The 57,671-nt window shown below is 64.5% G+C and carries 47 protein-coding genes and 1 pseudogene (1 of these 48 running past the window's edge); 41 read left to right on the forward strand and 7 right to left on the reverse strand.

Features of this window, described 5'->3' with window-relative positions:
• The first annotated feature begins 85 nt into the window (after positions 1–85).
• From ruvA to ABD283_RS07150, 6 genes are all read left to right on the forward strand, one after another.
• Complete coding sequence (gene ruvA, locus ABD283_RS07125) at positions 86–730, forward strand: Holliday junction branch migration protein RuvA (RefSeq protein ID WP_344224287.1); 645 nt, start codon at positions 86–88, stop codon at positions 728–730.
• Positions 730–1,854, forward strand: a complete 1,125-nt coding sequence (gene ruvB, locus ABD283_RS07130; protein ID WP_344224288.1) for a Holliday junction branch migration DNA helicase RuvB — start codon at positions 730–732, stop codon at positions 1,852–1,854. Before ruvA ends, ruvB begins: the two co-directional genes overlap by 1 nt.
• A gap of 125 nt (positions 1,855–1,979) precedes the next feature.
• The gene (locus tag ABD283_RS07135; RefSeq protein ID WP_344224289.1) at positions 1,980–2,543 is read left to right on the forward strand and encodes a preprotein translocase subunit YajC; all 564 of its coding nucleotides are present in this window, start codon (positions 1,980–1,982) and stop codon (positions 2,541–2,543) included.
• A gap of 107 nt (positions 2,544–2,650) precedes the next feature.
• Positions 2,651–4,495, forward strand: coding sequence for a protein translocase subunit SecD (secD, locus tag ABD283_RS07140; protein ID WP_344224290.1), 1,845 nt, complete (start codon positions 2,651–2,653; stop codon positions 4,493–4,495).
• Entirely contained in the window at positions 4,492–5,538 is a 1,047-nt protein-coding gene (secF, locus tag ABD283_RS07145; RefSeq protein ID WP_344224291.1) for a protein translocase subunit SecF, read from the forward strand. Before secD ends, secF begins: the two co-directional genes overlap by 4 nt.
• Before the next feature lie 133 nt (positions 5,539–5,671).
• A complete protein-coding gene (locus ABD283_RS07150; protein ID WP_344224292.1) occupies positions 5,672–8,083 on the forward strand; it encodes a RelA/SpoT family protein in 2,412 nt (803 codons plus the stop codon).
• Here ABD283_RS07150 and ABD283_RS07155 read toward each other — a convergent pair.
• Together ABD283_RS07155 and ABD283_RS07160 are read right to left on the reverse strand one after the other, a co-directional pair.
• Positions 8,062–8,637: a hypothetical protein gene (locus ABD283_RS07155; RefSeq protein ID WP_344224293.1), complete on the reverse strand. Its 576-nt coding sequence runs from the start codon at positions 8,635–8,637 to the stop codon at positions 8,062–8,064. The genes ABD283_RS07150 and ABD283_RS07155 overlap by 22 nt on opposite strands.
• A 183-nt stretch (positions 8,638–8,820) precedes the next feature.
• Complete coding sequence (locus ABD283_RS07160) at positions 8,821–10,356, reverse strand: DUF349 domain-containing protein (RefSeq protein ID WP_344224294.1); 1,536 nt, start codon at positions 10,354–10,356, stop codon at positions 8,821–8,823.
• Between the two features lie 218 nt (positions 10,357–10,574).
• Here ABD283_RS07160 and hisS point away from each other — a divergent pair, with 218 nt between their 5' ends.
• From hisS to ABD283_RS07190, 6 genes are all read left to right on the forward strand, one after another.
• On the forward strand, positions 10,575–11,930 hold the full coding sequence (hisS, locus tag ABD283_RS07165; RefSeq protein WP_344224295.1) for a histidine--tRNA ligase: 1,356 nt from the start codon (positions 10,575–10,577) through the stop codon (positions 11,928–11,930).
• 111 nt (positions 11,931–12,041) lie between these two features.
• Positions 12,042–13,883 carry an aspartate--tRNA ligase gene (gene aspS / locus ABD283_RS07170; protein ID WP_344224296.1) on the forward strand — a complete coding sequence of 614 codons (1,842 nt, stop codon included), beginning with the start codon at positions 12,042–12,044 and terminating at the stop codon, positions 13,881–13,883.
• A gap of 35 nt (positions 13,884–13,918) precedes the next feature.
• Complete coding sequence (locus ABD283_RS07175) at positions 13,919–15,136, forward strand: MFS transporter (protein WP_344224297.1); 1,218 nt, start codon at positions 13,919–13,921, stop codon at positions 15,134–15,136.
• A gap of 46 nt (positions 15,137–15,182) precedes the next feature.
• Complete coding sequence (locus ABD283_RS07180; RefSeq protein ID WP_344224299.1) at positions 15,183–16,064, forward strand: class II glutamine amidotransferase; 882 nt, start codon at positions 15,183–15,185, stop codon at positions 16,062–16,064.
• Positions 16,065–16,161: 97 nt separating this feature from the next.
• Positions 16,162–16,614: a D-aminoacyl-tRNA deacylase gene (gene dtd, locus ABD283_RS07185; RefSeq protein ID WP_344224301.1), complete on the forward strand. Its 453-nt coding sequence runs from the start codon at positions 16,162–16,164 to the stop codon at positions 16,612–16,614.
• 216 nt (positions 16,615–16,830) lie between these two features.
• Positions 16,831–18,327, forward strand: a complete 1,497-nt coding sequence (locus tag ABD283_RS07190) for a replication-associated recombination protein A (RefSeq protein WP_344224303.1) — start codon at positions 16,831–16,833, stop codon at positions 18,325–18,327.
• Here ABD283_RS07190 and ABD283_RS07195 read toward each other — a convergent pair.
• Positions 18,324–19,307 (reverse strand): sugar-binding transcriptional regulator, encoded by a 984-nt coding sequence (locus tag ABD283_RS07195; RefSeq protein WP_344224304.1) that lies wholly within the window; start codon positions 19,305–19,307, stop codon positions 18,324–18,326. The two genes, ABD283_RS07190 and ABD283_RS07195, sit on opposite strands and share 4 nt — an antisense overlap.
• Before the next feature lie 177 nt (positions 19,308–19,484).
• Between ABD283_RS07195 and ABD283_RS07200 the strand changes: the two genes are divergently transcribed.
• The 28 genes and pseudogenes from ABD283_RS07200 (at position 19,485) to ABD283_RS07335 (ending at position 50,930) form a co-directional block, all read left to right on the forward strand.
• A complete protein-coding gene (locus tag ABD283_RS07200; RefSeq protein WP_344224305.1) occupies positions 19,485–21,215 on the forward strand; it encodes a glycerol-3-phosphate dehydrogenase/oxidase in 1,731 nt (576 codons plus the stop codon).
• 82 nt (positions 21,216–21,297) lie between these two features.
• Positions 21,298–22,086, forward strand: a complete 789-nt coding sequence (locus tag ABD283_RS07205; RefSeq protein WP_344224306.1) for an MIP/aquaporin family protein — start codon at positions 21,298–21,300, stop codon at positions 22,084–22,086.
• A 51-nt stretch (positions 22,087–22,137) separates the two neighbouring features.
• Positions 22,138–23,700, forward strand: a complete 1,563-nt coding sequence (glpK, locus tag ABD283_RS07210) for a glycerol kinase GlpK (protein ID WP_344224307.1) — start codon at positions 22,138–22,140, stop codon at positions 23,698–23,700.
• A 221-nt stretch (positions 23,701–23,921) separates the two neighbouring features.
• Positions 23,922–24,557, forward strand: a complete 636-nt coding sequence (gene rpsD / locus ABD283_RS07215) for a 30S ribosomal protein S4 (protein WP_344224308.1) — start codon at positions 23,922–23,924, stop codon at positions 24,555–24,557.
• Between the two features lie 198 nt (positions 24,558–24,755).
• Positions 24,756–25,112, forward strand: a pseudogene (locus tag ABD283_RS07220) (DUF948 domain-containing protein); the annotation flags it as partial.
• A 235-nt stretch (positions 25,113–25,347) separates the two neighbouring features.
• Positions 25,348–25,740 (forward strand): hypothetical protein, encoded by a 393-nt coding sequence (locus ABD283_RS07225; RefSeq protein WP_344224309.1) that lies wholly within the window; start codon positions 25,348–25,350, stop codon positions 25,738–25,740.
• A complete protein-coding gene (gene alaS / locus ABD283_RS07230) occupies positions 25,740–28,427 on the forward strand; it encodes an alanine--tRNA ligase (RefSeq protein ID WP_344224310.1) in 2,688 nt (895 codons plus the stop codon). Before ABD283_RS07225 ends, alaS begins: the two co-directional genes overlap by 1 nt.
• A 26-nt stretch (positions 28,428–28,453) precedes the next feature.
• Positions 28,454–28,915 (forward strand): Holliday junction resolvase RuvX, encoded by a 462-nt coding sequence (gene ruvX / locus ABD283_RS07235; protein WP_344224311.1) that lies wholly within the window; start codon positions 28,454–28,456, stop codon positions 28,913–28,915.
• 81 nt (positions 28,916–28,996) lie between these two features.
• The gene (gene mltG, locus ABD283_RS07240; RefSeq protein ID WP_344224312.1) at positions 28,997–30,223 is read left to right on the forward strand and encodes an endolytic transglycosylase MltG; all 1,227 of its coding nucleotides are present in this window, start codon (positions 28,997–28,999) and stop codon (positions 30,221–30,223) included.
• A 17-nt stretch (positions 30,224–30,240) separates the two neighbouring features.
• The gene (locus ABD283_RS07245; protein ID WP_344224313.1) at positions 30,241–31,143 is read left to right on the forward strand and encodes a shikimate dehydrogenase family protein; all 903 of its coding nucleotides are present in this window, start codon (positions 30,241–30,243) and stop codon (positions 31,141–31,143) included.
• A gap of 63 nt (positions 31,144–31,206) precedes the next feature.
• Complete coding sequence (aroC, locus tag ABD283_RS07250) at positions 31,207–32,460, forward strand: chorismate synthase (protein WP_344224314.1); 1,254 nt, start codon at positions 31,207–31,209, stop codon at positions 32,458–32,460.
• The gene (locus ABD283_RS07255) at positions 32,457–32,999 is read left to right on the forward strand and encodes a shikimate kinase (RefSeq protein WP_344224315.1); all 543 of its coding nucleotides are present in this window, start codon (positions 32,457–32,459) and stop codon (positions 32,997–32,999) included. The genes aroC and ABD283_RS07255 overlap by 4 nt, the downstream gene beginning before the upstream one ends.
• Complete coding sequence (gene aroB / locus ABD283_RS07260; protein ID WP_344224316.1) at positions 32,996–34,087, forward strand: 3-dehydroquinate synthase; 1,092 nt, start codon at positions 32,996–32,998, stop codon at positions 34,085–34,087. Before ABD283_RS07255 ends, aroB begins: the two co-directional genes overlap by 4 nt.
• A 98-nt stretch (positions 34,088–34,185) precedes the next feature.
• Positions 34,186–34,749, forward strand: a complete 564-nt coding sequence (gene efp, locus ABD283_RS07265; RefSeq protein ID WP_344224317.1) for an elongation factor P — start codon at positions 34,186–34,188, stop codon at positions 34,747–34,749.
• The gene (gene nusB, locus ABD283_RS07270) at positions 34,746–35,159 is read left to right on the forward strand and encodes a transcription antitermination factor NusB (protein ID WP_095798019.1); all 414 of its coding nucleotides are present in this window, start codon (positions 34,746–34,748) and stop codon (positions 35,157–35,159) included. The genes efp and nusB overlap by 4 nt, the downstream gene beginning before the upstream one ends.
• Positions 35,160–35,275: 116 nt before the next feature.
• Complete coding sequence (gene pyrR / locus ABD283_RS07275) at positions 35,276–35,923, forward strand: bifunctional pyr operon transcriptional regulator/uracil phosphoribosyltransferase PyrR (protein WP_344224318.1); 648 nt, start codon at positions 35,276–35,278, stop codon at positions 35,921–35,923.
• On the forward strand, positions 35,920–36,903 hold the full coding sequence (locus ABD283_RS07280; RefSeq protein WP_344224319.1) for an aspartate carbamoyltransferase catalytic subunit: 984 nt from the start codon (positions 35,920–35,922) through the stop codon (positions 36,901–36,903). Before pyrR ends, ABD283_RS07280 begins: the two co-directional genes overlap by 4 nt.
• 10 nt (positions 36,904–36,913) lie before the next feature.
• Entirely contained in the window at positions 36,914–38,224 is a 1,311-nt protein-coding gene (locus ABD283_RS07285) for a dihydroorotase (protein ID WP_344224320.1), read from the forward strand.
• A 33-nt stretch (positions 38,225–38,257) separates the two neighbouring features.
• Complete coding sequence (locus ABD283_RS07290; RefSeq protein WP_344224321.1) at positions 38,258–38,755, forward strand: PH-like domain-containing protein; 498 nt, start codon at positions 38,258–38,260, stop codon at positions 38,753–38,755.
• Between the two features lie 58 nt (positions 38,756–38,813).
• A complete protein-coding gene (gene carA / locus ABD283_RS07295; protein ID WP_344224322.1) occupies positions 38,814–40,001 on the forward strand; it encodes a glutamine-hydrolyzing carbamoyl-phosphate synthase small subunit in 1,188 nt (395 codons plus the stop codon).
• The gene (gene carB, locus ABD283_RS07300) at positions 40,001–43,321 is read left to right on the forward strand and encodes a carbamoyl-phosphate synthase large subunit (protein WP_344224323.1); all 3,321 of its coding nucleotides are present in this window, start codon (positions 40,001–40,003) and stop codon (positions 43,319–43,321) included. Before carA ends, carB begins: the two co-directional genes overlap by 1 nt.
• A 112-nt stretch (positions 43,322–43,433) precedes the next feature.
• Positions 43,434–44,342 carry an orotidine-5'-phosphate decarboxylase gene (gene pyrF / locus ABD283_RS07305; RefSeq protein ID WP_425552810.1) on the forward strand — a complete coding sequence of 303 codons (909 nt, stop codon included), beginning with the start codon at positions 43,434–43,436 and terminating at the stop codon, positions 44,340–44,342.
• Positions 44,343–44,513: 171 nt separating this feature from the next.
• Positions 44,514–44,828, forward strand: a complete 315-nt coding sequence (gene mihF / locus ABD283_RS07310) for an integration host factor, actinobacterial type (RefSeq protein WP_344224324.1) — start codon at positions 44,514–44,516, stop codon at positions 44,826–44,828.
• A 143-nt stretch (positions 44,829–44,971) separates the two neighbouring features.
• Positions 44,972–45,547 (forward strand): guanylate kinase, encoded by a 576-nt coding sequence (gene gmk, locus ABD283_RS07315; RefSeq protein ID WP_344224325.1) that lies wholly within the window; start codon positions 44,972–44,974, stop codon positions 45,545–45,547.
• 81 nt (positions 45,548–45,628) lie between these two features.
• Complete coding sequence (gene rpoZ, locus ABD283_RS07320; protein ID WP_344224326.1) at positions 45,629–46,072, forward strand: DNA-directed RNA polymerase subunit omega; 444 nt, start codon at positions 45,629–45,631, stop codon at positions 46,070–46,072.
• A gap of 50 nt (positions 46,073–46,122) precedes the next feature.
• A complete protein-coding gene (coaBC, locus tag ABD283_RS07325; protein ID WP_344224521.1) occupies positions 46,123–47,349 on the forward strand; it encodes a bifunctional phosphopantothenoylcysteine decarboxylase/phosphopantothenate--cysteine ligase CoaBC in 1,227 nt (408 codons plus the stop codon).
• A 21-nt stretch (positions 47,350–47,370) separates the two neighbouring features.
• A complete protein-coding gene (gene metK / locus ABD283_RS07330) occupies positions 47,371–48,576 on the forward strand; it encodes a methionine adenosyltransferase (protein ID WP_344224327.1) in 1,206 nt (401 codons plus the stop codon).
• On the forward strand, positions 48,573–50,930 hold the full coding sequence (locus ABD283_RS07335) for a primosomal protein N' family DNA-binding protein (protein WP_344224328.1): 2,358 nt from the start codon (positions 48,573–48,575) through the stop codon (positions 50,928–50,930). The genes metK and ABD283_RS07335 overlap by 4 nt, the downstream gene beginning before the upstream one ends.
• Here the strand turns inward: ABD283_RS07335 and ABD283_RS07340 are convergent.
• From ABD283_RS07340 to ABD283_RS07355, 4 genes are all read right to left on the reverse strand, one after another.
• Positions 50,914–51,378 (reverse strand): OsmC family protein, encoded by a 465-nt coding sequence (locus ABD283_RS07340; protein WP_344224329.1) that lies wholly within the window; start codon positions 51,376–51,378, stop codon positions 50,914–50,916. The genes ABD283_RS07335 and ABD283_RS07340 overlap by 17 nt on opposite strands.
• A gap of 79 nt (positions 51,379–51,457) precedes the next feature.
• Positions 51,458–52,765, reverse strand: coding sequence for a M1 family metallopeptidase (locus ABD283_RS07345; protein WP_344224330.1), 1,308 nt, complete (start codon positions 52,763–52,765; stop codon positions 51,458–51,460).
• A gap of 31 nt (positions 52,766–52,796) precedes the next feature.
• Positions 52,797–53,897, reverse strand: coding sequence for a glycosyltransferase family 4 protein (locus ABD283_RS07350; RefSeq protein WP_344224331.1), 1,101 nt, complete (start codon positions 53,895–53,897; stop codon positions 52,797–52,799).
• Entirely contained in the window at positions 53,894–54,970 is a 1,077-nt protein-coding gene (locus ABD283_RS07355; protein ID WP_344224332.1) for an alpha/beta fold hydrolase, read from the reverse strand. Before ABD283_RS07355 ends, ABD283_RS07350 begins: the two co-directional genes overlap by 4 nt.
• A 160-nt stretch (positions 54,971–55,130) precedes the next feature.
• Between ABD283_RS07355 and leuS the strand changes: the two genes are divergently transcribed.
• Positions 55,131–57,671, forward strand: the 5' portion of a protein-coding gene (gene leuS, locus ABD283_RS07360) for a leucine--tRNA ligase (protein ID WP_344224333.1). The gene runs 3 nt beyond the window's last position; 2,541 of the gene's 2,544 nt are visible here — the first part of the coding sequence; it begins with the start codon at positions 55,131–55,133; the stop codon falls past the right edge of the window.

A 57,671-nucleotide genomic window follows, 5' to 3' on the forward strand; every position in this document is an offset into this window, starting at 1 on the left:
GGAGTTGTTAGAGTGATGCCGTGCTGCAGTTCGTATACATGTTCGAATCGATGGCGGGAACATCCCGCATGACGGGAGCCGCCCAGTGATTGCTTCGGTGACCGGTGAGGTGCGCTTCGTGGGCGCCACACAGGCGGTTGTGGAAGTCTCGGGCTTCGGTATCGAGGTCCAAGCCAGCCCGCATACCTTGGCGGGGCTGCGCACGGGCGCCACGGTGCACCTGCACACCGCCTACATTGCCCGCAAGGACGAAGCGCCGTTGTTATTCGGTTTCGCCGGAGCGGATGAGAAGGAAGTCTTCACGGTCATGCTCGGGGTCTCCGGAGTGGGGCCGCGTACTGCGTTGGCCGCGGTGTCCGTGCTCGGACCGGACGAGACCCGCCGAGCCATTGCCACCGGAGATGACAAGGCCTTCACCGCGGTCCCGGGAATCGGACCCAAATCAGCACGCCGGATCGTCTTGGAACTGGCCGACAAGCTCGTCCTGCCGGAGCCAAAGGAAAGCCCAGCAGCTCAACCGCAGGTGCAGGTGTGGCGCGAACAAGTCATGGACGCCCTCGTGGGACTGGGCTGGAGCGAGAAGGACGCCACCCGCGGTATTGACGATGCCCTGGAGACCCAGCCTGAGTTGGCGGATTCCGGGAACGTCGCGGAAATCCTGCGAGCGGTGTTGTCTTGGTTGGGCACTGCCAAGGGCACGAGCCACGCACGTAGCCGAGGGCGGTCCTGATGGCCTACGAAGAGCGCGGTGCCGTGCAAGGGGAACAACGATTGGTCGGCGCGGAAGGCGATCTGGACGATCAGCAACTCGAAGCGAGCTTGCGGCCAGGCACCCTTGACGATTTCGTGGGGCAGAAGCGCGTGCGCGCGCAACTGTCCCTCGTGCTGGAAGCGTCCAAACTGCGCGGGCGCACCGCGGACCACGTGTTGCTGTCAGGACCCCCGGGGTTGGGTAAGACCACACTGGCGATGATCATTGCCCAGGAACTGGATGTTCCCCTGCGGATTTCATCCGGCCCGGCCATTCAGCACGCCGGAGATCTGGCGGCCATCCTGTCCTCGCTGACCCACGGTGAAGTGCTGTTCCTTGATGAGATCCACCGCATGTCCCGGCCCGCGGAGGAAATGCTCTACATGGCCATGGAGGATTTCCGCGTTGACATTGTGGTGGGCAAGGGTGCCGGCGCCACGTCCATACCGCTGGACCTCCCTCCGTTCACCCTGGTGGGTGCCACTACGCGTGCGGGTTTGCTGCCCGGTCCGCTGCGCGATCGTTTCGGTTTCACCGGTCACTTGGAGTTCTATTCGGTTCCCGAACTCGAACTCGTACTGCGCAGGTCGGCCGGTCTGTTGGATTTGAACATGACCTCCGAGGGCTTCTACGAGGTCGCTTCTCGTTCCCGCGGCACCCCTCGAATCGCCAACCGACTGCTTCGGCGGGTCCGTGACTGGGCGCTGGTGCACGGTGTGGATCGCATCGATGCTCGTACCGCCGGCGCCGCACTGGACATGTACGAGGTCGACGTCAGGGGGCTGGACCGGTTGGACCGCAACGTTCTTTCTGCTCTGGTCACCAAGTTCAACGGGGGACCGGTGGGACTCTCAACGCTGGCCATCGCCGTGGGTGAGGAGACCGAGACGGTTGAGACCGTGGCGGAACCGTTCCTCGTGCGCGAGGGTCTCCTGGGCCGAACTCCGCGCGGACGGATTGCCATGGCGGCGGCGTGGGAACACCTGGGACTCAACGTTCCCGATCACGCGGCCTTCAAGGATCCCGCCTTGCGGACCGCGTTGGCCACGGAGCCTCCGGAGCAAGAACGGGCCGGGCAGGAAGGTCAGCCCGGCGCCTTCTGATCGGTTCCGCAGGCTCCCTCTGTCGTGGTTCAGCGCGCGACCAGCTGAATCCCCTAGACTTGACCGGATCCCTGTGGTGACTGTCGCGACTTCACGCGGTAGCTTCGACCACACAGAAGCCAACATTGTCTACAGAACGGAATTCCGTGATTCTCTCCGAGCAACTTCTTGCCCAGGCCCAGCAGTCAGGCGGGGGCGGCACCGCCTGGTTCCTTCCCGTCATGCTCGTGGTGATGGTGTTGCTGCTGTGGCTGCCCATGCGCCGCCAGAAGAAGGCTCAGGCCCAGATCAAGGCCAAGCAGGCGACCATGGAACCCGGCACGCGTGTGATGACCAGCTTCGGTCTGTACGGCACGGTCCTGTCCATTGACCGCGATGAGAACAAGGCCGTTCTGGAAGTCTCCCCGGGTACCTCCGTGACCGTACACACCCAGACCGTCACCACGATCCTCGACGATCCCGCCACCGAGAATGCCGCCATTGCGCAGAACGGCGCTGTCGACGGCGAAGGCTCCACCGCAGCGGGCGGCGCACAGGAGTCCTACGGTGATCGCGAGCACGACCTGCCCGGAGACAACGTCCCCGGCGATACTGCAGCGGGTAACACCACCTCGGGTAAGGACGTCCCGGGCGATGACGCACCGCGTGGCACGTGGCGCGACAACCGCCGCGATAACGACATCAACTGAAGAAGTACGTGAGACACGGGCCGAGAGCATCGGCCCGTTTCTCATGACCGGATCCCGGCGCGGCCTGCTCAGCAGCCGCACCGACCGTGCGTTGTTGAAGGACAGACATGGCATCAGACAAAGACACCTCGGGCCGTTCGGGCACCGACGAGTCGAAGAAATCCAGCTCCAAGGCCGCCTCACGCGGGCCACGCTCGGTGCGTTCGGGATCTCAAGCGGCCGTGAGCACGGCCAAACGCGGTCTTGTGGCCCTGGCGGTGCTGACCATCGCCCTGGCGGGCATCTTGATCTACGGTGTCACCACTGACCGGACCGGCTGGGATCCCAAGTTGGCCCTGGATCTGGAAGGTGGCACGCAAATGGTGCTGTCTCCGGAGCTGCAGGAGGCTCAGGACGGTCAGGAGATCTCACAGGAGCAACTTGACCAGGCCGTTGAGATCATCCGTCAGCGCGTGGACGGCACGGGTGTCTCGGAAGCAGAGATCAGCACGCAGTCGGGCTCGAACATCGTGGTCTCCATGCCGGGTGTTCCCTCCTCGGAGACTCGGGACCTGATTCAGACCTCCGCACAGATGGCGTTCCGCCCGGTGATCACCACTTCGGAAGGTGCTCCCACCCCGAAGGACCAGCGCACACCGATCGAGGACATCCCGGAACCGGATGCCGAACCCACCGATTCCTCGGACCCCAACTGGGTCACCCCCGAATTGGTCAAGGAGTTCGAAGCCCTGGATTGCTCGGCGCAGCGCCCCCAGGAGGAGCGCAAGGCTCAGGACCCTGAGAAGGCCGTAGTGGCCTGCGACCCGGCGAACAACGCCAAGTACATTCTGGGCCCGTTGGAGATCCCCGGCACCGATATCGACGATGCCTCCTACGGCACGGCGACCAACCAGCAGGGCATGTCCACGGGTCAGTACGCCGTGAACCTGCAGTTCAACTCCGAGGGAACCCAGACTTTCAAGGAACTCTCGGAACGGCTCTACCAGATCGGCCAGTCCCAGCAGGGTGACCCCCGGTCACAGTTCGCGATCCTGCTCGACGGCACGGTGATTTCCGCGCCGTCGATGAACGCGGTCATCAACGATGGCAGCGCCCAGATCACCGGTTCCTTCACGGAAGAGGACGCACAATTCCTCTCCGAGCAGCTCAAGTACGGTGCGCTCCCGGTGAGCTTCAGCATCGAATCCGAACAGCAGATTTCTGCGACACTCGGCAATAATCAGCTGCGCATGGGCATCATCGCGGGCCTGGTGGGTCTGGTACTGGTGTGCGTCTATTCGATGTTCCAGTACCGCTGGCTCGGCCTGGTGACCATTTCGTCACTCTTGGTTGCGGGTCTGATCACCTACTTCGCGATCACCCTGTTGGGCTGGAGCGCCAACTACCGGCTGTCCTTGGCCGGCGTGGCCGGTTTGATCGTGGCCATCGGCCAGACGGCGGACTCGTTCATCGTCTACTTCGAACGCATCAGGGATGAGATCCGCGCGGGCAGAAGTATCCCGGCCGCGGTGGATCACGGTTGGAAACGAGCGCGTCAAACGGTGCTTGCCGCCAAGGCCGTGAACCTGCTTGCGGCGGTCGTGCTCTACTTCGTGGCCGTGGGCAACGTGCGAGGATTCGCGTTCACCCTGGGCCTCACCGCGATAGCCGACTTGCTCGTGGTGTTCTTGTTCACCCACCCGATCATGGTCCTGCTGACCCGCACCAAGTACTTCGGCGAGGGCGCCAAGAACTCCGGTCTCGATCCGGAAGCCCTCGACGCCGTGCCCTTCTACCGTGGCGCTGGGCGGGTGCGTAGCCCCGAGGACAGCGACGGACTGACTATTGCCGAGCGACGTCGTCGTCAAAAGGCGGCCGAAACCCAGGGCGACGGCGCCGCGGCCGGGCCCGCCGAATCCGGCGGATCCAGCGCAGTGGACCAGACCGAACAGACCGAGGGGAGCACCCGATGAGCAACCGACTCGCAAGCTTCGGTAACGACCTCCACAGTGGTCGTAAGTCATACCCGTTCGTGCAGAAGCGCCGGCTGTGGCTCTCCCTGACCTTGGCCCTCGTAGTGATATCCATGTTGATCCCGGTGGTCAAGGGCGGATTCAACCTGGGCATCGACTTCACCGGTGGGTCTGAGTTCACGGTCTCCGGGATCGAGAATACGGACGTCCAGACCGGTGAGGAGGCCGTGGCGGAATCTTCGGACGCCAGCGGCGTGACCGTGACTAATATCGCGCCCGGCACCGTGCGCGTGCAGACTGAACAGCTCAACGACGATCAGACACTGGCCGTCAAGGACGCCCTGCAGGACGCCTACGGCGCTTCCGATGACCAGGTCACGTCCAACTTCGTGGGCCCCACGTGGGGTCAGGGCGTGACCCAACAGGCCCTGTGGGGTCTGCTGGTCTTCGTGTTGCTGGCCACGGTGCTCATGGCCCTGTACTTCAGAACATGGAAGATGTCCGTGTCCGCGGTGGCGGCCATGATGGCAACCATCCTGATTACCGCGGGCGTCTACTCGCTGGTCGATTTCGAGGTCACACCGTCCGCAGTGATCGGATTCCTGACCGTGCTGTCCTACTCGCTCTACGACTCGGTGGTGGTCTTCGACAAGGTGCGTGAAAACACCAAGGGACTGCTGAGCGGAACCGCCCCGGAGGAGAGAGCCAAACGGACGTTCTCGGAACAAATCAACTTGGCGGTCAACCAGACCCTGGTTCGTTCGATCAACACGTCGGTGGTCGGCATTTTGCCCGTGGGCGCCATCTTGTTCATCGGTGCCTACCTCCTGGGCGCGGGTACCCTGAAGGACTTGTCCCTGTCGTTGTTCGTGGGCATCATCGTGGGCACCGCGGCGACCATGTTCGTGGCCGCCCCGATGTACTCGTGGCTGCGCGGGCTCGAACCCGCCGTGCGCGATCAGGAGCGCAAGGTCCTGGACTCGCGTCAGACGGAAGGTGCGCCCGTGACGGCAGACCCGGTTCAGGCCGGTCCGCGCGAATAACAGGCCAAACCTCCGTTACACTCGCCCCCGTACCGTAAGGTGCGGGGGCGTGCTATTAGACTTGATGACTTAGCGCACCGGGCGCAGTAATCATGTCCCGGCCAGCGGTGATCCGTGAGGAGGCTGTGGAACCATGACGACAGAGTCGGATGCTCAGAGCGCAAAGAATTCCGTGCCTCAGAACCCGAATGACAGCCCGGCGGGATCCGCCAGCTCCAGGATCGAATCAGCGGGTACACACTTCGTGTTGCCTGCTTCCCGTCCGGTGTTCGGGCGCGCGGTTTTCCCGGGCCGCAGTGAACGAACACGCTCCACATTGTCCGCGTTGACGGGGGAGTCAGTTCCCGGTTCGCCCGTTCTGGTGCCGTTGTTGCGCACCGTGAGTGTTACGCATCCTGATGAGGACCTATCCGTCCTGGAGCGCGCCTTTGCGGTGGCCGATTCGTATCACGAGGGGCAGAAGCGCAAGTCGGGGGACCCGTACATCACCCACCCGGTAGCGGTCACCACGATCCTCGCCGAACTCGGTATGACCGGTGCCACGCTGGTGGCGGGACTACTACACGACACCGTGGAGGACACCAGCTATTCGCTGGAACAGCTCACGGAGGACTTCGGCGAAGAGGTCGCCGCACTCGTGGACGGCGTGACCAAACTGGACAAGATCCAGTACGGCGAAAACGCCCAGGCGGAGACCGTGCGCAAGATGATCGTGGCCATGGCCAAGGACATTCGCGTGCTGGTCATCAAGTTGGCCGACCGGTTGCACAATGCGCGCACGTGGCGGTTCGTGTCCTCGTCCTCATCGTCCAAGAAGGCCCGCGAGACCCTGGAAATCTTTGCCCCGCTCGCGCACCGATTGGGTATGAACACCATCAAGTGGGAACTCGAGGATCTCTCGTTCTCCGCGTTGTACCCCAAGGTCTACGACGAGATCGTGCGCATGGTGGGCGAACGCACACCGGAACGTGAACGCAACCTGGCCGAGATTCGCGGGTTGATCGCGGAGGAACTGGACAAGTCCGGCATCGATGCAACGATCACCGGCCGCCCCAAGCACTACTACTCGATTTACCAGAAGATGATCGTGCGGGGTAAGGATTTCGATGAGATCCATGACCTGCAGGCGGCACGCGTGCTCGTGAACTCGGTGCGCGAATGCTATGCGGCACTCGGTGTCCTGCACGCGAAGTGGAGCCCCCTGCCGGGCCGCTTCAAGGACTACATCGCCATGCCCAAATTCAACATGTACCAGTCACTGCACACCACGGTGATCGGTCCCAACGGGCGCCCGGTGGAGATCCAGATCCGCACGCACGAAATGCACCATCGTGCCGAATACGGTGTGGCCGCGCACTGGAAGTACAAGAACCAGGTCAATCAGGCCAACTCTGCTACGCCCAAGGCCAAGGAGGGCGAGCTGAACTGGCTCAGCTCGCTGGTTTCGTGGCAGGAGGAAGCCAAGGATTCCTCGGACTTCCTGGACTCGTTGCGGTATCAGATCAACACCGCCGAGGTGTACGTGTTTACGCCCAAAGGCGAGGTCATGGCCCTGCCCACGGGGTCCACACCGGTGGACTTCGCCTATTCCGTGCACACCGAGGTGGGTAATCACACCATCGGAGCGCGGGTCAACGGTAAATTGGTGCCGCTGTCCTCCAAACTCCAGCACGGTGACCGCGTAGAGATTCTGACGTCCAAGTCCGAATCGGCCTCACCCTCGCAGGACTGGCTCAAGTTCGTGGGATCCCCGCGGGCGCGCACCAAGATCCGACAGTGGTATTCCAAGGAACGCCGCGAAGAGGCGATCGAACGCGGCAAGGAGCTTCTCACCAAGGCGCTCCGCAAGCATCACCTACCCCTGCAACGTACGGTGACCCACGAGTCGCTCGTGTCGGTTGCGCAGGACTTCAATCGTTCGGACGTTGCGGCGCTGTACGAGGCGCTCGGTAATGACGCGATCAATGCTCAGCAGGTCGTGGAGAAGCTCATCGAGCACCATGGCGGGGCTGAGGGGACCGAAGAGGACTTCGCCGAGACCACCAAGGTCACCGCCCCGGCTCGAGCCACGGTGTCCGATTCGGGCGTGGTGGTCCAGGGCATGTCGGACGTGTACGTCAAACTGGCGCGCTGCTGCACACCGGTTCCCCCGGACGAGATCGTGGGGTTCGTGACGCGCGGTGCCGGTATCTCCGTGCACCGCAAGGACTGCAACAACATGAAGCCCCTCTTGTCCTCCGAGGACCCCCGGGTCAAGGAAGTCAGCTGGGCTCCCACGCAGTCCTCCCTGTTCCTGGTGGAGATCCAGGTCGAGGCCCTTGATCGCCATTCGTTGTTGCTCGACGTCACCCGCGTGCTGTCGGAGAACCACGTGAACATCCTGTCCGCGCAGGTGCACACCTCCCGGTCCCGCTTGGCCATTTCCCGCTTTGCCTTCGAGATGGGTGACACCCGCTACCTGGATCACGTGCTCAATCAGGTGCGCGGAATTGATGGCGTGTACGACGTGTACCGCACCTCGGGTCACCGCCCGGTGGCTTCGTAGTCGCGTTCGACCGCTCGCCCGACCTTCCGCACCCTGGCCACGGCCTGCCGGCGTCCGGGTTTCTTTCCCACGGCATCCAAGGCGGCCAGGACCAACTCTGGTGGGCAGTGCAGGTGGGGTGAGGCCATGAGCCAGTGCAGTGCCCTGGTGCCATCCGCCCCGGGTACATGCAGGGCAACGTCCACGGCTGTACGCAGGGGGCTGGTCACCGCGAGGTCTTCGTGAATCACGCGATCAAAGGTGTTGAAGGCGGTCTGGTGCAGACTGAAGCCACGGGGGAGTGTGGTGGTTGTCCGGGCCTCCTTGGCCACGAGGATCGGTAGTGGGTCCGGCACCTTGGCGCAATCGTAGAACCAGGCGGCCCCCAGTCTGCCCAGTACACCGCGCCGTTGCAGATGCGGTGGAATGACAGAGCGAAGTACATGCAGTTTGGTGGGCCGCGTCAGTGCCGTGCCCACGGGAACGTGCGCGTCGAGCAGAATTCTGTTCAGGATCCCGTCCGAGACCATGGCCGCCAGCTCGGCTCCGCCGAACGGCTCTCCGGGCAGCAACACCGAGACACGTCCCGACCCCCAGGGGGACGGGACAGGATGGGCAACTTCAGTGGATCGCGGCGGTGTCATGACCCCATCTGAACCGATGACCCCGGGTTATGAAAACGGGGATGGTTCCAGTTGTGGACAACTGGAACCATCCCCGTTCACTGTGCAGTTCGAATCAGCTCGAACCGCTCCGTATCAGTTCAGTTCGGACGCTGATGCCTGCAACGTGGCCAGCCACTGCTCGCTCGTGGCGAGGTCCTTCTCCAGGTTGGCTGCCTTCTTCTCGTTACCTGAGGCACGTGCGGCCTCGATTGCGGCTTTCTGGTCCGCGATCTTGTTCTCGAGTTGGGTCAGCATGGAGTTGGAGCGGGCCTTGGTTTCGGGGTCGCTGCGGCGCCACTGGTCGTCCTCGGCCTTCTTGACGGCATCCTCGACCGAGCGCAGTTCGTTCTCCACGCGACGCATGTGGGCGCGCGGGACCTTACCTGCTTCCTCCCAGCGTGTCTGGATGGTTGCCAGTTCCTTCTTCGCCCGGTCCAGGTTCTTGACCGGGAGGATCTTCTTGGCTTCGGCCAGCAGCTGCTCCTTGACCACCAGGTTCGCTTCGAATTCCTGATCGATCTGCTCGTTGGCGGCCTTGCGTGCGTCGAAGAACACGTCCTGGGCCGCGCGGAAACGAGACCACAGAGCGTCGTCGTCCTTGCGGGAGGCACGCGGTGAGGCCTTCCAACGGTCCATGAGGTCGCGGTACTTGGAGGCGGTGGGTCCCCAATCGGTGGAGTTCGACAGCGACTCGGCCTCGGCAATCAGCGCTTCCTTGGCGCGTTTCGCCTTGGCGTTGGTCTCATCGAGTTTGGAGAAGAACGCCTTGCGGTGCCGGTCGAACGTGGTACGAGCCTTACGGAAGCGCTTCCACAGGGACTCCTCATCGGACTTGGACAGGCGCACGCCGGAGCGTTGATGTGCTTTCCACTGGTCGAAGAGCTCGCCCATCCGCTCGGACGAGTGCTTCCACTGGGTTTTCTCGGGATCCTGTCCCGCAACCTTTTCGGCGGCCTCCACAATCGCGGTGCGCTGAGCCAGATGCTCGGCCTTGGCCTTCTGCTGCTCTTCCTTCTCACGGGTCTCGGCTTGTCCGATCGCGGTGTCCAGGGCATCAAGGCGCGCGGAAAGGCCGGCCAGGTCACCAACCATGCCACGGGCCGCCACCTGCTCACGCACGTGTGCCACGGTCTTACGCATGTCGGTGGTCGGGGCCTTGGCCGCAAGACGCTGCTCGAGAAGGTCCACCTGGGCTTCGGCGTCGTCGAACTTTCGGGCGAAGTACGCAATGGCCTCGTCCTGAGTGGCGTTCGGGAACTGGCCGCACTCGTGCTCTTCACCGTCCACGGTCACGTACACGGTGCCGTTCTCGTCCGCGCGGCCGTGCTGCTTGGCACGCGCCACCGAGTCCGGGGTCGCCAGAGCGGGCTTGGCTGCCTCCTGGGCGGGAGCGGACGTGGCCGGAGCGGACTGGGCCGGCTGAGCTGGAGCCACCACGGGAGCCGCAGGTGCGGGGCCGGAGGGCGCGGGGACGGCACCGGCCGGGGGCTGGGGTGCAACGTTTGCAGGAGTCGCGGGCTTGGCCGGAGTGGCAGGTGCCGCGGGTTTGGCGGGTTTCGCCGGGGGAGTTGGCACGGGAGCCGCCTCGGGGGTCTGGGGCCGGTCGTCGGATTCAGGACGTTCTGTCACCGCTAAAACTCTCTCTCCACGTCCATGACTGCGCAGCGAGGCCCAGAAAAGCGGGCGTTCGTCACACGGCGCATGGAATCGGTCATCGATACGGCCATCCTATCGACCGAGGCGTCCTAGAATGGCAGCACACACCACGACGTCGCTCGGGGCCTTCCCATGACCGGGTCCCGGATCGCGCGTCGAGACCCCGCATTCGCACCAAGGAGAACTCACCCATGGCCCGCACCACATCCCTGTCCGGTTTCCCCGAATGGCTTCCGGAAGAGCGGATTGTGGAGCAACATGTCCTGGACGAGTTGCGCCGCACCTTTGAACTGCACGGCTTCTCATCTATCGAGACCCGTGCCGTGGAAACCGTGGAGCAGTTGCTGCGCAAGGGGGAGATCGACAAAGAGGTGTACGGCGTGTCCCGGCTGCAGCAGGACGAGGACGAGAAGTCTCCCAAGGAGGGCGCTCTCGCGCTGCACTTCGACCTCACGGTCCCGTTCGCCCGATACGTCGTGGAGAACAACGGCTACCTGACTTTCCCGTTCCGCCGCTACCAGATCCAGAAGGTCTGGAGAGGCGAACGTCCGCAGGAGGGCCGTGCACGTGAGTTCACCCAGGCCGATATCGATGTGGTGGGTGACGGCACCCTGGCCTTCCGCTATGACGTGGAACTTGCACTGGTGATGATCGAGGCGCTGTCCCGGCTGCCCATCCCGCCCTTCGTCCTGCGCGTGAACAACCGCAAGCTCGCCGAAGGTTTCTACCGCGGCATCGGCCTGGACGACGCCCCCGCAGTTCTGCGCGAGATCGACAAGCTCGAGAAGATCGGCCGCGACGCCGTGATCGCGAACCTGCAGGCGAACGTGGGCGCGAGCGCCGAACAAGCGGCGTCGGCCCTGGATCTTGCGAGTATTCGCACCGAGGACACGTCCTTCGTGGAGCAGGTCCGCGCACTGGGCGTGAGCAACGAGCTGTTGGAAGAGGGCTTGAGCGAACTTGCCGAGGTCGTGGGCGAGGCAGCTCGACGTGCTCCGGGCAAGGTCAACGCGGATCTCTCGATCGCCCGGGGCCTCGACTACTACACCGGAACCGTCTACGAAACGGTCCTCGTGGGCCATGAACAGTTGGGCTCCGTGTGCTCCGGTGGCCGTTACGAATCCCTGGCCTCCACCGGTAAGAAGAACTTCCCCGGCGTGGGTCTGTCCATTGGTGTGACCCGCCTGGTCACCCGCGTTCTGTCGCAGAACATGGCCAAGGCCTCGCGCGCCGTGCCCTCGGCCGTGCTCGTGGCACTCAACGATGACGAGTCCTGGTCCGCGGCTCAGGACGTGGCCGGGCAACTGCGTGCCCGTGGCATCGCAACCGAAGTGGCGGCCTCGCCGCAGAAGTTCGGCAAGCAGATCCGCTACGCCGAGCGACGTGGCATTCCGTTCGTGTGGTTCTCCACCGCGCAGGAGGGCGGCTCCGTGACGCACGAGGTCAAGGACATCCGTTCCGGCGAACAGGTCACCGCGGATCCCGCGGCTTGGCAGCCCCCGCAGGAGGACCTGCACCCCACGGTCGCGGCCACCGAGACCGCCTGAGACTTGTAGACTTTCACTCAGACTGACCCGGCCACCGAGCCGCGCCCGGCCCACCGGCCGGAGAACGCACCGGTCGAGCCAACACCCCAGACACGAAAAGGTGGATATTTCTTGCTGCGAACGCACGAACTCGGATCATTGAGCGCCCAGAACATCGGCGAAACGGTCACGCTGGCCGGTTGGGTGGACCGCCGCCGTGACCACGGTGGTGTGGCGTTCGTCGATCTGCGCGACGCTTCCGGCGTGGCGCAGATCGTGGTGCGGGACGAGGCGGAGTTCCACCAGCTGCGCAACGAATTCGTCCTGCAGGTCACCGGCAAGGTGGAGAGCCGCCCCGAGGGCAACGAGAACCCCAACTTGCCCTCCGGCGAGGTCGAGGTCATGGTCGACGAGCTGACCGTACTCAACACCTCCGCTGCGCTGCCCTTCCAGATCGACGAGCACGTGGAGGTCGGTGAGGAAGCGCGCTTGAAGTACCGCTACCTGGACCTGCGCCGCCCCGAGCCCGCTCGCATCATGCGCCTGCGTTCCGAGGTCAACCGCGTGGCCCGCAACCTGCTCCACGACCAGGGCTTCCTGGAGGTCGAGACTCCCACGCTGACCCGTTCCACCCCCGAGGGTGCCCGCGACTTCGTGGTCCCGGCTCGGCTCTCACCGGGTTCGTGGTACGCGCTGCCCCAGTCCCCGCAGCTGTTCAAGCAGTTGCTGCAAGTGGGCGGCATCGAGAAGTACTTCCAGATCGCCCGCTGCTACCGCGACGAGGACTTCCGCGCGGACCGTCAGCCCGAGTTCACCCAGTTGGATGTTGAGGCATCCTTCGTGGAAGAGGACGACATCATCGCCCTGGGCGAGGCCATCGTGAAGTCCCTGTGGTCGCTGATCGACGTGGAGATTCCCACGCCCATCCAGCGCATGACCTACGCCCAGGCCATGGCCGACTACGGCACGGACAAGCCGGACCTGCGCTTCGACCTCAAGCTCACCGACCTCACCGAGTACTTCAAGGACACTCCGTTCCGCGTGTTCCAGGCCCCCTACGTGGGCGCCGTGGTCATGCCCGGCGGTGCCTCCCAGCCGCGCCGTCAGCTCGATGCCTGGCAGGAATGGGCCAAGCAGCGCGGCGCCCGCGGACTGGCTTACATGCTGTTCAAGGAAGGCGGCGAGATCACTGGTCCCGTGGCCAAGAACATCTCCGACGAGGAGAAGGCCGGTCTCGCGGAGGCCGTTGGCGCCAAGGAAGGCGACTGCGTCTTCTTCGCCGCTGGTGAGGCCAAGCCCTCCCGTGCCCTGCTCGGTGCCGCGCGTGTCGAAATCGGTCACCGCACCGGTCTGATCGACGACGACGCCTGGGCCTTCGTCTGGATCGTGGACGCACCGCTGTTCGAACCCGCCGCTGACGCCGTGGAATCCGGCGACGTGGCCGTGGGCTCCGGAGCCTGGACCGCGGTGCACCACGCGTTCACCTCCCCCAAGCCCGAGTTCTTGGACACCTTCGATACCAACCCCGGCGAGGCCCTCGCCTACGCGTACGACATCGTGTGCAACGGCAACGAGATCGGCGGCGGTTCCATCCGTATCCACCGCCGCGACGTGCAGGACCGCGTGTTCCGCGTAATGGGCCTGTCCCAGGAGGAAGCTCAGGAGAAGTTCGGCTTCCTGCTGGACGCCTTCCAGTTCGGTGCGCCCCCGCACGGTGGTATTGCCTTCGGCTGGGACCGCGTGGTGGCCCTGCTGGCCGGTACCGATTCCATTCGCGACGTCATCGCGTTCCCCAAGACCGGTAACGGCTACGACCCGCTGACCGCCGCTCCCGCTCCGATCACCGCGCAGCAGCGCAAGGAAGCCGGCGTGGACGCCAAGCCCGAGCCCAAGGGCCAGAAGGCCGAGAAGTCCGCAGCCGAGAAGTCCGACGCCGGTCAGACAGAAGCCGACTCGAAGGGCGATTCCAAGTAGCACGCACGCGACACAGTAGCTTTGCCGGCCGGGGCTTGATTGCCCTGGCCGGCATTGTGCTGTCCGCCTTTTCCCTGCGGCTTGCTGTTTCCGGCGTGTCACCCGTGTTGGATCGGGTGCGCGAGGACATCGCCCTGGACCCCACCTCCACCGGGTTGCTCGCCATGTTCCCCACGTTGGGCTTCGCCCTCACGGGTCTGTTGACGGCCGCGGTTATGCGTCGGGTCAGCCTCGAAGCACTTCTCACCGTGGCATGCGCGCTGGCCGCCTTCGGCTCCGTAGCCCGCGCCGCAAGTACCTCGACCGGACCCTTCCTGGGGTTCTCACTGCTCATCATGATCGGGCTGGGCATTGGCAATGTGACGCTGCCGCCCATCATCAAGAAGTACTTCCGAGAACACATCGCCCCGCTCACCGCGATCTATTCAATGCTCCTGGGGCTGTCCACGGCTGCCGCCCCGTTCTTTGCCGTACCCCTTGCCGACGCCGCCGGGTGGCGTTTCTCGGTCGGCTCGTGGGCGGTCTTCTCGCTCGCTGCGTTCATCCCGTGGCTGCTCATGTGGGTGAGCGTGCGTCGAGAAGGTGCGCGGGCGGCGTCGTCGTCGGGCGTGCCGGACCCGGCTGAAGCACCAGTAAAGCCGTGGAGATCCCCGATCGGCTGGGGACTGGTGCTGCTGTTCGTGGGGACCTCGTCCAATACGTTCTCGATGTTCACGTGGTTGCCGCGCGTGATCGGCGGCTACGGGTTCACCGAACACCAGGCCGGACTCATGCTCGCCTATTACGCGATCCTGGGGATACCCGTGAGCCTGGTGGTGCCGCTGCTGGTTCGGCGGCTGTCTCGCACCACGGGGTTGGGGCTCACCGCAGTGGCCCTGTACGCACTGGGGTATCTCGGTCTGCTGTTGTGGCCAACGGCGCAATGGGGACCGCTGGATGCCGTGTGGGTGTGGATCACGATCTTCGGGTTGGCGCAGGCGTCGTTCCCACTGGCGCTCACGCTCATCAACGCCCGAACACGCACCACGGCCGGGGCGGGGGCACTGTCCGGATTCGGCCAGGGCGTGGGATACCTGGCGGGCTGTGTCGGGCCTCTGATCTTCGGAGTGCTGTTCACGTGGGGCGGGTCATGGTGGACCTCGTTCGGTTACCTGTGGCTCATGCTGATCGCACTGACCGCGGGGGTGTTGCTGACGGGGCGCCGGCGGTTCCTGGAAGATCGCCCCAGCCCCGCCCGTGTAGAGCAGGAGTAGGCTCGAAGACACGCGCACCGCGCGCAATACCTCCCGGGAGGTTGCCGTGTGTCGACTGTTCGGGCTCCACACCGGAGCGCAGCCGCAAACCTGTTCGTTCTGGTTGTTGAACGCCCCCGATTCGTTATCTCGTCAGAGCCGCCAACAGCCCGACGGTGCCGGTATCGGAACCTTCGCGCCGAACGGCGAACCGCACCTCGTGAGATCCTCACTGGCTGCCTATCTGGACCCGGAGTTCGCTCGCGCGGCACAGTCCTTGACCGGTACGAGTTTCGTTGCCCACGTGCGCTTCGCTACCGAGGGCGTGCTGAGCGTGGCCAATACGCATCCATTCGAGCAGGAGGGGCGGATGTTCGCCCACAACGGGGTGATTCGCTCCCTTGACGTGCTCGACCGAGAGCTCGAGCGCCGGGATGTAGCTGACGTGGTGCTCGGGAGCACGGACAGCGAGCGATATTTTGCCCTGCTGACGTCTTATCTGCGGGAAACTCCAAAGGATGTAGCTCGTGCCTTGCGCCATTGCCTGGCCTGGCTGGCGGAGAACCTGGCCGTCTACTGCCTCAACTGTGTCGTGGCCACGTCGCACGAGGTGTGGGCGGTGCGCTATCCGGACACCAACCCGCTGTGGTACCTCACAGGGCAGAGGGGCACGGGTTCGCACCCGGCGGAGTCCGACGTGGCATCGGTGCGGCTCACCTCGTCGTTCTGGACAGTGCAGGGGCTGGATCCCACGATCAATACCGTCACCGTGGTGGCCAGTGAACGCATGACCGAGGAGTCGCAATGGAAGATGATCACGCCGGGTTGGGCGCTGCATGCCGGCCCGGGGGATGCTTTCGAGATGATCGACCTGGAGCTGCCGGCTCCCGCCCACCAGATCAGTCATGACGACCTCGGTCATGCGGCCACAGCGCAGGGTGCGGAGTGAGGACAGAACGGTCAAACACGCCATTGCGGCCTTGCTGAGCCGGGTGTGAGCTGGCCGGTTCGTCAGTCGAGAGCCCAGGGTGTGATGGACTGGCCTCATGAGGATTGTGTTGCAAACCGTGTCCAGGGCGTCCGTCACGGTAGACGGCTCGGTCACTGGTGAGATCAGTGGACCTGGGCTGCTGGCTCTGGTGGGCGTGACTCACCAGGACACTGCGGAGACCGCCAAGAAGCTGGCGGAGAAGATCGCAACCCTCCGGATCTTGCCGGGGGAGAAGTCCTGCGCGGATCTGTCCGCCCCGGTGTTGGCAGTCAGCCAATTCACTCTGTATGCCGATGTGCGAAAGGGGCGGCGACCCTCATGGTCCGCGGCCGCACCGGGTGACGTCAGTGAGCCACTGTTCGACCAGTTCGTCGCGTCGTTACGCGAAACCGGCGTGGCCGTGGAAACCGGTGTCTTCGGAGCCCACATGGAGGTCGAGCTGATCAACGACGGGCCCGTGACCATCATTGTGGACAGCGATGAGTTGGACCGCCCGCGGAGGCAGTGAACCCTGAGCCTTCACGTGAGCCATTGAACGAGTGGGCGTGCGGTGCAGTCTCAGGTGATGAACATGCAGCGTGGTGGCCTCAGGGGAGGAAAGAGCGTAAAAGTCGCCGCCGATGTGCATGTTCCTCACCTCAGGCCGGGACACTGCAGTTTCCTCACATGACACGTCTACCGTCCGTGCGGATACGTGTCGGACCGCCCCGATAGTCTCGGTGCCGTGAGCAATTCGCTGTTTGATCTTCCCGACCCGGACGAGCCCGACCGGGAGGACACCCCTGCGCCGAGTCGCGGGCGGGGTCGGGCACCGCTGGCCGTGAGGATGCGCCCGCGCACCCTGGACGAAGTGGTCGGTCAAAAACACCTCTTGCGCGCAGGTTCCCCGTTGCGCGTGCTGGCGGGAACGGACGCCGGTCCGGCCGGTCCGAATTCCATCATTCTGTGGGGGCCGCCGGGGACCGGGAAGACCACCATCGCGCACGTGATTGCGCGTGGCCACGGCACCAAGTTCGTGGAACTGTCCGCGATCACCGCGGGTGTGAAAGACGTCCGCCGTGTGATGGATGAGGCCCTGACCGACCGTGATCTACACGGGCGCAGCACCGTACTGTTTCTGGACGAGATCCATCGCTTCACCAAGGCTCAACAGGATGCGCTGCTGCCCGGAGTGGAGAACGGCTGGGTCATCCTGGTGGCAGCGACAACCGAGAATCCGTCGTTCTCGGTGATTTCCCCATTGCTCTCCCGCTCACTCATGCTCACGCTGCAGCCCCTTGAACGCTCCGACATCGAGGAACTGCTCGATCGCGCGGTTGTAGACAGGCGAGGCCTCAACGGCGAGGTCGCCCTCAACGACGACGCCAAGAATCACCTGCTCGACATGGCCGGCGGTGATGCCCGCAAGGCGCTGACATCGCTAGACGCTTCCGCAGGCGTCGCTTTTTCCCACGCCCGAAATGACCCGCATACCGAAGAGGAGTCCGCTGGCGGCGGGGCCTCGAGCGGCAGCGGGGGGTTCAAGGGCGAGGGCCCCGAGGAAGCTGACGAATCCGAGGAAGCGAGCGCCGTTGCACCGGTGACCATCACGCTCGAGCACGCCGAGGAGGCCCTCAATCGGGCGGCAGTGCGCTACGACAAGCAGGGCGATCAGCACTACGACGTGATCAGCGCGTTCATCAAGTCCATTCGAGGATCCGATGTGGACGCGGCCATGCACTACCTGGCTCGCATGATCGAGGCGGGGGAGGATCCGCGGTTCATTGCCCGCCGGCTGATCATTTCTGCTTCCGAGGACATCGGCATGGCCGACCCCACCGCCTTACAAACCGCGTTAGCGGCGGCACAGGCCGTGCAGATGATCGGTATGCCGGAAGGCCGCATTCCGTTGGCGCAAGCGGTCACTCATCTGGCCACTTCGCCCAAATCCAATGCCTCGTACCTTGCGATCAACGAGGCCATTGCGGATGTCCGGGCGGGTAAGGCCGGACCCGTACCCATTCATCTGCGGGACGGCCACTACAAGGGAGCAGCAGCCCTGGGACACGGGGACGGTTATCTTTACGCTCACGATCAACCCAATGCTGTGGCTTCGCAGCAGTATCCACCGGACGTGTTGGTGGGCAAGGACTACTACCGGCCCACGATGTACGGCCACGAAAAACAGCTTTCACACCGCGTGGACATCCTGCGCGGCATGGTCCGCGGGGACCGTGACTAAGCGTCCCGCTGCCTGACCAACCTTCCGGCCGGTTCGACGTAATCGAGCACGTCCTTGGCGGTGAGATCGTCGATCACGAGATCGGTCACGGCACCTGAACGGAGCGCGCCCAGGATTCCACGCACCTTGTGACGCCCGGAAACCACACACAGGCGGCGTGGAATCCGCGCCAAATCCGATGGCGTGGGTCCGGATGCCCTGCGGTTCACATCGATATCCGCATAACTCCCGTCTTCACGAATGAACACCGTGCAGATGTCGCCCACCACACGGTTCTCGTTGAGGCTGAGCAGGGCGGCGTGGGTGAAGTGCCCTTCCGTGTACACCTGGGAGAGCACGGGTCCCTGAAAAGCGCCCACGCTGAAAACGGCCAGGTCCACGGATGCACGGACGGCCAGAATGCGCCGCACGGAGGACTCTTTCCACAGCAGGGTGCGAGTTTCCTCCAGATCAAAGAATGCCGGGGTGGGGAACGGATAGAGCTCCGCGTTGAACGCAGTGGCCATAGTGGACAGCAGGGGAGTAGAGGTTCCGGCGCCCGTGGTGCGGGGACCCGCAGCGCCGTTGAGCTGAACCACCGTGACGTCTTGCGCATCGCTCTGACGCAGGTTCGCGGCAATGCTCGACGTGGTGGTGCCCCACGCAACTCCGAGTACCGAGCCGTCCTCGACCCACTCCGTGAGCAGGCTGGCCGCGTAACGGGACACGGCCTCCAGCCGCTGACCGCCAGGGGATGAACGCTGGGTTCCCGCGATGTGGGCGGTGACTCCGAAGATGTCCTTGAACCTGCGTGACAGGCGATCGGGCGGATTCTCCGGGGGCCGCAGTGAGATTTTCACGATCCCTCGACTCTTGGCCTCCGAAAGCATGCGCGACACGGTGGAGCGGGAGAAGCCGAACCGGTCTGCCACCGCACCCATGGTCATGTCCTGCACGAAGTAGAGTTCCGCGACTTGATAAAGCAGTGAATCGTCGTGCATGGCCCCTTCTTCCTGCTGCACATACGTGCATTGGAGTTGAGCATACGTGCAATGGCGAGGCATGGTAGTGCGCAGGCGCGCCCAATGGGACGTAGATCACATGCCGCGCCGTAGCGTGGTCTCCTAAGAAGCCATGCACCACATCCGGACACACACAGGTTGAATGAGGTAGATCCCGTGAGAACCACAGTCTTGAATCCCGAATCCCGCCAGGCCGCCCTGCGAGAAATGGCCAACGGCCCGGACCTGGACATCTTGGTGATCGGCGGTGGTGTCACGGGCGCCGGCGTTGCCCTGGATGCCGTGACACGTGGCTTACGCACCGGGATCGTGGAGGCCCAGGACTGGGCCGGTGGCACGTCCAGATGGTCCTCCAAGCTGGTCCACGGCGGGTTGCGTTACCTCCAGCAGCTGGACTTCAAACTGGTGACGGAAGCACTTCACGAACGCGAGCGGTTGCTCTACACCTTGGCACCGCACTTGGTGAAGCCGGTCCCGTTCCTCTACCCGATCCTGCACAGGGTCTGGGAGCGCCCGTACGTGACGGCGGGCATTGGCCTCTATGACACCCTGGCCCACGTCGGCTCCAAGGTCGCGTCCATGCCGTTCCACCGCCACCTCTCCGAGCGCGGAGTGCAGAAAGCGTTCCCCAGCATCAAGCCGGGCGCCATGGTCGGTGCGGTCAAATACTGGGACGGTCGCGTGGATGACGCCCGCCTGGTGCTGACCCTGATTCGTACCGCCGCCGGTTACGGTGCGCTCGCCGCCTCGCGCACCAAGGTCACGGGCATGATCAAGAACGACGACGCCGTGGTCGGCGCCCGTGTCACGGACCTTGAGACCGGCGAGGAATTCGAGATTCGTGCGCGAAAGGTCATTGCGGCCACGGGCGTGTGGACCGAGGAAACTCAGGACATGGCCGATACCGATGGCGGTCTCAAGGTGCTGGCGTCCAAGGGCATCCACATCGTGGTTCCCCGCGAACGCATCAAGGGTGAGGTGGGCCTGATCCTGCAGACGGAGAAATCCGTGCTGTTCGTGATCCCGTGGGAGCACTACTGGATCATTGGAACCACGGACACTCCCTACGAGCAGGACATCTCTGCTCCCGTGGCCACCGCAGCGGACATCGACTACGTGATTGAGCACGCCAACGTGGTTCTGGACGACCCCTTGACCCGTGAGGACGTCATCGGCAGCTATGCCGGTCTGCGCCCGCTGCTGCAGCCGGGGGTCAAGGATGACACGGAGACCGCATCGACCAAGGTGTCTCGCGAACACACGGTGGCAGAAGTGGTTCCCGGACTGATCTCCATTGCCGGCGGCAAGCTGACGACGTATCGCATCATGGCGCAGGACGCCGTGGACTTCGCACTCGGTAAGGAGCGCACCAAGCAACTGCCCTCCGTGACCGAGCGAACTCTCCTGCACGGTGCGGACGGCTACCTGCCCCTGACTCGGCAGATCGAGCAGATCAGTGATCGCTACGGATGGGGACCCGAGATGGTTGAGCACCTGCTGAACCGCTACGGATCCGGCATCTCGGAGGTCGGAACCATCGTCGACGAACGTGCCGACCTCGCCGAGCCGCTCAAGGGCGCCCCGGAATACATCCGAGCCGAAATCGTCCAGGCCGCCCGCAACGAAGGCGTCCTGCACCTGGCAGATGCGTTCCAGACTCGCACCCGCATGAGTTACGACCAACCCGATCACGGTTTGGCCGTGGTGGATGAGGTCGCGGACCTGCTGGCCGAGGAACTCGGCTGGGATTCTGAGCGCAAGGCGAAGGAGATCCAGGCCTACCGGGACCTGTGCGCAGCCGAGGACGCCGCCGCCGAGACCACCGACGACACGGCCGCAGCTGCGGCACGGGCCGCGGCGCCGTCGTTGAACTCGCTCCAGAACTAGCGGAGAAACTCAAAGTAACCCCCGCCAATCACCGGCCCACAGGGCCACCGAGAAAGTAAGACACGACTGAAGGAGTCATTTCATGACTGCATTGACGGCGCTGCTGCCGGTGGAAACAGCAGCGGAAGTTGTGCCCCTGGGCACGGTGTTCTGGTCCGAAGTGCTGGGTACCGGCATGCTGACCTTGCTGGGTGTCGGCGTGGTGGCCAACCACCTGCTGGGGAAGACCAAGGGCAATGGCGGCGGCTGGCTGATGATCAACTTCGGCTGGGGCCTAGCGGTCTTTGCCGGTGTCTATGTCGCGTGGCAATCCGGAGGGCACCTGAACCCGGCCGTGACGATTGGTATCTGGGCCTCCGGCGCGGATGAGTATGCGCCCGGGGTGGCCATCACCGCGGCCTCAACGCTGGTGTACTTGGCCGCCGAGTTCCTGGGTGGCTTCCTGGGCGCCGTGGTTGCCTGGATCGCCCACAAACAGCACTACGACGAGCCCCTGGAGCCCGCGGCCAAGCTGGGCACCTTCGCAACGGGCCCGGAGATCCGTTCCTACCCGTGGAACGTCGTGACGGAGGCTATTGCCACGTTCGTCCTGGTCTTCGTGGTCCTGATGTTCGGTGGCACCCCGTCCGGTCTGGGCCCGTTGGCCGTGGCCCTGCTGGTGGTTGTCATCGGCGCCAGCTTGGGTGGACCCACCGGCTACGCCATTAACCCCGCGCGTGACCTGGGCCCCCGTATTGCCCACGCAATCCTCCCGATCAAGGGCAAGGGCGGCAGCGACTGGGGTTACTCCTGGGTCCCGATCGTGGGTCCCATCATCGGCGCATTGATTGCCGGCGGAATCTTCCAAGTGTTCCCAGCCGCGAACTTCTGATCCGTTCTGATCCGCGAAGTACCCACCACAAAGATGTGAGGAGTTTTCACCATGAGCAAGCAAGCCAGCACGAAGAACAAGAAGGACAACGGTTCCTCCGAGCCGCGGTACGTCATGGCCATCGACCAGGGCACCACGAGTACCCGGGCGATCATCTTTGATCATTCCGGCAATATCGTCAGTACCGGTCAGCAGGAGCACAAGCAGATCTTTCCGCGTGCCGGGTGGGTCGAGCACGACGCCACCGAGATCTGGCGTAACGTGCGGCGCGTCGTCGCAGACGCCCTGGCCGAGACGGAACTCACCAAGGTCGACATCGCCGCGGTGGGCATCACCAACCAGCGCGAAACCACGGTCGTGTGGGATCGCAACACCGGCAAGCCGGTCTACAACGCGATCGTGTGGCAGGACACCCGCACCCAGGCGATCGTCGACGAGTTCGCGAAGAACGGGGGAGTGGACCGGTTCCGGAAACGCACGGGTCTACCCCTGGCCAGCTACTTCGCCGGCCCCAAGATTAAGTGGATCCTGGACAACGTGGATGGGGCTCGCAAGAAGGCTGAGGCCGGAGACCTCATGTTCGGCACCACCGACAGTTGGCTCGTGTGGAACATGACCGGCGGCACCAACGGCGGCGTGCACGTCACGGATGTCACCAACGCCTCCCGCACCCTGCTCATGAACATCGAGACGCTCAATTGGAACAAGGACCTCGCGGACGCCATGGACGTCCCCATGTCCATGCTCCCCGAGATCCGTTCCAGCAGTGAGGTCTACGGCAAGGGCCGCTCCCGCGGATTCGTGAGTGGTGTACCCATTGCCGGCATTCTGGGCGACCAGCAGGCCGCCATGTTCGGTCAGACCTGCTTCAAGCCCGGCATGGGTAAGAACACGTACGGCACCGGCAACTTCTTGCTCATGAACGTGGGCGAAGAGCCGGTGCAGTCCGAGAACGGCCTGATCACCACGGTCTGCTATCAGATCGAGGGCGAGAAGCCCGTCTACGCGCTCGAGGGCTCGATTGCCGTGACCGGTTCGCTGGTGCAGTGGGTGCGCGACAACTTGGGTCTGATCAAGGACGCCAAGGAGATCGAGGGACTCGCCAAAGACGTCGAGGACAACGGCGGCGCGTACTTCGTGCCCGCGTTCTCCGGACTCTTCGCCCCGCACTGGCGCCCGGACGCCCGCGGTGCCCTGGTGGGGCTGACCCGCTACGTGCGCAAGGAGCACATTGCCCGAGCGGTGCTTGAAGCCACCGCGTACCAGTCCCGTGAAGTGGTCGAGGCCATGAACAAGGATTCCGGTCAGGATCTTGTCGAACTGCGCGTGGACGGCGGCATGACGGCCAACGAGCTGCTCATGCAGTTCCAGGCGGATCAGCTGAATGTCCCCGTCATTCGCCCCAAGATCACGGAAACCACGGCACTGGGAGCGGCCTACGCGGCGGGTCTGGCGGTCGGGTTCTGGACCGATCTGGAAGAGATCTCCGAGAACTGGGCGGAGGACAAGCGCTGGAAGCCCAGTGGCAAGTCCGAGGTCAACGACAAGCTGTTCCGTAACTGGGGCAAGGCTGTGACCAAGTCGTTGGACTGGGTGGACGAAGACGTGGACTGAATCGGCTATAGTTGAACGCTGGCTGGCAAGCTGCGCTCAGTCATGACCTCATCACCGTGGCACCCTCACGGCTGAGTTCGGGCGAGCGCACTGTAGGTATGACGGATTGCGGCTGATCCGCACCTCTCCCGCCGGGACCGATTCCCGCGCGCAGGAGGCCAGTACCACACAGAACGGCACACACAGCAGTTGAGTGCGCCGTCGACCGCATGAAAGGCAACATGGCTAACAACGCATCGCGTGCGCGCCGTCAGGTGCGCAAGTCCCGCGCCCTCGGAATCGCACTGACCCCGAAGGCCGAGAAGTACTTCGAGCGCCGCCCGTACGCTCCCGGTGAGCACGGTCGCGCCCGCCGCAAGCAGGACTCGGACTACAAGGTTCGTCTGACCGAGAAGCAGCGTCTGCGCGCCCAGTACAACATCCGCGAGAAGCAGATGCACCGCGCGTACGTGGAAGCAAAGCGTGTCGAGGGTCAGACCGGTGAGAACCTCATCGGCCTGCTCGAGACCCGTTTGGACGCCCTGGTGCTGCGCGCTGGTTTCGCACGCACCATGGCTCAGGCCCGCCAGGCCGTTGTCCACCGTCACATCATGGTGGACGGCCAGCGCGTGGACCGCCCCTCGTTCCGCGTGCGCCCGGGTCAGATGATCCACGTGCACCCGCGTTCCGAGAAGATGGTTCCGTTCCAGGTGGCCGCTACCGGCGCTCACCAGGATGTCCTGCCCGACACCCCGGGTTACTTGGACGTAGCGATCGACCGTCTGCAGGCAACGCTGACCCGTAAGCCCGAGCGCTCCGAGGTCCCCGTGACCTGTGAAGAGCAGCTCGTGGTCGAGTACTACGCTCGTATGGCGTAATGCTTTTCTCACGCTCTCCCGGTTTCGGGTGAGTGGCACACACAGCCCGTGGCTTCCGGCCGCGGGCTGTGTGTGTTTTCGGGGAGCGGATGAACCGCGCGCCCCCAGCAAGGTTGGGTAGAGTTTCTCTTCGGTCGTGCCACGCGTTCGTGGTCCGGCGTGCAGCGAGAACAATAAACGAGAGGTACGGGTCGCCCTATGGACGGTGGAGATATCGCGGGACTCATTGCCGCGGGCGTGTTTGCGGTGCTCGTGGGATTGCTGGCGGTTCCGATCGTCAAGCTCGGACGCGTGTTCGATGAACTGCGCTTGACCATCCGATCCCTCAATGACGGCACCACACCCTTGATCGACGAGGTCACCCGCACGGTGTCCACCACCAACACGCAGTTGGAGAAGGTGGACGGCATCACCTCGAACGTTTCGGATGCCTCCGCGAACGTGTCCGCACTCTCCTCGTTGGTCGCGTCCACGGTGGGTCAGCCGCTCATCAAGGTCGCCTCGTTCTCGCACGGCCTACGCCGTGCCTTCACCCCGCAGCAGAGCCCCGCAGCCAGCGGAGCCCAGCAACCCGGCCCCTCATCCTCGGGCAACCGCGCCACCGCCGACGACTCCCCGGGCTCGACCCGCGCTTCGTCACCCACCGCAAGCTCCGCCTCGGAGCCCACGACGTCGGGGAGCCCCGCGTCCGAACCGAGCGCCCGGGTGAACGACCAGATCTGAGCTCCGCCGGAGCACTACATATGTTCGTGCCACCTTGTGAGTGGTGCCGGACCCGAAGGGACAAACCATGGGCATGTGGTCCAAGCTGGCGTTCATCGCCGCCGGTGCCATCGCGGGAAGCGTAGCGACCCGCGTTGCGAACAACCCGCAGACGCGAGAAGCGATCGCGGGGCAATTGCAGCGGCGTCGTGGCACAGATGTGGCGCTGCGCTCCGGCTCGGCCGTGCAGCGCATGCAGGCCGTGGGCGGCTACCTGCAGGAATTCGCGGCACGCGTGAAATCGGGGATGAACGAACGCGAAGCGGAGTTGCGCGAGCAATTCGGCGTGCGCACTCCCGTGGACCACACCGCCAACCACCCCGCCTCGGGCGGCCCGCACACTGTGGTGGGCACCCAAGACAACGTAGAATCCACCGAGATCATCCATCGCGGTCAATCGTCAGAAGGAAATAACCGGTAATGCTCTCACACGAGATCACCCAACGCTGGCTGAGCTACTTCGAAAGCCAGGGTCACAAAGTCGTGCCGTCCGCCTCGCTGGTGTCCAACCAGCCGGGTGCGATGTTCACCATTGCCGGCATGGTGCCGTTCATCCCGTATTTCCTGGGACAGGAAACCGCGCCGTACCCGCGTGCCACCTCAATTCAGAAGTGCATCCGCACCCTGGACATCGAAGAGGTCGGAAAGACCGCGCGCCACGGCACGTTCTTCCAGATGGCCGGCAACTTCTCCTTCGGTGACTACTTCAAGGAGAAGGCCATCCCCATGGCCTGGGAGCTGCTGACCACACCGCTCGACAAGGGGGGATTCGGTCTGGATCCCGAGCGACTGTGGGTCACCGTCTACGAAGGCGACCAGGAGTCCTATGACCTGTGGCGCAACACGGTGGGCATTCCCGAGGAGCGGATCCAGCGCATGGGCCGCGACGAAAACTACTGGGACACCGGTCAGCCCGGCCCCGCCGGCCCAGACTCCGAAATCTTCTACGATCGTGGCGCCCGCTACGGCAAGGAGGGCGGACCGGCCGTCGATGACGACCGCTACATCGAGATCTGGAACCTCGTGTTCATGCAGTACCAGCGCGGCGAGGGCAACGGCAAGGACTACGAGATCCTCGGTGATTTGCCCAAGAAGAACATCGACACCGGTTTGGGCGTGGAGCGTCTGGCCATGTTGTTGCAGGGTGTGGAGAACTTCTACGAGACCGATCAGGTCCGCCCCGTGCTCGATGCTGCTGCCAAGCTCTCCGGCCGCACCTACCGTGGCACCGAGAACGCGGAGCAGGAAGGCTATGACGACGACGTCCGCATGCGCGTGGTCGCCGACCACATCCGTTCTTCGCTCATGCTCATTGCGGACGGCGTGACCCCGGCCAACGAAGGCCGCGGTTACATCCTGCGCCGCCTGCTGCGCCGCGCCGTGCGCTCCATGCGCCTGCTGGGCGTGACCGAGCCGTGCCTGCCCGTGCTCCTGCCCGCCTCCCGGGACGCCATGAAGGGCGTGTACCCGGTGGTTGCCGATGACTTCGAGCGCATTTCCCGCATTGCGTACGCGGAGGAGAAGGCGTTCCTGAAGACCATCGAGTCCGGTACCGCCCGGCTCGAGCACGCCGTGACCCAGGCCAAGTCCGAGAAGCGAGGGGTCAGCGGTGCGGATGCCTTCGCCCTGCACGATACTTTCGGCTTCCCGATCGACCTGACCCTGGAAATGGCTGCCGAGGCCGGCGTCTCCGTGGATGAGAAGGCCTTCCGCGGTCTGATGACTGAGCAGCGCGAACGCGCTCAAGCGGATGCACGCGCCAAGAAGGGTGCGATGGCGGATCTGTCCGAGCTGCGCCGCATGCTCGACGATCACGGTTCCGTATTCACCGGTTACACCGAGCTGGTCACCCAGACGTCGGTGCGCGCCGTACTGTCCGGGGGCGTCACCGTTCCCGCCGCGAGTGCGGGGGACCAGATCGAGGTCGTCCTGGAGGAAACCCCGTTCTACGCGGAGGCCGGTGGCCAGGCCGCCGACGTGGGAGTCATCGAGGGCTCGGACTTCTCCCTTGAGGTGCTGGACGTCCAGCAGCCCGTCAAGGGTCTGTCCGTGCACCGTGTGAAGGTGACCTCGGGTGAAGTCACCCAGGGAGCTTCGGTGACCGCGCGTGTGAATTCGCGCCGCCGCCACGACGGCGAAGCAGCCCACTCGGGTACTCACGTGGTGCACGCGGCCCTGCACGAAGTGCTCGGCCCGGACGCCGTGCAGCGCGGCTCCTTCAACAAGGAGGGCTACCTGCGCTTCGACTTCTCCCACGGAACCGCACTGAGCGCCTCGCAGATGCAGGAGATCGAGCAGATTTCCAACACGGCCATCCGCGATGACTTCGAGGTCGTGACGCAGGAAATGCCGTTGGCGGAGGCCAAGAAGCTGGGTGCCATGTCCCTGTTCGGCGAGAAGTACGGCGAGAACGTGCGCGTGGTCGAGATGAACGGCCCGTGGTCACGTGAGCTGTGCGGTGGCACCCACGTGGGTTCCACGGCGCAACTGGGCTCGCTGTCCCTGGTTTCGGAGCAGTCCGTGGGTTCGGGCAACCGCCGCGTGGAAGCCCTGGTGGGTTTGAACTCGTTCAACCACCTGGCTGCCGAGCGCACCCTGGTCAATCAGCTCATCGGCATGCTCAAGGTCCAGTCGACCGCCGAGCTGCCCGAGAAGATTTCTTCGACCCTGGACAAGCTCAAGGAGACGGAACGTCAGCTCACCGTGCTGCGGCAGCAGCAGTTGCAGGCTCAGGCCGGTCAGCTCGTCAACGACGCCCAGCGTCTGGGCTCGGTCAAGGCCGTGCTGCACAACGCCGGTGAAGTGGCTTCCGCGGACGCCTTGCGTTCCCTGGCCCTGGACCTGCGGACGCGCATGGGTTCCGAGCCCGCCGTCGCCGCGGTCACGGGTGTCGCCAACGACCGCCCGCTCATCGTGGTGGCCGCCAACGACGCCGCTCGCGACGCCGGTCTGGCCGCGGGTCAGCTCGTGCGCACCGCGGCGGGTGTGCTCGGAGGCGGCGGCGGTGGCAAGCCGGACGTAGCCCAGGGCGGCGGTTCGGATGTCACGAAGGTCGACGATGCCCTCGAGGCCGTGCGTCAGCAGATCCTCACCGCAGCGAGCGCGTGAGCGACACGTTTGTGAGGGGGGTCCGCATGGGTGTGGACGTCGGATCGGTCAGGGTGGGAATCGCTCTGACCGATCCGGACTGCGTGTTGGCCACTCCACACCAGACGGTCACGCGGGACAAAAATCGCAAGAAGCGCTTCGATGTGAAAATCATCACGGGCATGTGTGAGCAATTCGGGGTGGTCGCGGTGTACGTTGGATTGCCGCGTAGCTTGAACGGCCAGGGGAATCCTTCGACTGACATGGCCCGGGAGTACGCCGCGGCACTGCAGAATCGGTTACGCTCACGTGAGTGCGAAACGATCGTGCGGTTGGTCGACGAACGACTGTCCACGGTCGCGGCGCACCAGTCGCTTCTGGACGCGGGGGTATCGCGGAAGCAGCACATGGACAAGGTTGATCAGGTGGCCGCAGTGACGTTTCTGCAGTCGGCCATTGATCAAGGCAAGGCCACGGGAACCGAACCCGGTTTCCCCATCGACAACTAGATCGCGGATAATGGACGATGTTCTCGGCAAAACGCCGAAAATATCCGACAGACCACGGACAACGGCGGACGGAGATCATTCGTGAGCGACCAGCCACGAGATAACAAGGCCCACCGCGGCCCGCAACAGGGCGGTGCGGAAGGTTCGGCCACCTCTGGCGGCCTTCTGGGCACCCTGGATCCCGAGGGGCAGAGCCGCCGTCCTGGATTGTCCGGAGCGTTCGAACACCACGATGTCTCACCCGAAATGGCTGCCCGTCAGAAGCGCCGCTCCCGGGCTTCTCTGGCGACCGCCATCGCTTTGTTCGTTGCCGCGCTGCTGATCGTGGTTGCTGTCCTCGGTTCCGCGTTCGGTCTGTTCGAACGCAAGGATTACAACGGTGGTGGCGACCAAGAAATCAACTTCACGGTGGGCGATGGCCAGTCCACCGGTCAGATCGCCAACTCTCTGGAATCCCAGGACATCGTGGCCAATGCCGGTTATTTCGTGGAGACGTTCCAGGAACGCTATCCCGAAGACTTCATTCAGCCCGGCGACTACCAGCTCAAAACCCAAATGAGCTCCGATGCCGCCATCGACGTGATGATGGAACGCGGTGAGGCTTCGCACTATGCGGCCGTGGCCCAGACTCAGCGCATCGATGACACGTTCCAGACCCTGAGCGAATCCACGGGCATCGACAAGTCGGAGTTCGAAGCCTTCCGGGAAGACACCGACCGCTTCGGTATCCCGGAAGAATTCCCGACCATCGAGGGCTGGCTGCACCCCGGTGAGTACCGCTTCCCGTTGGATGCCTCCGCAGAGCAGATCATTCAGGAAATGGTGGACCGTACCAAGGGCACGTTGAACAACAACGAGGTTCCCGAGGACCAGTGGTTCCGCGTGATCACCGTGGCTTCGCTCGTCGAGTTCGAGGGCGTCCCGGACATTTATCCCGAGGTCGCCGGTGCCATCTACAACCGCATCGACCGCCCCGAGGATGAGACCAACGGTTACATCCAGTCGGACGCATCCGTGGCCTACGGCCTGGGCAAGCGTTCCTACCACATCTCCGACGAGGAGAAGCAGGACAAGTCCAACGGGTACAACACGTTCGCGCACCCGGGACTGCCCGTGGGCCCGATCGGTTCGCCCGGTGACGACTCGATCAAGGCCGCTGCCAATCCTGACGACAACGATTACTACTACTGGGTGACCGTGAACCTCGACACCGGTGAGACCAAGTTCGCCGAGAACTACGAGGAGCACAACCGCAACGTGGACGAGTACCAGCAGTGGTGCTCGGAAAACGAAGGGAAATGTAACTGACACACTGGGGAGCAGCCATGGAACGACGTGCCGCAGCGGTGCTGGGTCACCCCGTGGGCCACTCCTTGTCTCCGAGTCTGCACGCCGCGGCCTATCGAGTCATGGGTGTCGAGTGGGATTACACCCGCTGGGACGTGGAGACCGAACAGTGGGGCCGCTTCTGGTCCGAACGCGCAGCAGAAGGGCATTGGCGGGGATTCTCCGTGACCATGCCGCTGAAGTCCCTGGCCGCTGCGCAAGCGGATGAGAGGACCGCGTTGGTCGAAGTCCTCGGTGTGGCCAACACGTTGGTGTTCCGCGACGACGGGTCCGTGGTGGCCGACAACACGGATGTCACCGGCATCATGGCGGCGGTCACCGCCGCGCGCGAGATTCCCGTGCAACCGCGCGGCGCCATCCTCGGTGGCGGTGGCACGGCGACCGCCGCGGTCGCCGCACTGCACGCGCTGGGTGCCCCCTCGATCGACGTGTTCGTGCGGTCCCTGGATCGCGCCGGTAAGGTCACCGACGCCGCCGCGAGGCTCGGCGTGAACGTCACCGTGCGAGCGTGGGACGAGGCAGCGGCGTCGTTGTCGGACTACGACGCCGTCGTGTGCACCCTGCCTCCTCACGGGGCCGACGAGCTGGCTGCGGAATTCGCGACCTTGGACGCGACGGCCAACGGTGTACTCCTGGATGCCGCGTATGATCCCTGGCCCTCGGCAATTGCCCGGTCGTGGCAGGCCGCCGGCGGAGCGATCGCCCCGGGAATAGATATGCTGATCTTTCAGGCGGTCGACCAAGTGCGCTGGTTCGCCCTGGGGCGCGCGGATCGACCGGTTCCCCGCGAAGCAGAGGTCACGGCCGCCATGTGTCGGGCCGTGAATCGCCCCGAGCGCGTGATTCCGCAGCGGGTCCGCGATGCACGTCTGAACCGTTGACCGGATCAACGTCCGTTTCCGGGAGCCCTGACCGGCTCCCATGATCGAGTACTGGAGTAGAACATGTTGCGTTGGCTGACGGCCGGAGAATCTCACGGCGAGGCCCTCGTGGGAATCATTGAAGGTGTTCCCGCCGGGGTAGAACTCACCACCGAGATGATTCAACGGGCGCTGGCCCGCCGGCGGCTCGGATACGGCCGCGGCGCCCGCATGAAGTTCGAACAGGACGAGGTTCGCATTCTGGGCGGCGTCCGCCATGGCCTGACCCAGGGTGGGCCCGTGGCGATCGAGATCGCCAACACCGAGTGGCCCAAGTGGCAGGACGTCATGAGCTCGGACCCCGTGGACGCGGCCAAGCTGGAAGGCCGCGCCCGAAACGCTCCTTTGACCCGACCCCGTCCGGGACACGCTGATCTCACGGGAATGCAGAAGTACGGTTTCGACGAGGCACGCCCCGTTCTGGAGCGCGCATCGGCTCGTGAGACGGCCACGCGAGTGGCGCTGGGCGTCGTGGCCTCCCAGATCCTGGCGGCACTGGACGTCCGCCTGGTGTCCCACACGACCGCCATTGCGGAGGTTTCGGTTCCCGAGGACGCCGCACTGCCCACCTCGGGCGACGTGGAAGCGCTCGACGCCGATCCCTTGCGTTGCTTCGACAAGGCCACTTCGGATGCCATGGTCGCGACCATTGATGACGCTCACAAGGCCGGGGAGACCCTGGGAGGCGTGGTCGAGGTGCTGGCTGAGGGCCTGCCCCTGGGACTCGGTTCCTACGTGCACTGGGACCGCCGTCTCGACGCGCGACTGGCTGGAGTTCTGATGGGTATTCAGGCGATCAAGGGTGTGGAGGTCGGAGACGGATTCCGCACCGCAGCTCGCCCCGGCACTCGTGCCCACGATGAGACGCTGCCCGGCTCAGACTCTTCCGTGCACCGCGTGACCAATCGCGCCGGCGGCATCGAGGGCGGAATGTCCATTGGTGACCTGCTGCGTGTGCGCGCGGCCATGAAGCCGATCGCCACCGTGCCTCGCGCTCTGCACACCGTGGACGTCTCCACGGGGGAACCGGCTCGCGCTCATCACCAGCGCTCGGACGTCTGTGCCGTGCCGGCCGCCGGAGTGGTGGCCGAGGCCATGGTGGCGCTCGTTCTGGCCCAGGCTGCACTCGAGAAGTTCGGCGGCGACTCCATGGCGGAGACGGCACGCAATAAGGACGCCTACCTGGCCGCCATCCCCGAGAACCTGCGGACCTCCCCGGAGTTGGCAGATCCCTCGGAACTCGCGGCCCTCGATGAGGTGCGCGGGGACCTTTCGTGACGTCCCTGCCCACGCCGTTGGTGCTGATCGGCCCGATGGCAGCGGGAAAGTCTCACCTGGGGCATCATTTCGCCAAGCGCTACGGGCTGGACTTCGTGGACGCCGATCACGTGATCGAGGCACAGCACGGGCCCATTCCTGCGCTGTTCACGGCCCACGGGCAACAGCACTTCCGCGACATCGAAGCAGGGGTCGTCGCAGACCTGCTCGCGGACAACCGGTATTGGAATGCGGTCATCTCCCTGGGCGGGGGAGCGCCCATGACCCCGGCGGTCCAAGAGTTGCTCGCCGGTCACACGGTGATCTACCTCGAGGTCGATGAGGTCACTGTGCGTCCGCGCATCACGGGCAACAGGACCCGCCCCATGCTGCAACCGGATCCGGAACGGCGCTGGCGGGAGATTTTGGACGAGCGGCGGGACACCTACGAGAGGCTCGCCACGATCCGCCTGGACGGCACCGGGCACCGGCGCATCGGTTCGCTGGTCCAGCAACTGCACAAGGCTTTGACAGAACAACGAAGGGACGCCACAGCATGACTGACTCGGTGACCACCATCCCCGTCCAGGGAGACACCCCCGACAACCGCTATGACGTGCTCGTGGGCAATGGGCTCCTGGGTAAGGTTCCCGAGCTGCTCGGCGAACGCGTCAAGAAGGTCCTGATCATCCATCCTCGCGCACTGCGCGCTACCGGCGACCTGGTCCAGGAAGATCTGAAGCGGACGGGAATCCAGAGCTTCGTTGCGGAGATCCCGGATGCGGAAGAAGGCAAACGCGTGGAGGTCGCTGCCTTCTGCTGGCAGATCATGGGAACCTCTGACTTTACCCGCACGGATGCCGTGGTGACCGTGGGTGGCGGGGCCGTCAGCGATCTGGGCGGTTTCGTGGCCGCCACGTGGTTGCGCGGTGTTCGCGTGGTTCACCTGCCGACCACGCTGCTGGGCATGGTCGACGCCGCCGTGGGCGGTAAGACCGGCATCAACACCGCTGAGGGCAAGAACCTGGTGGGTTCCTTCCACCCGCCCGCCGCGGTGGTGTGCGATCTCGACTCGCTCAAGACCCTCCCGGAGAACGAATACCTGACCGGTATGGCCGAGGTCGTCAAGTGCGGGTTCATCGCGGATCCCGTGATCCTGGACCTCATCGAGGAGAACCCCCAGGCCGTGCGGGATTCGCAGTCTCCGGTGGTGCACGAACTGATCGAGCGGGCCATCCGCGTCAAGGCCGAGGTGGTCTCCTCCGATCTCAAGGAATCCGGTCGCCGGGAGTTCCTCAATTACGGTCACACACTGGGCCACGCCATCGAGCACAACGAGCGCTACCAGTGGCGCCACGGCGCCGCGGTATCGGTGGGTCTGGTCTTCGCTGCGGAACTTGCGCGCGCGGCAGGCACGCTCGCCGACGACGTCGTGGACCGCCACCGAACGATTCTCGCCTCACTGGGGCTGCCCGTGACCTACCGTGCGGACCAGTGGCCGCGTCTGCTCGAAGTGATGAAGCGGGACAAGAAGACCCGCGGCAACCTGTTGCGTTTCGTGGTTCTCGACAAGGTGGGTTCTCCGCGCATCATGGAGGTACCGGACCCGGCGATCCTTTTCGCGTGCTATCAGGAGATCGCCGAATAATCGGTTGAGAACGGCGTATCGCGCACGGCGCGGTACACTGGTTCGGCTTAACGCCCCCAAAATCTTTGCAGTGATGTTTCCGACGAGAAAGTGAATCCGTGGCAACCAGCAACGACATCAAGAACGGCACCATCCTCAAGCTTGATGGGAACCTGTGGCAGACCGTTGAGTTCCAGCACGTCAAGCCCGGCAAGGGTGGCGCGTTCGTGCGCACCAAGCTGCGCAACGTGACCAGCGGCAAGGTGGTCGACAAGACCTTCAACGCCGGTGCCAAGATCGAGACCGCCACGGTGGATCGTAGTGAATACCAGTACCTGTACCAGGACGGCGAAGACTACGTGTTCATGGACAACTCCACCTACGACCAGATCACGGTGCCCAACGCCGTGGTGGGCGACGCTGCCAACTTCATGCTCGAGAACCAGAACGTGACCGTGGCAATGTACGAGGGCTCCCCGCTGTACATCGAAATGCCGCCGTCGGTCGTCCTGGAGATCACCTACACCGAGCCCGGCCTGCAGGGTGACCGCTCCACCGGCGGCAACAAGCCCGCGACCGTGGAGACCGGCTACCAGATCCAGGTTCCCCTGTTCCTCGAGCAGGGCACCAAGGTCAAGGTCGACACCCGCACCGGCGACTACCTGGGACGCGTCAACGAGTGAGCAGCGCACGCAGTAAAGCCCGCGTTCGCGCGGTAGAAATTCTGTTCGAAGCGGAACAGCGGGACGAGTCCATCCAGGACGCACTCAACCGCCGCCGGGACAACAGCACGTCCAAGATCAACCCCTACACGGTGGACATCCTGGAAGGCTTCTACGACCGCGCCGAGGACATCGACGAGTTCCTGGAAACCTACTCGCAGGGCTGGACCCTCGATCGGATGCCCGCCGTTGACCGCAATGTTCTGCGCGTAGGTGCGTGGGAATTGCTCTACAACGACGAGATTCCCGACGCAGTGGCTGTTTCCGAAGCAGTTGCGGTGGCGCGGGAACTGTCCACCGACGATTCCCCCCGGTTCGTCAACGGCCTCCTGGGTCGTCTGCAGAAAGTAAAGCCGTCCCTTCTGGATTGACGGCGTGGGCCCCGGTCCGCTCGCACAGAGCGTTCCGGGGCCTTTCTCCTGTGATAGCGTCACTTCAAGATCGCAACCTTTAAGTCCGTCCAGTGAGGCGGGGAAGGAGGCGGCACGTGAGCGTGCCCGAACACGGCGAATCATTGCCCGCGACCACCTCGCGCGTGATTCTCTCGACTGCAGACATAGACCGGGCTCTGACCCGGATAGCCCACGAGATCCTGGAGTCCAACAAGGGCTCCGCTGGTCTCGTGATTTTGGGCATCGCCCGCCGCGGTTACCCGTTGGCACAGCGTTTGGCCGCCAAGCTCGAACAGACCGATGGGTCGTTCGACGCCCGTTCGTCCACCGGACAGTTGGACATCACCATGTATCGCGATGACCTGCGCAAGAATCCCGCGCGGACCCCGCAGCCCACCATCATTCCGGACAGCGGCATTGACGGTCGCACCGTGGTTCTCGTGGATGACGTCCTCTTCTCCGGCCGCACGATTCGCGCGGCCCTGGATGCGCTGGTGGATGTGGGTCGCCCCAAGGTCGTGCGGCTGGCCGTGCTGGTCGATCGTGGTCACCGAGAGCTTCCCATCCGCGCGGATCACGTGGGTAAGAACTTGCCGACCTCTTCTCAGGAGAAGGTGCGCGTGCTGCTACGCGAATCGGATCCTGGGCAGCGCGAGGAGAACCACGAGGACTGCGTGGTCATTGATGCCCCGGTGGCCTCCGATCCTGATGTCGTTCGAGGAGACAAGGGGGCTACCTCGTGAAGCACCTGCTCACCACCTCCGACCTCAGCTATGCGGACGCCCTCAGCATCCTGGACACCGCCGATCAGATGGCGTCCGTCTCATCCCGCTCCGTCAAGAAGCTGCCCGCCCTGCGCGGCCGCACCGTGGTCAATCTCTTCTTCGAAGACTCCACCCGCACCCGAATTTCCTTCGAGACCGCGGCCAAGCGGCTTTCGGCGGACGTCATCAACTTCTCCGCCAAGGGCTCCTCGGTGTCCAAGGGCGAGTCCCTGAAGGACACTGCCCAGACCCTGATGGCCATGAGCGCGGACGCCGTGGTGATCCGCCACGGCGCCTCTGGCGCGCCCCAGCAGCTCGCGTCGTCGGGCTGGATCGACGCCGCGGTGGTCAATGCCGGTGACGGCAAGCATGAACACCCTACCCAGGCGCTACTGGACGCCATGACGCTGCGCCGAGTGCGCGCTCGGCGCGAGGACCGACCCAGCACGGGGATGGACCTCGAAGGTATGCACGTGGTGATCGTGGGGGATGTGCTCCACTCCCGCGTGGCCCGTTCCAACGTGTGGTTGTTGAACACCCTGGGCGCACGCGTGACGTTCGTGGCACCGCCCACGCTGCTGCCCGTGGGCATGGACCACTGGCCGTGCGAGGTCTCCTACGACCTGGACGAAGTGCTCGCGCAGCGCCCGGACGCGGTGATGATGCTCCGCCTGCAGAGCGAACGCATGAACGCAGCGTTCTTCCCCAGCGAGCAGGAATACACGCGGGCGTGGGGCCTGACCCCGGAACGTGTAGCCGCCCTGGACGCTATGGACGCGCCCACCGTGATCATGCACCCCGGTCCCATGAACCGTGGTCTGGAAATTTCATCCGAAGCGGCCGATTCCCCTCGCTCCACCGTTCTGGCCCAGGTGGCCAACGGCGTGTCCGTGCGCATGGCCGTGTTGTTCTTGTTGCTCTCGGGAGACGAGAGCACCCCGTCCCTCTCCGACAACTGAAGGTGACACCATGAGTTCCTATCTCATCAGCACTGTGAGCCCCGAGGGCTCAGACCCCGTTGACCTTCTGATCGTGGACGGCGTGATCCAGTCCGTGGGTGAACCCGGCTCCGTGGACGCACCCCAGGACGCCACGGTGGTGGACGGCACCGGTCTGATCGCGCTGCCCGGTCTGGTCGACATGCACACCCACTTGCGCCAGCCCGGCCACGAGGACGCAGAGACGGTGGAAACGGGAACTCGCGCCGCAGCCAAGGGCGGCTACACCGCCGTGTTCGCCATGGCCAATTCCAACCCCGTGGCCGATACCGCCGGTGTGGTGGAACAGGTCTGGCAGTTGGGGCAGGACGCGGGCTGGGCGGATGTCCACCCCGTGGGCGCCGTGACCGTGGGTTTGGAGGGTAAGCAACTGTCCGAAATCCGCGCCATGGCTGAATCTCGCGCGCAGGTGCGGATGTTCTCGGACGACGGCAAGTGCGTGCACGACCCTGTGCTCATGCGTCGGGCCCTGGAATACGTGAAGTCCTTCGACGGACTGGTTGCCCAGCACGCACAGGAACCCCGCCTGACCGAGGGCGCCCAGATGAACGAGGGCGTCGTCTCGGCCGAACTCGGACTCACCGGCTGGCCGGCAGTGGCTGAGGAAGCCATCATTGCTCGCGATGTGCTGCTGGCCCAGCACGTGGGTTCCCGCGTGCACATCTGCCACCTCTCGACCAAGGGCTCGGTGGAGATCGTGCGCTGGGCCAAGGCGAGCGGCATCAACGTGACCGCCGAGGCCACCCCGCATCACCTGCTGCTGACCGAAGAGCTGGTCCGCACGTTCGACCCGGTCTACAAGGTCAACCCGCCGTTGCGCACCGACGAGGACGTCATGGCGCTGCGAGAAGCCGTGGCTGACGGGACCATCGACGTGATCGGCACCGATCACGCCCCGCACACCATTGAGGACAAAGAATCCGAATGGAGCTGCGCGGCCATGGGCATGACCGGCTTGGAGACCGCCCTGTCGGTCGTGCAGAAGACCCTGGTGGACACCGGGCTGATCGACTGGGCCACGGTCGCCAAGATCACCTCCCGCCGCCCTTCTGAAATCCTGCGGCTGCAGGATCAGGGTGGCGCGCTGGAAGCGGGCGCACCCGCCAACCTCACGCTGTGGAATCCGGCGGGGGAGACCCCGGTCAATCCTGAGACCCACGTGTCCAAGGGGCGCAACAGCCCCTACAAGGGCATGCCGCTTCCGGGCAGCGTGAGCGTTACCTTCTACCGGGGCCACCCCGTGGTCCTGGACGGTCAGCTCAACACCCCGCTGTCCGCCTAATACTCGATCAGACCCACGAAAGGCACCCCGTCAATGTCTGACAAGCTTCTCCCCACGCTCCTCGCGATCCTGATCGTGGTGGTGCTCTTCGCCCTGGTGTGGTGGGGGTGGCGTGGCCGCATTCGACGTCAGTCGGACGTGCCCCAGTTGCTGCAGGCGCCAGTGGACCTGCTGGACCGACTCGTGACCCGAGCGGACGGCATGTACGTGGTGACCACCTACACCGCGCAGCCACTCGAGCGGATTGCGATTCACGGGTTGGGAATCCGCGCCAATGCGGAGGCGATCGTCGCCGAGGACGGCGTGCTGATCAACCGCCAGGGCGCCCCTGACGTGTACATTCCCCGCGAACAGCTGCGATCGGTGGCCACTGCGTCCGGGATGGTCGGCAAGTTCGTGGAACGCGACGGCCTGGTCGTCTTCACCTGGCAGCTCGGTGATACCACCGTGGACACCGGTTTCCGCGCGCGCAACGGCGAGGAATCCCGCGCACTCGAGACCGCGGCGTCCGCACTTGTGAGCGCCCACTAAATTTCGCTTCCTTCGCGTTCAGGCGCGCAGAATTTCATGAAAAGGAAAGGAGTTCTTCGTGAACTCACACCCCCTTCAACCGTCCGTCCTGGTGCTTGAGGACGGCCGCGCGTTCCGCGGTCGCTCCTGGGGCGCCCCCGGCAACACCTTTGGTGAGGCCGTGTTCGCGACCGGAATGACCGGTTACCAGGAAACGTTGACGGATCCCTCCTACGCGGGTCAGATCGTCATTCAGACCGCCCCGCACATCGGTAACACCGGTGTCAACGACCAGGACGCCGAGTCCCGCAAGATCTGGGTCAACGGTTTCGTGGTGCGCGACCCAGCGCGCCGTGCGTCCAACTGGCGCTCCGAGCGCAGCCTGGACGACGAGCTGGCAGCCCAGAACATCGTGGGTCTCCAGGGCGTGGACACCCGTGCGCTCACCCGCCACCTGCGGGACAAGGGCGCCATGCGCGCGGGGATCTTCGCCGGCGACGACGCCGCTCGGCCGGTCTCCGAGTTGGTCCAGCTCGTCAAAGACCAGCCCACCATGGAGGGCCAGAGCCTGGCCGAATCGGTCAGCATCGACGAAGCCTATGTGGTGGAACCGGCCGATCACGGCTGGGAAGGCCCGGTCAAGCACGATCTGGCCGCGGTGGACCTGGGCATCAAGGGCATGACCCCGCAGCGCTTCGCCGAACGCGGTGTGCGAGTGCACGTGCTCCCGGCGACCAGCACGTTCGAAGACATCAAGAACCGCAACGTGGACGGCGTGTTCTTCTCCAACGGACCCGGTGACCCCGCAACTGCCGACCAGCAGGTGGCATTGCTGCGCGAAGTCCTGGACGCCAAGATCCCGTTCTTCGGCATCTGCTTCGGTAACCAGTTGCTGGGCCGGGCCCTGGGCTTCGGCACGTACAAACTGCCCTTCGGTCACCGCGGCATCAATCAGCCCGTCATGGACCTGACCACGGGCAAGGTGGAAATCACTTCTCAGAACCACGGGTTCGCCGTGGACGCGCCGGTGGGGGAGACGGTGACCGCTCCCGAATCCCGCTATGGCCGCGCTGAGGTCTCCCACGTGGGGCTCAACGACAACGTGGTGGAGGGCATCCGCTGCTTGGACCTGCCGGCCTTCTCGGTGCAGTATCACCCCGAGGCCGCCGCGGGTCCGCACGACGCCGCCTACCTTTTCGACCGCTTTATTGACGTGATGGACGGCGCCGCACAGGGCACCGCGACTCAGGAAGCAGGACAGCGCTAATGCCCCGCAGGCAAGATCTGAACAGTGTTTTGGTGATCGGCTCCGGTCCGATTGTGATCGGCCAGGCCGCAGAGTTCGACTATTCCGGCACCCAGGCGTTGCGCGTGCTCAAGGACGAGGGCATCCGCGTGATCCTCGTGAACTCGAACCCCGCGACCATCATGACGGACCCGGAGTTCGCCGATGCCACCTACGTGGAGCCCATTACTCCCGAGGTGGTCGAGAAGATCATCGAGAAGGAACGTCCCGACGCCGTTCTGCCCACCCTGGGTGGCCAGACCGCGTTGAACACCGCGCTGGCACTGGACGCGACCGGCGTGCTGGACAAGTACGGCGTCGAACTCATCGGCGCGGACGTCGAGGCCATCAACCTGGGCGAGGACCGCGAGGCGTTCAAGGGCGTCGTGGAGCGCTGCGGCGCGGAATCCGCCCGCTCGGTGATTGTGCACTCGATGGATGAGGCGCTGGCCGCCGCGGAAACCCTGGGATACCCCATGGTGGTCCGCCCGTCCTTCACCATGGGCGGATTGGGTTCCGGCATGGCCTATAACGAAACCGACCTGCACCGCATTGCCGGCGCCGGCATCCAGTACTCGCCCACCTCCGAGGTGCTGCTCGAAGAATCCATCCTTGGGTGGAAGGAATACGAGCTGGAAATGATGCGCGACGCCAACGACAACGTGGTGGTCGTGTGCTCGATCGAGAACGTGGACCCCGTGGGCGTGCACACCGGTGATTCGATCACCGTGGCCCCCGCCTTGACCCTGACCGACGTGGAATACCAGCGCATGCGCGACATCGCAATCGCCGTGATTCGCGAGGTGGGCGTGGACACCGGCGGCTGTAACATCCAGTTCGCCGTGGAACCGGACACCGGTCGCATCGTGGTCATCGAGATGAACCCGCGCGTGTCCCGTTCATCCGCTCTGGCGTCCAAGGCCACCGGTTTCCCGATCGCCAAGATCGCGACCAAGCTTTCCCTGGGTTACACCCTGGACGAGATTCCCAATGACATCACCAAAAAGACCCCGGCGAGCTTCGAGCCGACCCTGGATTACGTGGTGGTCAAGGTGCCGCGCTTCGCGTTCGAGAAGTTCCCCGCCGCGGATCCCACGCTGACCACCACCATGAAGTCGGTGGGTGAGGCCATGGCGATCGGTCGTAACTTCACGGAGGCCCTGCAGAAGGCCCTTCGCTCCTTGGAGCAGAAGGGATCGTCCTTCGACTTCACCAAGCCCGCGGTGGAAGCCGGCCCCAACACCGTGGCCCGGTTGGTGGAGCGCACCAAGGAAACCACCACCGAGCGATTGCGTAACGTACAGCAGGCCCTGCTGGCCGGTGCCACCGTGGAGCAGATCTTCGAGGCCACCGCGATCGACCCGTGGTTCCTGGACCAGCTTCAGTTGCTCAACGAGACCGCGCAGCTGATCCGTGGGGATCGGGACCTGCGCCCCGAGACGCTGCGGGAGGCCAAGCGCCACGGCTTCTCGGACGCCCAGATCGGCGAGCTCGTGCACTTGGACGAGTCCGTGGTGCGGGGTATCCGCCACGCCCTGGACATCCGTCCCGTGTTCAAGACGGTCGACACCTGCGCCGCCGAATTCGAAGCCTTCACCCCGTACCACTACTCGAGCTACGACGAAGAGAACGAGATCGCACCGCACGAGAAACCGTCGGTGATGATCCTGGGTTCGGGTCCCAACCGGATCGGCCAGGGCATTGAGTTCGACTACTCGTGCGTGCACGCGTCCATGGTGCTGCGCGAGGCCGGTTACGAGACCGTGATGGTCAACTGCAACCCGGAGACCGTTTCGACCGACTACGACATCTCCACGCGCCTGTACTTTGAACCGCTCACGTTCGAGGACGTCATGGAGATCGTGGAAGCAGAACGCCGCAGCGGTGGCCTGCTGGGCGTGTTCGTGCAACTGGGCGGCCAGACCCCGCTCAAGTTGGCGGCTGATCTCAAGGCCGCTGGCGTGCCCATTCTGGGCACCACCCCCGAGGCCATCGACCTGGCCGAGGACCGCGGCGAATTCGCCCGTGTGCTCCACCAGGCAGATCTGCGCCAGCCCAAGAACGGCACCGCGTCCACGTTCGAAGAGGCCAGCTTGATTGCCAATGACATTGGATACCCGGTGCTCGTGCGGCCTTCCTACGTGCTCGGTGGCCGCGGTATGGAGATCGTCTACGACGAGGATTCCCTGCGTCACTACCTCGACAACGCCACGGAAGTCAGCGCCAACCGTCCGGCACTGATCGACAAGTTCTTGGAAGACGCCATCGAGATCGACGTGGACGCGCTCTTCGACGGCAAGGAAGTCTATGTCGGTGGCGTGATGGAGCACATCGAGGAGGCCGGTATTCACTCCGGTGACTCGGCTTGTGTCCTTCCGCCAGTCACGCTGGGCCCCGAGGTGGTGCAGCGTGTCCGCGAGGCTACCGCGGCCATTGCTCGCGGTGTGGGCGTCAACGGACTGATCAACATCCAGTTCGCCCTGGCATCGAACATCCTGTACGTGATCGAGGCCAATCCGCGCGCCTCGCGCACCGTACCGTTCGTGTCCAAGGCCACGGGTGTGCAGTTGGCCAAGGCCGCCGCGCTCATGGGTACGGGCCGCTCGATCGCCCAGTTGCGGACCGAGGGTGTGTTGCCGTCCAAGTACGACGGCGCCGACCTCCCGGTGAACACGCCGGTAGCCGTCAAGGAGGCTGTGCTGCCCTTCGCGCGGTTCCGCACTGCCGAGGGTTCCGTGGTCGATTCGCTGCTGGGGCCTGAGATGCGTTCGACCGGTGAGGTCATGGGTATCGACAAGTACTTCGATACGGCCTTCGCCAAGGCGCAGGCTGCCGTGGGCGGCCCGTTGCCGACCTCCGGTCGCCTGTTCGTGTCGGTGGCCAATAAGGACAAGCGCTCCGCGGTCATCTACGTGAAGATGTTCTCCAACCTCGGGTTCGAGATCGTGTCCACTGGGGGCACCGCTGACGTGCTGCGCCGCAACGGCATCGAGTCCACCGTGGTCTCCAAGATCACGGATGCCCCCGAGGGCGAGGATTCCGTGGCGGACTGGATCACCGAGGGCAAGATCGACCTGATCTTCAACACGCCCTCCGGGGGCCAGAAGGCCCGTAGCGATGGTTATCAGATTCGTGCTGCGGCCACGTCCATCGGGGTTCCCATCATGACCACGGTCTCCGAACTGGGAGCCGCACTCCAGGCGATCACGGCCCAGCGGCAGTATTCCTGGTCCGTCAACAGCCTGCAGGTGCACGAGAAGAACCTGCGCGACGCCGTCCTCGCGGGGGACTCGCGTGGCTGAGCAGGGCACCTTCCGCGCGGGTGGCGACGCCGCGGCGTCGTCACCCGCACCCGGGGTACCCGTAGCGTCGGGTGCCCGCCGGGCACCATTCGGTGCGCGATTGCGCGAGGCCATGCTCACTCACGGTCCGCTGTGCGTGGGCATCGATCCGCACCCCGCCCTGCTGGACGCGTGGGGTCTTCCCTATACGGTGGCCGGCTTGGAAAAGTTCTCGCTGACCGTGGTGGAAGCTGCTGCGGGCCACGCGGCCACCCTGAAACCACAGGTGGCGCTGTATGAAGCGTTCGGTTCGGCCGGTATGGCCGTGCTCGAACGTGTCTTGAAGGAAAGCCGCGAGGCTGGTGTTTTAAGCATTGCCGACGCCAAGCGCGGTGACATCGGCTCGACGATGGCCGCCTACGCCACGGCGTGGCTTTCGGATGATTCCCCGCTTGCAGCGGACTCGGTGACGTTGAGCCCGTATTTGGGTTTCGAGTCCCTCCGGCCGGCCTTGGACCTGGCTCAGGAAACGGGCCGAGGCACCTTTGTGCTCGCATTGACCTCCAACCCGGAGGGCGCCAGCGTTCAACACGTGGGTGGTCATGAATCTGTTGCCAAGACAATCCTTAATGCTGTGCAGTATGAAAACCTTCGTAAAACCGCTGTCGCTTCGGTAAATACCGTGTCTGACGTCCCAGAAAACCGCGCCAAGAGGGCTCCACAGGAAAATTGTGACCAAATCGTTACAAAGGGGAAGAATAACACTCTGGGTTCTTGCGGAGTGGTTATTGGCGCAACCGTTTCAGATGCCCTCTCACAACTGGAGATAAACCTCCGGGGCTTCAACGGCCCCATCCTTTCGCCCGGGTATGGGGCGCAGGGGGCTGACGCCAATGCCGTGGCAGGGGTGTTTGACCAAGTCAGCGGGAATGTTCTTGCTAACTCATCCCGGGGGGTGCTGAGGTACGGTCCGGACGTTTCCGCACTGCGTTCTGCAATGCAACGTTCCGGTGAAGAACTTAGCGCCGCTCTATACGGCTGAATCGCTTCTCTGAAATCGGCGTAAACACCATAGAAATCCCTGATCAGGGGCTATTCATGGTGTTTACGCCCTTATTAATGTCGGGTACTTTTCCGATAGCGGCTACCCCCCAGATCCGCTACTGCAGGCGTGTGGGAGCACACTCAGAGCAACCAGAGGAGAGAGATCCACATGGCATTACGTCCTTTGACAGATGAAGAGCGAGCGCGGGCACGTGAGAAGGCGACTGCCGCGCGAACAGTGCGGGCGGAGGTGAAGAAAGCACTGCGTGATGGCACCATGACCGTGGCCGAGGTTCTGAAGCGCGGCGACAGCGATGAAGCCGTGAGCCGACTGAAGGTCACGGATCTGCTCGAAGCCACCCCCGGAATCGGAAAGGTTCGATCGGCGGCCATCATGGACCAGATCGGTATCGCACGGACCCGACGGGTGCGTGGATTGGGGCAGCACCAGCGTCGGGCCCTGATCGATTACCTTGACCGGTGACCCGCGACCCAGGGGAACGGGTGCTCGGTGAGCAGTGGCACATCGTTGTGATCGCGGCTGAATGATCCCATCAGAGGACCCGTTGGTACAGTGGCGGAACAGGTTTTTACCTGTTCCGCCACTTCTTTGTCCCGGAGGTAGATGTGCCCGCTAAACCAACCGTCACCGTGCTGGCTGGACCCACGGCGGTTGGAAAGGGCACCGTCTCCACCTACATCAGGGATCACTACCCGCAGGTGTGGCTGTCGGTATCGGCCACCACGCGCGCGGCCCGTCCCGGTGAAGTCGACGGAGTGCACTACTTCTTCGTCTCGGACGGCGAGTTCGATTCCATGGTCGCCAACAACGACTTGTTGGAATGGGCCGTGGTACATAATTCGCACCGTTACGGCACACCTCGGCGGAAAGTGGACGCGGCGCTGGCCCAGGGCAGGAGCGTGTTGTTGGAGATCGACCTGCAGGGAGCGCGTGAAATCAAACGCACCTTGCCCACCGCGCAGTTCGTGTTTTTGGCCCCGCCCAGCTGGGATGAAATGGTGGCACGATTGGTCGGTCGCGGGACCGAAACTCCGGAGCAGCAGCAGCGAAGGCTGGAAACAGCTAAAGTAGAGCTTGCGGCGCAACCAGAGTTCGATCACACGGTGATCAATGACAGCGTGGAGCGCGCCGCCGCAGAACTTGTAGAGCTCATGGGGTTGCCCGCCCAGCAGCGGGATTGACCGCCGGCCACCACGCATCCAGGCCGCGCAGCCCGGAGCCTACCCAATTACCAAGAAGTCCATGACAGGAGTCATTCACTCGTGAGCACAGATTACGAAGGCATCGTTAACCCGCCCATCGACCGGTTGCTCGGCAAGACCGATTCCAAGTACGGGCTGGTCATCTTCGGTGCTCGCCGTGCCCGTCAGATCAACGCGTACTACTCGCAGTTGCACGAGGGCCTGTTCGAGTACGTCGGCCCGCTCGTGGACACCCAGCTCAACGAGAAGCCGCTGTCCATCGCGTTCCGCGAGATCGACGAGGACCTGATCGAGGCCACCGAGGTCGACCACGCCGGGTTCTCCGCCAATGGCCAGCTCGTCACCGAGGAAGCAGCCTCCGCTGACGTGTTCGGTGGTGACTTCTTCGCGCAGGGTACTGACGAGGCTTCCGCGCCCATGTTCTCCGACAGCGCCGAGGTGCCGGCGGAAGAGGCCTCCGAGGCCAAGGAAACCGCTGAGACCGAGGAACCCACCGAGAAGTGACCCTTCCGCAGTCTTCGGATACCCCCGTTCACTCCCCATCGACCGCGCCGTTGCGCGTGGTGCTGGGCGTGGGCGGAGGTATTGCCGCATATAAGGCAGCCCTGCTGACACGCTTGTTCACCGAGGCGGGCCACCATGTGGTTCCCATGCCCACCGCGGCAGCCCTGGAGTTCGTGGGAGCGCCCACCTGGGAAGCGCTCACGGGCGAGCCGGTGTCCACGTCCGTGTTCGATCGCGTGGATACCGTCAATCACGTCTGGCAGGGCCAGCAGGCGGATCTGGTGGTCATCGCCCCGGCCACCGCCGACCTCATGGCCAAGATCGCACACGGTCTGGCGGATGACCTGTTGACCACCACGGTGCTTGCCTCACGCGCGCCGGTGGTCCTGGCACCCGCCATGCACACCGAGATGTGGCTCAACCCCGCCACCCAACGCAATGTGGCGCTCTTGCGAGAGCACGGCCACACGGTGATCGATCCCGATTCCGGGCGACTCACGGGCAAGGACAGCGGCCCCGGCCGGCTCCCCGAGCCCCAGAAGATTTACGACGCCGCGCTGGCCGTGCACGCGCGAGGTTCCGCGGCGGCGTCGTCGTCGGGCCCGTTGGCCGGGTGTCGTGTACTGATCACCGCGGGAGGAACCCGCGAGGCGTTGGACCCCGTGCGGTTCCTGGGCAACCGTTCCTCCGGCAAGCAGGGCATCGCCCTGGCCGAGGCCGCTCGCGATGCCGGGGCCGCAGTGCACCTGATCGTCGGGCACGTCGAAACGGAGCTACCGAACGGCGTCGAGATCTCGGAGATTTCCTCTGCCCTGGAACTTCAGGACGCGACCCGAGCTGCGGCCGAGGACGCGGACGTGGTGATTATGGCCGCGGCCGTGGCGGACTACCGGCCGGTGTCGGTCGGCGAGCACAAGATGAAGAAGTCCGAGGACGGTACGGACCCGGTCATCGAACTGACCCGGAATCCGGATATCCTGCGTGCTCTCGTGGACGACCGTGATCACAGTGGCCGTCGGCAGCTGATCGTGGGATTCGCCGCGGAGACCGGGGACGGTGAGCACTCCGTGTTGGATTTCGGACGAGCCAAACTGCAGCGCAAGGGCTGCGACTTGCTGGTCGTCAATGAAGTGGGCGCGTCCAAGGTGTTCGGCCAGGACACCACGGAAGTCACCGTGTTGTCCGCGCGCGGAACCGAAGACGCGCACTCTGCCGGAACGAAGGCCGAAGTGGCGGATTTTATTGTGGATCGCGTGGGCCTCGAACTGGGAGTCTGAGTGGACGGGTACTCTTGGACGGTGACCGAATCTAGCCCCCACCTGAGAATTTTCACCTCCGAGTCAGTGACGGAGGGACACCCGGACAAAATCTGCGACCAGATCTCGGATTCCATCCTGGACGCTCTGCTGGCCGAGGACCCTGAGTCCTCGGTGGCCGTGGAGACCATGGTGACCACAGGACTGGTTCACGTGGCCGGTGAAGTCAAAACCAAGGCCTACGTGGAAATCCCGCACATCGTGCGCAAGTGCCTTCTGGACATCGGCTACAACTCGTCCGTGCACGGTTTCGACGGTGAGTTCTGCGGCGTCTCCATCAGCGTGGGAGAACAGTCCAGCGAAATCCACGACGGCGTGTACAACTCCCTCGAGAGCCGCTCTGGCACTGCCCAGGATCCCCGCGACATTCAGGGCGCGGGGGACCAGGGCTTGATGTTCGGCTACGCCTCGGATGAAACCGATGTGCTCATGCCGGCGCCCATCTCCATTGCCCACCGGCTCTCGGAACAGCTCACCCGGGTTCGAAAGACGGCGGTGCTGCCCAATCTCCGCCCGGACGGTAAGACTCAGGTGACCCTGGGTTACGACGGGCACACGCCCGTGTCCGTGGAGACCGTGGTGGTTTCCTCACAGCACGCTGAGGGCTACGACCTCAAGCAGTTGGCCACCGACCTCACACAGTCCGTGATTGATCCGGTACTGGCTGATTCCGGGTTGGACCTGTTCAACACGGAAATCATCGTGAACCCCGCGGGAAACTTTGTCCGCGGCGGCCCCGTGGGCGATGCCGGTCTGACCGGTCGCAAGATCATTGTGGACACCTACGGCGGCATGGCCCGTCACGGCGGCGGCGCGTTCTCCGGTAAGGACCCGTCCAAGGTGGACCGTTCGGCCGCCTATGCCATGCGCTGGGTTGCCAAGAACGTGGTGGCCGCCGGACTGGCACGCCGCGCGGAAGTGCAGGTTGCCTACGCTATTGGCCAGGCACGCCCGGTGGGTCTGTACGTGGAGACCTTCGGCACGGAGACCGTTGACCCCCAGCGCATCGAGAAGGCGATCCTGGAGGTCTTCGACCTGCGTCCGTTGGCGATCATCGAAGACCTGAACCTCAAACGCCCCATTTACACCAAGACCGCGGCGCACGGTCACTTCGGCCGAACCGACCCCGATTTCACGTGGGAGCGCACCGACCGCGTCGAAGCGTTGCGTTCCGCCGCGGGACTGTGAGCGAGCGTTCCGGGTCGGCACCTGTGCCCGACCCGGACGCTGCCCCGGAGCAACTCTCCCTCGCGGGGTTGCCCGAACCACCCCCCGCGCCCAAGAAATCCGATCTTCCGGTGGGTGCCGAAGGGCCGGCACCCGAGGACCCCATCGCCAAGGTCCTACTGGACGCGTACGTGCCACACCTGGATCGAGTCTTCGACTACCGAGTGAGCGCCGGTCTCGACCGGGACGCCGTGGTGGGTGCCAAGGTATCGGTCCCGTTCTCCGGTCGGCTCATGACGGGATGGATCGTTGACCGCGTCGCCGAGTCCGAGGTCACCGGGCGGCTTTTGACCATTCGCAAGGTGCTTTCGCCCTTACCCGTGCTCAAACCCGTGATCGTGGAGCTCGCTCAAGCAGTGGCCGCCCGTTCTGCCGGAACCGTGTCGGACGTGTTGCGGGTGGCTGTTCCGCCGCGAGTGGCACGCGTGGACAAGGAAATGTTGGCGCGTCGTCAGGCGGCTGCGGTGGAAGAACCGGAGTCGACGCCGGTATCCGAGGACACAAGCGGCGACGAAGGTACCGCCGAGGTGGCGCACGGCGAGACCGATACTGGCGAACTTGCGCGGGCGGATACCGAGGTCGCGAAGGCTGCGAGCGCCGTCGACAATGCGGCTGAGGATGCCGTGTCGAGCGACGCGGAGAAACGTGAGCCGGCGGAGTCGGCGCGGGATGAACCCGACGCGCCGGTCACCGTGCCTCGTAAACTCTGGCGCTACTACAACGGCGGTCTTGAGTGGCTCGCTGCCGCCTCCGAAGGAGATCCGGCGCGAGCGGTGGTCGAGGTATTGCCGGCTCCGGAGGATCACGACTGGGCTCTGCTGACGGCCTCGGCGATGGCGGCCACCTATGAGGCCGGGCACGGTGCGTTGGCGGTGGTTTCCGACTACAAGTCGCTGGAACGTCTCGCGGCGGCTCTCGAATCGCTGGTGGGATCTGACCGTGTGGTCCGGCTGCACGCGGACGACGGTCCCACGCCCCGATATCGCGGGTACATGGAACTCTCGCTGGGCTATAAACGTCTGGCGATCGGCACGCGTTCCGCCGCTTATGCACCCGTTCAGGATCTGCGTCTGGTGTGCTGTCATGACGATGGCGACACGAGCTACGTGGAACAACGCGCACCGTATCAACACACGCGGGACGTCTTGCTGTTGCGTGCCCAGCAGGAGAACACCGCGGCGCTGTTCACCGGCTACAGCGTGAGCCCGGAGGCCCAGCGTCTCATCACAACCGGGTGGGCCGCCCATGTCCGTCCAGAGCGGGCGACCCTGCGGAAATACTCGCCGCGGGTGGAGGCGACGTCGGACTCGTTCAATTTATCCCGCGACCCCATGGCCGCGCGTGCCCGGTTACCCCACGAAGCGTTCCGGGTGGCCCAACAGGCCCTCGCACAAGGCCCGGTGTTGGTCCAGGTGGCCCGGCGCGGATACGCGCCCTTCGTGGCCTGCGAGCGCTGCCGTACACCCGCGCGATGCCGGGGCTGCGGGGGATCGTTGTCGCTCCGGTCGGGTCGGGAGGCACCCGTATGCACGTGGTGCGGCCGCAATGCTCATGGTTGGCAGTGCCAGGAATGCGGTCACCAGCGCCTGCGATTGAGCAAGGTGGGAGCCCTGCGCACCGCAGAGGAACTGGGGCGTGCGTTCCCGCAGGTTCCGGTCATCTCATCGAGTGCCGAGCACGTCCGCCCTGACGTGGGTTCCGATCCCGCACTGGTGGTGGCCACGCCCGGTGCCGAACCGGTGGCCGAGGGCGGATATGCGGCGGCCCTGCTCCTGGACGGCAACGAGATGCTGGCGCGGCCGTGGTTGCGCGCAGAAGAACAAACCCTTAGACGCTGGTTCAATGCGGCTGCGCTCGTGCGGTCTTCCTCGCAGGGCGGGACGGTGGTCGTGACCGCGGATCACGATCAGGCGGTCGGCGCCCTGGTGCGCTGGGACCCGTCCGGTCACGCCTACCGACAGCTGCAGGAACGTCACGAGCTGGGCTTGCCACCGGCTGTTCGGACTGCCGCACTCACTGGTCCTCGCGACGCACTGACCGCGACCCTGCGCGACCTGGACCTACCGCCCCAGGTGAACGTGGTGGGCCCGGCGCCGATGAAGGACCAAGTGGGTGGTTGGTCCGATGAGGGCGACCCGGGGACTCTCGCCGGGTTCACGACCGAGGACGAACCTCAGTACAGGGCGTTGCTGTTCTTCGGGTTCGGAATCGCCCCGCAGATCACCGCTGCGCTGCGAGCCGAGAAGGCCCGGGCCTCAGCATTGCGCGAGCACGCGGTGGTCAACGTGCGCTGCGATATCACTGATCTGTTGTAGTGGTTTCTCCACCCGTGGTGACCTCGGTGTCGAATTCGACCGGAGTTCCGTGCTCCACGGTGCGTGAGACGGCGCAGTACTTGTCGTGGGAGAGTTTCACCAGGCGGTCGACCAGACCGGCAGCCTTGCGCCCGCCGTCGTCGTCGGGGAACGACAGGTTGAAGGAGAGGTTCAGGTCCTCCAGGCGGCTACCGCCGTTTTCCTCGGCAACCTTGCTGCCGCTTGCCTCGACCCTGAACTCGGTGGGTTCGGAACTGCGCGAGGTGACGGTGTCCACGTCGATCGAGGAGCAACCCGCGATCGCGGCCAACAGCAATTCCACCGGGGACATCAGGTCCTCACCACGGCCGAACGTGACCTCGACACCGGCCGCGTTGCGGGCGACGTAGCGGTTGGTGGCTTCACGAGTTAGTTCGATGGAATGCGTGGGATTCTGGTTTTCGCTCATGGGTTCATGATGCCACCCAGATTCGAGTGAACCGTGACGGCCCGGGGGTGGTGCGTACGCGGTACACGAGGGTGCCTCGTCAGGGCAGCGCTGGCAGTTTCTTCTCGAACAACCAGTCGTGGAGCAACGGCTCCGCCGGCCGCCCACTGACCTCAGATGCCAGCGCCAAGAATTCGGCCGTCGTCACGTTCCCGCATCGGTTCTGCGCCGTCCACCGCTGCAGAATCGTGAAAAACGTCTGATCACCCATGGACATCCGTAGCGCGTGCAACGTGAGCGCCCCACGGACGTACACGCGGTCGTCGAACATCTTCTTCGGACCGGGGTCCCCGATCACAAGCTTCTGTTTCGCCCCGGACAGATCCGCATGGGCAGCAACGGCTTGGTCATGGGTCGAGCGGCGTCCGGAGGCCTCGGACCACACCCACTCTGCGTAGTGCGCGAACCCTTCATTGAGCCAGATATCCGACCAGGACGCGGGAGTCACCGAGTTCCCGAACCACTGGTGGGCCATTTCATGGGCAATGAGGCGCTCGGACTCCCAGGACTCGGTCAAATGATTAGGGCCGAAAATCGACAGCGGTTGTGACTCCAGCGGAATCTCCAGCTCATCGTCGGTGACCACTACCCCGTAGTCGTCGAACGGGTACGCCCCGAAGCGCTGTTCGAACACGGACATCATGGCGTGCTGTTTGGCCAGGACATGCTGGGCTCGTGCCCACAGGTGCTCACCACAGGCCAGGGTCAGCGGAACCCGCGCCGGGGGATAGCGATCCGGTTCCACGGGCCCCCTCCGGTACTGACCCATTTGCACCGTGGCCAAATAGGTGGCCACCGGTTCGCGAGACTCCCAGGTCCAAGCGGTCCGGTCGCCCTGCCGGTCCACCGCCAACAGGGCCCCGTTGGAGATGGCCGTGTAATCGGAATCTACCAGCACAGAGACCCGGAACGTTGCCTTCTGGCTGGGGTGGTCGTTGCAGGGGAACCATGTGGCCGCCCCGACCGGCTGCCCGGCCACCAGAACGCCGTCGGAGAGTTCCTCCCAGCCGATATCGCCCCACGCGCCAGAGGCTGGCGATGGCGTTCCCGCGTAGTGGATTTCCACCGTGAGCGCCTCGTCCACGAAGAATCCCTCGCGGGCGTCCACGACCACCTTGTGTTTGGAGTGCTTGAACGAACTGAGCTGTCCGTTGACCAGCACCCGGTCCACCGTGAGGCCCTCAAGGTCCAGGGATAGCGCAGAACAATCCTCCAGAACCCGGGCGTCCAACACGGCTCGCGCTCGCAGCGTGTTCGGCAGAATGTCGTAGTCCAGTGCCAGGTCGTAGTGGTTCACGCGCACCTCGGAGGTGCCGGAACGCGGTGTGTAGGGATCCAGATATCTCATGGTGCTCCTTCCCCGGAGCCCAAGGCCCGGTTCAGCCGCGTTGCTGCAGCTCGTTCGCGAGCTCCAGGAGCCGTTGCGCGGAATCCGCCCATGTGTGGGCTCGTACCCGTTCCAGTCCCCCCAGGACCCGTTCTTGCGCGAGCTGCGGATCGGCGAGCTCGCGCACCCGGGCGGCGAACGCGGCGGCGTCGTCGGCGGGTGCGTACCCTGCGGCGCGGCCGGCCACCTCCCGAAAAATCGGTGTGTCCGAACAGACTACGGGAGCCCCGGCCGCGAAGGCCTCGATGAGCGGCAGGCCGTAACCTTCGGCGCGCGAGGCCGTGAGCAGCGCAGCGCACGAAAAGAGCAGGTCCTGGTATTCGGCGTCGCTCACCCCGCGGTGGAAAACCACGTTGTCGGCGGGGCCCGCGAGCGCACGTAGTTCCGATTCGCGCGCCGGTGAAATCCGGGACAGCACGTGCAGCGTGTACTCGGGCAGCTGAGCGGCCGCGCGCATCAGGGTCTCCACGTTCTTGTACGGCAGGAACGAACCCATGTACAGCAGGTCTCTGCCGCGCGTCCCGAGCCGTGTCAGCGCCTCCGCATCGGTCAGTGCCGCCGCCGACGCCGCATTGGGCACCACGCGCACGTCCCGTTTGGTCAGGCGGTGAGCCAGGATTTGCTCGCGAGAGGTTTCGGAGACGGTAACCACGGCGTCGGCGCGATTGAGCGCGACCCGCTGCGGCCACCAGGCCTTGTGATAAGCCCGCCACCCCCACTGGATGGGTAACGGCAGGTCAGAGGGCGGCTGGGGGTGTTCGTAGTAGATCAGGTCATGGAGGGTGAGGATCAGCTTGTACCGACGGCCCAGCGACCCCATGGTCTGCATGGGCGAGAAGACCACGTCCGGGCGGTAGCGGTTGAGCTTCAGGGACGTGAGCGCCTCGGCCGGTGAGGTCACGGAAGGCCCCGTGAGATGCGGAAGGTCCGGGACATGATCCAGCTGAGCGGGGTCACTGATGAGCGCGGCGAGCCGGACCCTGGGATCATCGCGGGTCAGATCGGCCAGCGCGGTGAGAAGTTCTGCACTGTAGCGACTGATGCCGTCGTGATGATCGGTGCGAATGTAGCGGGCGTCGAACAGGAATTTCACGGGCGGTCATCACCGGTGCGGTGATCGTTGCGGCCCCGGCGCTCGCGGAAGGCTTGTTGCGCGGCCTGTTCGCGCGCCAGCTGGTCCTGACGAATGATCGGGGTCATTCCGGTGAGCTGGTCCGGGGTGGATTCGGTGGTGTCCGCGAGGGGCAGCTCGGCGTGCACGTCCAGGGGCTCCGGTGCGGGGGAGGACAGGAAATCATCGATGTACTCGGCGGCCAGCTGCGGGGCTTCGTAGTGAATCAGGTGACCGGTCTCGGGAATGATCTCCAAACGGTGGCTGCGGATCCAGGAGGCCATGGTCTGCTGGGATTGCACGGAGCCCAGATCATCTTCGGCACCCACGATCAGCAGGGTGGGCATGGCCAACTGCATGGCAACCTCGGCCACGGTGCCGGAAATCGAGGCCTGGTAGGCCTCGTGAAGAACGTCCCGGTTGGCGAACGTGGAGAAGTAGGACTCGTGCTGGCGCAGCGCGTACTTCTTCACCTCGGGGTCCTTGGACTTGACCATGACATCGGTCATGAGTTTCACCACGGACCCGGAGGACAACAGTTTGGACCCCAGAACGCGGGGCAGCTTTTTGCCCACACCGTAGTAGAACTCGGTGAGTTTGGTCAGGCCCTTGTGCTGGCCGTCCAGGGCAGGTTCGCAAATCGGGTTGATCAGCACGAGCCGGCGCACCATGGACGGGTAGGCCACGGCGAAGTGGGAGGCAATGATCGAGCCGAAGGAATGGCCGGCCACAATGATGCCGCTGTCGCTGTCCGGGGACACGGCGCCGTCGGTCAGGCCCGTGATGAAGTCCCGGGCGAAATCCACGTAGTTGGGGATGCTGTGTTCGCGCTCCGGGAAGGGTTCGGAGCGGCCGAAACCCGGTAGATCCGGCACGACCACGTGATACTTCTCGCGCAGCTCGGTGGCAATCAGTTGCAGGCCGTGATGGTCCCCGCGGAAACCATGGAACATCACGAGCAGTGGTTTGTGCTTCTTGTCCGCGTCGTAGAACCAGTATCTGACCTTGTATCCGTCCAGTTGAACGCTGCGGCGTTCGGCGTACGGATTATCCACGGTGACCTCCAAGTCATGGGCTAGCGGCGGGTCCATGGTAACCGTCCGGCCCGGGAGCACGCCGCAGTTGCGGTGCTGGTCTAAACTGACGGGAGATCCCCATGTCATTCCGCGTGGAATCACCATGCCAGCGCTTGCCGCCCGGTGCGGCGGCGCGCGGATGACTCAACTATGTGATGTGAAGGCGAGGCACGTGAGCGCGCAGAACACCCCGGAGACGGGAACCGAGTACGACTTCCAACGGATTGAGGCCGCGTGGCCCCAGTTCTGGGACGAGCAGCAGGTGTACAAGCCCCTCGACGACGGTTCCAGGCCCCGCCGCTACGTGCTGGACATGTTCCCCTACCCCTCCGGTGACCTCCACATGGGTCACGCTGAGGCGTTTGCCATGGGGGATGTCGTGGCTCGCTACTGGAAGCACCGCGGCTTTGACGTGATGCACCCGATCGGCTGGGACTCCTTCGGTCTGCCGGCCGAAAACGCGGCGATCAAGCGCAACACTCACCCCGCGGAGTGGACCTACCGCAATATCGACACGCAGAAGAAGTCCTTTCAGCGCTACGCCATCAGTGCGGACTGGACCCGCGAGATCCACACCTCGGATCCCGAATACTACCGCTGGACCCAGTGGCTGTTCCTGCAGTTCTACAAGCACAACCTGGCGTACCGGAAGGACTCACCGGTCAACTGGTGCCCCACGGACCAGACCGTGCTGGCCAATGAACAGGTCGTCAATGGGGAGTGCGAGCGTTGCCACACGCCGGTGACCAAGAAATCCCTGAACCAGTGGTACTTCAAGATCACCGATTACGCAGACCGGCTCCTGGAGGACATGAAGGAGCTGGACGGCCACTGGCCCGAGCGCGTGCTGGCCATGCAGCGCAACTGGATCGGCCGTTCCGAAGGCGCTCACGTCAACTTCGTGATCGAGGGTGCCCCCGCTGAAGGTGCGGACGCTTCCGACACCTCCGGGCGCACCGTCACCGTGTTCACCACCCGCCCGGACACCCTCTACGGTGCCACCTTCTGCGTGGTCGCCGCGGACGCCGCCATTGCCGGCGAAATCGTCGATGACGAGCACCGCGCTGCCCTGGAGGACTACCAGGAGAACATCAAGGCGCTCTCCGACATCGACCGCCAGTCCACCGACCGCAAGAAGACCGGTGTGTTCCTGGGCCGTTACGCGGTCAACCCGCTCAACGGCGAGAAGCTGCCCGTGTGGGCCGCGGACTACGTGCTGGCCGATTACGGCACCGGTGTGATCATGGCCGTGCCCGCCCACGATCAGCGTGACCTTGACTTCGCCCGTGCATTCGATCTGCCCGTGCGCGTGGTCGTGGACACCGGTGAAGAGGATCCCGCCGTTTCCGGCGTGGCCACCACCGGTGACGGCCAGTTGGTCAACTCCGGTTCGCTGGACGGGTTGCCCAAGGCCGAGGCGATCTCCAAGGCCATCGACATCGTGCGCGAAGCCGGCACCGGCGAGCGCCACATCAACTACCGCCTGCGTGACTGGCTGCTGTCCCGCCAGCGTTTCTGGGGCGCACCCATCCCCATCATTCACTGTGAAGCGTGCGGAGAGGTGCCCGTGCCCGAGGACCAGCTGCCCGTGCAGCTGCCCGAGAACCTGCGCGGTGAGGAACTCTCGCCCAAGGGACAGTCCCCGCTCGCGGCGGCGTCGGACTGGGTGAACGTGACCTGCCCCGAATGTGGTGGGCCGGCCACGCGCGATACCGACACCATGGACACGTTCGTGGATTCGTCCTGGTACTACCTGCGTTTCGCTTCGCCCAATGACGAGAACGCCCCGTTCGACCGGGACGAGGTGGACCGCTGGCTGCCGGTGGACCAGTACGTGGGCGGCGTGGAGCACGCGATCCTGCACTTGCTGTACAGCCGGTTCTTCACCAAGGCGCTCTACGACTTTGGCCTGATCGGTTTCCAGGAGCCGTTCAAGGCGCTGCTCAACCAGGGCCAGGTGCTCAACGGCGGCAAGGCCATGTCCAAGTCGCTGGGTAACGGCGTGGACCTGGGCGAACAGTTGGATGCGTTTGGTGTGGATGCCGTTCGCCTGACCATGGTGTTCGCGTCCCCGCCCGAGGACGACGTGGACTGGGCGGACGTGTCTCCGCAGGGGTCCCAGAAGTTCTTGGCCCGCGCGTGGCGCTTGGCTCAGGACAGCACCGCCGGCGCGGATGCTGACTTCTCCGCCGGTGACAAATCATTGCGCAGCGTGACCCACCGAACCATTGCGGATACCACGCAACTGCTGGACTCCGGCAAGTTCAACGTGGTCATTGCGCGCACCATGGAACTGGTCAACGCCGTGCGCAAGGCCATCGACAGCGGCCCCGGCGCTTCCGATCCCGCCGTGCGCGAGGCCGTGGAGGCCGTGGCCATTCTGTTGTCCCTGGTGGCGCCCTACACCGCCGAGGACATGTGGCACGCCCTGGGCCACGAGGACTCCGTGGTACTCGCCGCGTGGCCCGAGGTGGACGAGGCCCTGCTCGTGGACGACACGGTCACCGCCGTGGTTCAGATCAAGGGCAAGGTCCGCGATCGACTGGAGGTTGCCGCGGATATTTCGGAGGCCGACCTCGAAGCCGCAGCACTGGCGTCGGAGACGGTCCAGCGCCACATTGGCGACGCCACGGTCCGGAAGGTCATTGTGCGTGCACCCAAGCTCGTGAATATCGTGGTG

Origin of the sequence: Kocuria atrinae (genome assembly GCF_039531425.1) — a bacterium.
GTDB classification, from domain to species: Bacteria; Actinomycetota; Actinomycetes; order Actinomycetales; family Micrococcaceae; genus Kocuria; species Kocuria atrinae.

What these genes read in the sequence shown, in the direction of transcription:
- dtd (WP_344224301.1), top strand. Translation starts at nt 16,162, where the DNA reads ATGAGGATTGTGTTGCAAACCGTGTCCAGGGCGTCCGTCACGGTAGAC.
- aroB (WP_344224316.1), top strand. Translation starts at nt 32,996, where the DNA reads ATGACTGACTCGGTGACCACCATCCCCGTCCAGGGAGACACCCCCGAC.
- ABD283_RS07205 (WP_344224306.1), top strand. Translation starts at nt 21,298, where the DNA reads ATGACTGCATTGACGGCGCTGCTGCCGGTGGAAACAGCAGCGGAAGTT.
- rpsD (WP_344224308.1), top strand. Translation starts at nt 23,922, where the DNA reads ATGGCTAACAACGCATCGCGTGCGCGCCGTCAGGTGCGCAAGTCCCGC.
- ABD283_RS07150 (WP_344224292.1), top strand. Translation starts at nt 5,672, where the DNA reads ATGACGACAGAGTCGGATGCTCAGAGCGCAAAGAATTCCGTGCCTCAG.
- glpK (WP_344224307.1), top strand. Translation starts at nt 22,138, where the DNA reads ATGAGCAAGCAAGCCAGCACGAAGAACAAGAAGGACAACGGTTCCTCC.
- ABD283_RS07195 (WP_344224304.1), bottom strand. Translation starts at nt 19,307, where the DNA reads ATGCACGACGATTCACTGCTTTATCAAGTCGCGGAACTCTACTTCGTG.
- mihF (WP_344224324.1), top strand. Translation starts at nt 44,514, where the DNA reads ATGGCATTACGTCCTTTGACAGATGAAGAGCGAGCGCGGGCACGTGAG.
- ABD283_RS07290 (WP_344224321.1), top strand. Translation starts at nt 38,258, where the DNA reads ATGTCTGACAAGCTTCTCCCCACGCTCCTCGCGATCCTGATCGTGGTG.
- alaS (WP_344224310.1), top strand. Translation starts at nt 25,740, where the DNA reads ATGCTCTCACACGAGATCACCCAACGCTGGCTGAGCTACTTCGAAAGC.
- ABD283_RS07245 (WP_344224313.1), top strand. Translation starts at nt 30,241, where the DNA reads ATGGAACGACGTGCCGCAGCGGTGCTGGGTCACCCCGTGGGCCACTCC.
- ruvX (WP_344224311.1), top strand. Translation starts at nt 28,454, where the DNA reads ATGGGTGTGGACGTCGGATCGGTCAGGGTGGGAATCGCTCTGACCGAT.
- ABD283_RS07340 (WP_344224329.1), bottom strand. Translation starts at nt 51,378, where the DNA reads ATGAGCGAAAACCAGAATCCCACGCATTCCATCGAACTAACTCGTGAA.
- secF (WP_344224291.1), top strand. Translation starts at nt 4,492, where the DNA reads ATGAGCAACCGACTCGCAAGCTTCGGTAACGACCTCCACAGTGGTCGT.
- ABD283_RS07285 (WP_344224320.1), top strand. Translation starts at nt 36,914, where the DNA reads ATGAGTTCCTATCTCATCAGCACTGTGAGCCCCGAGGGCTCAGACCCC.
- pyrF (WP_425552810.1), top strand. Translation starts at nt 43,434, where the DNA reads ATGCTCACTCACGGTCCGCTGTGCGTGGGCATCGATCCGCACCCCGCC.
- ABD283_RS07345 (WP_344224330.1), bottom strand. Translation starts at nt 52,765, where the DNA reads ATGAGATATCTGGATCCCTACACACCGCGTTCCGGCACCTCCGAGGTG.
- hisS (WP_344224295.1), top strand. Translation starts at nt 10,575, where the DNA reads ATGGCCCGCACCACATCCCTGTCCGGTTTCCCCGAATGGCTTCCGGAA.
- ABD283_RS07225 (WP_344224309.1), top strand. Translation starts at nt 25,348, where the DNA reads ATGGGCATGTGGTCCAAGCTGGCGTTCATCGCCGCCGGTGCCATCGCG.
- aroC (WP_344224314.1), top strand. Translation starts at nt 31,207, where the DNA reads ATGTTGCGTTGGCTGACGGCCGGAGAATCTCACGGCGAGGCCCTCGTG.
- secD (WP_344224290.1), top strand. Translation starts at nt 2,651, where the DNA reads ATGGCATCAGACAAAGACACCTCGGGCCGTTCGGGCACCGACGAGTCG.
- ruvB (WP_344224288.1), top strand. Translation starts at nt 730, where the DNA reads ATGGCCTACGAAGAGCGCGGTGCCGTGCAAGGGGAACAACGATTGGTC.
- carB (WP_344224323.1), top strand. Translation starts at nt 40,001, where the DNA reads ATGCCCCGCAGGCAAGATCTGAACAGTGTTTTGGTGATCGGCTCCGGT.